Annotated in this window: 41 protein-coding genes; 11 read left to right on the forward strand and 30 right to left on the reverse strand. The window is 70.0% G+C overall.

Features of this window, described 5'->3' with window-relative positions; all coding sequences use genetic code 11:
* The 5 genes from D7W79_RS04960 to trpS form a co-directional block, all read right to left on the reverse strand.
* The coding region (locus D7W79_RS04960; protein WP_120524167.1) for a HEAT repeat domain-containing protein at positions 1-1686 on the reverse strand (1686 nt) is incomplete at its 3' end.
* Positions 1687-1783: 97 nt separating this feature from the next.
* Positions 1784-4459, reverse strand: coding sequence for a pseudouridine synthase (locus D7W79_RS04965; RefSeq protein ID WP_120524168.1), 2676 nt, complete (start codon positions 4457-4459; stop codon positions 1784-1786).
* Positions 4460-4489: 30 nt separating this feature from the next.
* Positions 4490-5491: an SMC-Scp complex subunit ScpB gene (gene scpB / locus D7W79_RS04970; protein WP_120524169.1), complete on the reverse strand. Its 1002-nt coding sequence runs from the start codon at positions 5489-5491 to the stop codon at positions 4490-4492.
* Positions 5478-6290, reverse strand: coding sequence for a segregation and condensation protein A (locus tag D7W79_RS04975; RefSeq protein WP_216627719.1), 813 nt, complete (start codon positions 6288-6290; stop codon positions 5478-5480). Before D7W79_RS04975 ends, scpB begins: the two co-directional genes overlap by 14 nt.
* Before the next feature lie 202 nt (positions 6291-6492).
* Entirely contained in the window at positions 6493-7506 is a 1014-nt protein-coding gene (gene trpS / locus D7W79_RS04980; protein WP_120524171.1) for a tryptophan--tRNA ligase, read from the reverse strand.
* A 243-nt stretch (positions 7507-7749) separates the two neighbouring features.
* Between trpS and D7W79_RS04985 the strand changes: the two genes are divergently transcribed.
* On the forward strand, positions 7750-8937 hold the full coding sequence (locus D7W79_RS04985; RefSeq protein WP_120524172.1) for a DUF4388 domain-containing protein: 1188 nt from the start codon (positions 7750-7752) through the stop codon (positions 8935-8937).
* 16 nt (positions 8938-8953) lie between these two features.
* Here the strand turns inward: D7W79_RS04985 and D7W79_RS04990 are convergent, their stop codons facing one another.
* Together D7W79_RS04990 and sitA5 are read right to left on the reverse strand one after the other, a co-directional pair.
* On the reverse strand, positions 8954-9316 hold the full coding sequence (locus tag D7W79_RS04990; RefSeq protein ID WP_120524173.1) for a DUF2019 domain-containing protein: 363 nt from the start codon (positions 9314-9316) through the stop codon (positions 8954-8956).
* The gene (gene sitA5, locus D7W79_RS04995; RefSeq protein WP_120524174.1) at positions 9313-10587 is read right to left on the reverse strand and encodes a SitA5 family polymorphic toxin; all 1275 of its coding nucleotides are present in this window, start codon (positions 10585-10587) and stop codon (positions 9313-9315) included. Before sitA5 ends, D7W79_RS04990 begins: the two co-directional genes overlap by 4 nt.
* A gap of 156 nt (positions 10588-10743) precedes the next feature.
* Here sitA5 and D7W79_RS05000 point away from each other — a divergent pair, with 156 nt between their 5' ends.
* A complete protein-coding gene (locus D7W79_RS05000; protein WP_244221602.1) occupies positions 10744-11664 on the forward strand; it encodes an RNA ligase family protein in 921 nt (306 codons plus the stop codon).
* Positions 11665-11728: 64 nt separating this feature from the next.
* Here the strand turns inward: D7W79_RS05000 and D7W79_RS05005 are convergent, their stop codons facing one another.
* From D7W79_RS05005 to D7W79_RS05015, 3 genes are read right to left on the reverse strand one after another with little or no spacing between them, the layout of a single operon-like run.
* Positions 11729-12763, reverse strand: a complete 1035-nt coding sequence (locus D7W79_RS05005) for an alcohol dehydrogenase (RefSeq protein WP_120524176.1) — start codon at positions 12761-12763, stop codon at positions 11729-11731.
* Between the two features lies 1 nt (position 12764).
* Positions 12765-13547 carry an SDR family NAD(P)-dependent oxidoreductase gene (locus D7W79_RS05010; protein WP_120524177.1) on the reverse strand — a complete coding sequence of 261 codons (783 nt, stop codon included), beginning with the start codon at positions 13545-13547 and terminating at the stop codon, positions 12765-12767.
* 39 nt (positions 13548-13586) lie between these two features.
* Positions 13587-13868: a hypothetical protein gene (locus D7W79_RS05015; RefSeq protein WP_120524178.1), complete on the reverse strand. Its 282-nt coding sequence runs from the start codon at positions 13866-13868 to the stop codon at positions 13587-13589.
* Between the two features lie 129 nt (positions 13869-13997).
* Between D7W79_RS05015 and gcvA the strand changes: the two genes are divergently transcribed.
* Positions 13998-14909: a transcriptional regulator GcvA gene (gene gcvA / locus D7W79_RS05020; protein WP_120524179.1), complete on the forward strand. Its 912-nt coding sequence runs from the start codon at positions 13998-14000 to the stop codon at positions 14907-14909.
* Between the two features lie 52 nt (positions 14910-14961).
* Positions 14962-15345, forward strand: a complete 384-nt coding sequence (locus D7W79_RS05025; protein ID WP_120524180.1) for a hypothetical protein — start codon at positions 14962-14964, stop codon at positions 15343-15345.
* Between the two features lie 6 nt (positions 15346-15351).
* Here D7W79_RS05025 and D7W79_RS05030 read toward each other — a convergent pair whose 3' ends face one another.
* From D7W79_RS05030 to xerD, 4 genes are all read right to left on the reverse strand, one after another.
* Positions 15352-15735: a PAS domain-containing protein gene (locus D7W79_RS05030; RefSeq protein ID WP_244221603.1), complete on the reverse strand. Its 384-nt coding sequence runs from the start codon at positions 15733-15735 to the stop codon at positions 15352-15354.
* 201 nt (positions 15736-15936) lie between these two features.
* Entirely contained in the window at positions 15937-16680 is a 744-nt protein-coding gene (locus D7W79_RS05035) for a glutathione S-transferase family protein (RefSeq protein ID WP_147441802.1), read from the reverse strand.
* A gap of 97 nt (positions 16681-16777) precedes the next feature.
* Positions 16778-18307: a hypothetical protein gene (locus D7W79_RS05040; RefSeq protein WP_147441803.1), complete on the reverse strand. Its 1530-nt coding sequence runs from the start codon at positions 18305-18307 to the stop codon at positions 16778-16780.
* 294 nt (positions 18308-18601) lie between these two features.
* Positions 18602-19537, reverse strand: a complete 936-nt coding sequence (gene xerD / locus D7W79_RS05045) for a site-specific tyrosine recombinase XerD (RefSeq protein WP_120524184.1) — start codon at positions 19535-19537, stop codon at positions 18602-18604.
* 130 nt (positions 19538-19667) lie between these two features.
* Here xerD and D7W79_RS05050 point away from each other — a divergent pair, with 130 nt between their 5' ends.
* Entirely contained in the window at positions 19668-19982 is a 315-nt protein-coding gene (locus D7W79_RS05050; RefSeq protein WP_147441804.1) for a hypothetical protein, read from the forward strand.
* A gap of 7 nt (positions 19983-19989) precedes the next feature.
* On the opposite strand, the gene D7W79_RS05055 is transcribed toward D7W79_RS05050, so the two are convergent.
* The 6 genes from D7W79_RS05055 to D7W79_RS05080 are packed head-to-tail and all read right to left on the reverse strand — an operon-like array spanning position 19990 to position 25053.
* Positions 19990-20973, reverse strand: coding sequence for a hypothetical protein (locus D7W79_RS05055; protein ID WP_120524186.1), 984 nt, complete (start codon positions 20971-20973; stop codon positions 19990-19992).
* Between the two features lie 23 nt (positions 20974-20996).
* Complete coding sequence (locus D7W79_RS05060) at positions 20997-21617, reverse strand: L-threonylcarbamoyladenylate synthase (RefSeq protein WP_120524187.1); 621 nt, start codon at positions 21615-21617, stop codon at positions 20997-20999.
* Positions 21618-21665: 48 nt separating this feature from the next.
* The gene (locus D7W79_RS05065; protein WP_439099176.1) at positions 21666-22931 is read right to left on the reverse strand and encodes a cation:proton antiporter; all 1266 of its coding nucleotides are present in this window, start codon (positions 22929-22931) and stop codon (positions 21666-21668) included.
* A 29-nt stretch (positions 22932-22960) separates the two neighbouring features.
* Positions 22961-24196: a cation:proton antiporter gene (locus tag D7W79_RS05070; RefSeq protein ID WP_120524189.1), complete on the reverse strand. Its 1236-nt coding sequence runs from the start codon at positions 24194-24196 to the stop codon at positions 22961-22963.
* A gap of 35 nt (positions 24197-24231) precedes the next feature.
* Positions 24232-24567 (reverse strand): hypothetical protein, encoded by a 336-nt coding sequence (locus tag D7W79_RS05075; protein WP_120524190.1) that lies wholly within the window; start codon positions 24565-24567, stop codon positions 24232-24234.
* 39 nt (positions 24568-24606) lie between these two features.
* On the reverse strand, positions 24607-25053 hold the full coding sequence (locus D7W79_RS05080) for a general stress protein (protein ID WP_120524191.1): 447 nt from the start codon (positions 25051-25053) through the stop codon (positions 24607-24609).
* 365 nt (positions 25054-25418) lie between these two features.
* Between D7W79_RS05080 and D7W79_RS05085 the strand changes: the two genes are divergently transcribed.
* Positions 25419-26111: a TVP38/TMEM64 family protein gene (locus tag D7W79_RS05085; protein ID WP_439099177.1), complete on the forward strand. Its 693-nt coding sequence runs from the start codon at positions 25419-25421 to the stop codon at positions 26109-26111.
* Here the strand turns inward: D7W79_RS05085 and D7W79_RS05090 are convergent.
* Positions 26098-27000: a LysR family transcriptional regulator gene (locus D7W79_RS05090; protein WP_120524193.1), complete on the reverse strand. Its 903-nt coding sequence runs from the start codon at positions 26998-27000 to the stop codon at positions 26098-26100. The two genes, D7W79_RS05085 and D7W79_RS05090, sit on opposite strands and share 14 nt — an antisense overlap.
* Before the next feature lie 103 nt (positions 27001-27103).
* Between D7W79_RS05090 and D7W79_RS05095 the strand changes: the two genes are divergently transcribed.
* From D7W79_RS05095 to thiD, 3 genes are all read left to right on the forward strand, one after another.
* Positions 27104-27754: an NADPH-dependent F420 reductase gene (locus D7W79_RS05095; protein ID WP_120524194.1), complete on the forward strand. Its 651-nt coding sequence runs from the start codon at positions 27104-27106 to the stop codon at positions 27752-27754.
* Between the two features lie 86 nt (positions 27755-27840).
* A complete protein-coding gene (locus D7W79_RS05100; protein WP_120524195.1) occupies positions 27841-28863 on the forward strand; it encodes an alpha/beta fold hydrolase in 1023 nt (340 codons plus the stop codon).
* Positions 28864-28907: 44 nt separating this feature from the next.
* Positions 28908-29717: a bifunctional hydroxymethylpyrimidine kinase/phosphomethylpyrimidine kinase gene (gene thiD, locus D7W79_RS05105; RefSeq protein WP_120524196.1), complete on the forward strand. Its 810-nt coding sequence runs from the start codon at positions 28908-28910 to the stop codon at positions 29715-29717.
* Positions 29718-30064: 347 nt separating this feature from the next.
* On the opposite strand, the gene D7W79_RS05110 is transcribed toward thiD, so the two are convergent.
* The 5 genes from D7W79_RS05110 to D7W79_RS45645 form a co-directional block, all read right to left on the reverse strand.
* A complete protein-coding gene (locus D7W79_RS05110; protein ID WP_120524197.1) occupies positions 30065-33637 on the reverse strand; it encodes a DEAD/DEAH box helicase in 3573 nt (1190 codons plus the stop codon).
* Between the two features lie 20 nt (positions 33638-33657).
* Complete coding sequence (locus D7W79_RS05115) at positions 33658-35442, reverse strand: N-acetylmuramoyl-L-alanine amidase (RefSeq protein ID WP_120524198.1); 1785 nt, start codon at positions 35440-35442, stop codon at positions 33658-33660.
* Positions 35443-35526: 84 nt separating this feature from the next.
* Entirely contained in the window at positions 35527-36294 is a 768-nt protein-coding gene (locus D7W79_RS05120; protein WP_120524199.1) for a DUF3592 domain-containing protein, read from the reverse strand.
* A gap of 14 nt (positions 36295-36308) precedes the next feature.
* Entirely contained in the window at positions 36309-37055 is a 747-nt protein-coding gene (locus D7W79_RS05125) for an immunity 52 family protein (protein ID WP_120524200.1), read from the reverse strand.
* Positions 37052-38389, reverse strand: a complete 1338-nt coding sequence (locus D7W79_RS45645) for a Tox-REase-5 domain-containing protein (RefSeq protein ID WP_276375044.1) — start codon at positions 38387-38389, stop codon at positions 37052-37054. The genes D7W79_RS05125 and D7W79_RS45645 overlap by 4 nt, the downstream gene beginning before the upstream one ends.
* Before the next feature lie 379 nt (positions 38390-38768).
* On the opposite strand from D7W79_RS45645, the gene D7W79_RS05135 reads away from it, so the two are divergent.
* Positions 38769-39536, forward strand: a complete 768-nt coding sequence (locus D7W79_RS05135) for a hypothetical protein (protein WP_120524201.1) — start codon at positions 38769-38771, stop codon at positions 39534-39536.
* A 13-nt stretch (positions 39537-39549) separates the two neighbouring features.
* Here the strand turns inward: D7W79_RS05135 and D7W79_RS05140 are convergent, their stop codons facing one another.
* Together D7W79_RS05140 and D7W79_RS05145 are read right to left on the reverse strand one after the other, a co-directional pair.
* Complete coding sequence (locus D7W79_RS05140; RefSeq protein ID WP_120524202.1) at positions 39550-40467, reverse strand: DUF2381 family protein; 918 nt, start codon at positions 40465-40467, stop codon at positions 39550-39552.
* A gap of 24 nt (positions 40468-40491) precedes the next feature.
* Complete coding sequence (locus D7W79_RS05145) at positions 40492-42312, reverse strand: serine/threonine-protein kinase (protein ID WP_120524203.1); 1821 nt, start codon at positions 42310-42312, stop codon at positions 40492-40494.
* A gap of 189 nt (positions 42313-42501) precedes the next feature.
* Here D7W79_RS05145 and D7W79_RS05150 point away from each other — a divergent pair, with 189 nt between their 5' ends.
* Positions 42502-42861, forward strand: coding sequence for a helix-turn-helix transcriptional regulator (locus D7W79_RS05150; RefSeq protein WP_120524204.1), 360 nt, complete (start codon positions 42502-42504; stop codon positions 42859-42861).
* A gap of 59 nt (positions 42862-42920) precedes the next feature.
* Here the strand turns inward: D7W79_RS05150 and D7W79_RS05155 are convergent, their stop codons facing one another.
* Positions 42921-43820 carry a universal stress protein gene (locus D7W79_RS05155; protein ID WP_120524205.1) on the reverse strand — a complete coding sequence of 300 codons (900 nt, stop codon included), beginning with the start codon at positions 43818-43820 and terminating at the stop codon, positions 42921-42923.
* A 127-nt stretch (positions 43821-43947) separates the two neighbouring features.
* On the reverse strand, positions 43948-44549 hold a 602-nt coding region (locus D7W79_RS43530; RefSeq protein ID WP_158616891.1), incomplete at its 5' end, for a hypothetical protein.

A 44549-nucleotide genomic window follows, 5' to 3' on the forward strand; every position in this document is an offset into this window, starting at 1 on the left:
GAGACAGCTGCCCATCTTCGGCAGCGACGCCACCAGCGCGAGCTGCCCGGCCTCCCCCTGCTCCGCCAGCGCCAGCGCCAGCGTCTTCTGCAATTCGCGGTCGGGCTCCAGCAGCGCCGCGCGGGCCACGTCGATGCCTTCGGGCCCCACGGACGTGAGCCCCACCAGCGCCGCCGCGCGCAGCACCGGGCTGGCGTCCTCGGCGTAGCCCTTGAGCACCTCCAGCGCCCCGGGCGCCTTGAGCGTGCCCAGCGCGGTCAGCAGCGTGGCCAGCGGCTGCAGCTTCGCGGGCTCCACGTCGTCGCTCAGCTCCGAGGGGACTCGCGGCTGGACCACCACGCGCCCGGCCTCCTTCGCGCGGGCCGCGTTGAGCGCCTGGAGCCGCTCGAAGAGCTGCGCGTGCTTGGCGGAGCGGTTGTCGTCCTTCCCCTTCCCCGCCTCCGGACGCGGTGCCGACGGATCCAGGTCCGCGCTGTACTTCCGCGGCAGCGCCTGCGTGACCCAGTCCGCTCGCAGCGCCGTGAGCCCGGCGACCTCCTGCTCGTAGAGCTTCTGGATGACGGGCACCACGGAGGCGTCGCGCACGTGGGTCACCGCCTCCACCGCGAGCGTGCGCAGCCCCACGTCCGGCTGGTTGAGCCACGGCGTCACCTTGGGCAGCAGCGCCTGCGCCGCCGGGCCCAGGCCCGCCACCGCCTGGAGCCCCGACGCCGCGGAGGCCGGGCGCGAGAGCCGCTCCGCGATGGGCTCCGCCGGGCAGCCGCCTCGCGAACGCATGGCGCGGCCGGCGTCCAGGGCCTCGTCCCGGGCGCCGTCGAGCGCGATGGCGCACAGCGCGGCGTCCGTCGTGGGCGTGCGCGGGAAGGTCAGGATGGCTTCGGTGGCCAGCGGGCTCACCGCGCTCTTCTCCACCGCCACGGCCTGGAGCTTCGTCGCGGCCGTCGGGTCCTGCAGCTTCATCAGCGCGCTGATGGCGGACTCGCGCAGCTCCGGGAAGCTCTCGTCGAGGAGCAGCGCGATGGGGGCCACCGCGCGGGTGTCGCCCGCGTCTCCCAGCCCGCGCACGGCGGCGGCGGCGAGGATGACCTGGCTATCTCGCACCATGGGCAGCAGCCGGTTCACGGCCTCCGCGCGGCCGCTCTTGCCCAGCTCCTCGGCGGCGCCCACGCGTTCGGGGAGCGCGCCTTCGGTGAGGGCCAGGAGGTTGCGGTCCCAGAGTCCCTTGGATTCGGCGGCGACGACGGAGGCCATGGCGCCGGGGACGTTCGTGCTCTTGAGGGCCTGGACGATGACCTGGCGCGTGGCGCGGCCCCGCCGTCCATACTGGAGCGTGAGGTACGCCTTGGCCTTGTCGTTCTTCACCTTGGCGAGCGCCAGGGCGGCCTGGCCCTGCACGGCCTCGTCCGGATCCTCCAGGAGCTCCCCGAGCAGATCCACGACGCGCGGATCCTGGCTCTCCCCGAGCGCGCCAGCGGCCTCTCCCCGGACGATGGCGGAGAGGTCCTTGGCGGCGCGGGTGAAGAGGACCAGGTCGTCCGGGTTGTTCTGCGCGGCCAGCTTCTTCACGGCGGCGGCGCGGATTTCAGGACGGGGGTCCTGGATCTCCGCGAGGAGCTGATCCCGGTTGCCGTTGCACCCGACGAGCAGGGTCAGGGCGAGGAAGAGGGGTCGCACGCGGATTCGCATCGTTCTCCCGGAGCGGCGGACGGTGGAGGTAGGCGGCGGTTATATCAACGCCCCCCCGGGCCGCCCACCGACGGAGCGACCCAGGAGGACGGATGTTTCAGCGGGAGCGGCCACCGCGAGGAGGCGGACGGCCTGCCCCTCCCCGAGGCGCCTTGCTGCTCCAGCGCGGCTCCGAGTCGCGCGTCTTGCGCGCCTTGAAGTCCTGGAAGCCGGCGCCGCCCTCACCCGGGGGCGCCTTCTTCACGCCCGCGCGGACGATGCGCTCGCCGGAGGCGCTGGACGCGGACTCACCACCGCGAGACCGGCTGCCGGAGCTCTCGCCACGGGGCTTGAAGTCCCGGCGCTCGGGACGGCCCGCGGACTCGCCGCGCGGCTTCCATTCACGACGCTCCGGGCGGTCGCCGCCCGCACCGGCGGGCTTGCCGAAGCGGCTGCCACCGCGAGGCGCACCGCCCTCGGCACCGAAGCGGCCGGCGGGCTTGCCGAAGCGGGCGCCGCCACGGGGGGCACCGCCCTCGGAACGACCCGCACCGGCGGGCTTGCCGAAGCTGCGGCCGCGAGGCGCGCCGCCTTCGTCGCCGAAAGAGCGACCCCGAGGAGCGCGTTCGTCACCGCCACGGCCCGCACCGGCCGGCTTGCCGAAGCTACGTCCGCGAGGAGCGCCACCTTCGTCACCGAAGCGACCCGCCGGCTTGCCGAAGCCGCGGCCGCGAGGAGCACCGCCCTCTTCGCCGCCGAAGCGGCTGCTACCGCGCGAAGCACCACCCTCGGAGCGACCGGCACCGGCGGGCTTGCCGAAGCTGCGTCCGCGCGGAGCACCGCCCTCGTCACCGAAGCGACCGGCGGGCTTGCCGAAGCTGCGTCCGCGCGGAGCACCGCCCTCGTCACCGAAGCGGCCGGCAGGCTTACCGAAGCTGCGACCGCGCGGAGCTTCGTCACCGCCACGACCCGCACCGGCGGGCTTGCCGAAGCTGCGGCCACGAGGCGCGCCGCCTTCGTCACCGAAGCGTCCGGCCGGCTTGCCGAAGCTACGGCCACGAGGAGCGCCGCCTTCGTCACCGAAGCGACCGGCGGGCTTACCGAAGCTGCGGCCACGAGGAGCGCCACCCTCGTCACCGAAGCGTCCCGCCGGCTTGCCGAAGCTGCGGCCGCGAGGAGCGCCACCCTCATCACCGAAGCGTCCGGCGGGCTTGCCGAAGCTGCGGCCGCGAGGAGCTTCGTCACCGCCACGACCCGCACCGGCCGGCTTGCCGAACCGAGCGCCACCGCGCGGCGCGCCGCCTTCGTCACCGAAGCGGCCAGCGCCACGAGGGGCACCACCCTCTCCGCTACCGAAGCGGCCAGCGCCACGAGGGGCACCGCCCTCGGAACGACCCGCACCGGCGGGCTTGCCGAAGCTGCGGCCGCGAGGAGCACCGCCCTCGTCACCGAAGCGGCCCGCGGGCTTGCCGAAACGGCCACCCGCGCGCGGCGCACCACCCTCGTCGCCACCACGGCCTGCGGGCTTGCCGAAACGACCACCGCCCTCGGCGCCGAACCGGCCGCCACCGCGCGACGCGCCGCCCTCGGAGCGACCGGCGCCGGCCGGCTTGCCGAACTTCGCGGCGCCTCGAGGCGCACGCTCACCGTCGGGCTTGCCAGTACGGCCCGCGCCACGCGCGGCCTTGCCGTAGGTGGCGCCCTCGGCGGCGTCGGACTCCGTCATTTCCTCACCGTCGTCATCGAACGACGGCACGCCTTCCAGGTCCACGTCCGCGTCGGCAGCGACGTCATCGTCCGTGTCCAGCGTCGCCCCGCGCTTCGCGAACTTCGGCGGACGCGTGCCACCGTCCTGCACGCCCTTCCACTCCTTGCGCTCCGGACGCGCCTCGCGGGTCTTCGGTCCCGTCGGGGCCTTCTTGGCCGCGCGCTCCGTCTTGCGCGGCGCCACCGGCGCGTCGTCGTCCATGGACAGCTCGACGTCGTCGTCATCCGGCCCGGCGAAGCCCGGCGCGGAACGGCCGTGACGGCGCGGCGGCAGCTTCAGCTCCGAGGCGGCAGGCTGCGCGCGGCCCTCGGCCACCTCCGTGAGCTGGATCACCTCGGAGACCTTCAGCGGCCGCAGCTCGCCGGGGCGCAAGCCTTCCACGCCCACGCCCGCGTAGTTCGGACGGAACAGGCGCACCACCGGGTGGCCCACCGCCGCGCACAGGCGCTTGATGAGGTGCGGACGGCCTTCCGCGACGACGATCTTCAGCCAGGTGTTGCGCTCGGCCTTCTCGAAGATGTCCACCGACACCGGCGTGGCCATGCCGTCTTCCAGCCGCACGCCTCCGCGCAGCTTCTCCAGCGTGGGCATGTCCGGCACGCCCTTCACCTTCGCCAGGTACGAGCGCGGCACCTGGAAGCTGGGGTGCGTGAGCTTGTGCGCCAGCGCCCCGTCATCCGTGAAGAGCAGCGCCCCTTCGGCGTCGTAGTCCAGACGGCCCACGGGGAACAGGCGGCGGCCCGTCTCCTCCACGTAGCTGGCCACCGTGGGCCGGCCCTGCGGATCCGACAGCGTCGTCACGACGCCCACGGGCTTGTAGAGCAGGTAGTACGACGATTCTTCCGGCGGCGTGACGAGCTTCCCATCCACGGTCACCAGGTCCGTCCCGGGCTCCACCCGGCTGCCCAGCTCCGTCACCGTCTCGTTGTTCACTCCGACGCGACCGGAGGTGATGAGTTCTTCCGCGTGCCGGCGCGAAGCCACTCCCGCGCGAGCCAGGTACTTCTGCAAACGTTCCGCCGCCATGCCTTGCCTTCTTCCAGTTGTTGCCGCCCGTCACTCGGGCTTGGGCCCCTCGCTATCACCCTTCTCGGGCGAAGGGGGGCTTTCCAGGATGCTGGCACTGACCTTCTGGCTCCGCTCCGCGGCGGCCATGGCCTCCTCCAGTTCCTCCAAAGCAGCCTCACTGGCCGCCTCGTTCTTCTCCATCCGCTTCGTGAAGTTCGGGTCCGACAGCGCCGCCACCGTCCCCTCCGCCTTCGGTGCCGGGGGCGCCGCCTCCTTCTCCACGATTTCCCGGTGTTCCTGGGTCAATTCATGGAACTCACGGAGCGTGGGCAGCGCGGACAGGTCCTTCAGCGCGAAGAACTCCAGGAACTCGCGCGTGGTTCCATAAAGAATGGGGCGGCCGACTTCTTCCCGCTTGCCCAGGATTTTCACCAGCTTGCGGTCCATCAGCGCCTTGAGCACCGCGCCGCAGTCCACGCCGCGGATGTCCTCCAGCTCCGGCCGGGTGACGGGCTGGCGGTACGCGATGATGGCCAGCGTCTCCACCGCCGCCCGGGTGAGCCGCTGCGGCTTCACGCGCAGGTAGCGCCGGACGTACTCCGCCGAGTGGGGGTCCGTGCGGAACTGCCACCCGCCCGCCACCTCGTAGAGCACCACGCCGCTGATGCCTTCCCTGTGGATGCCGGAGAGCTGATCCAGCGCCTGGAGGATGGGCTCTCGCGGGATGCCGGTGGCCTGGTACAGCTCGTCCACGGACAGGGGGCGCTCGGCGACGAAGAGCACGCTCTCCAGCACCGTGCGGATGCGGTCCGGGGAGAGGTTGCGGCTCTTGGCGATCAGCTTCTCGAAGGAGGACTGGAGGTCCGGGACGTTCTCGTCGTCGTCCGAGCCCTCCTCGATGGCGGCCGCCTCCACCCCGTCCAGCTCCGCGTCGTCGGGGCCCGGGCCGGTGACGGAGGCGATCTCCTCCTCGGAGAACTGTCCAGGGCCGCCGGGCGTACCGGGGGCGGGCGTCTCGTCACCGTCGTCGGGACCGTTACCGGTAGTCACTCTCGTCGACCTCCGTGGGGACGAGCTTCTCCAGCGCGTCCCCGTTGGGCGTCACCTGGATGGGGCCCAGGGGCTCCTCCTGGAAGACCTTGATGAGGCGGCGCTTCACCATCTCCAGCATGGCGATGAAGGTGATGACCACCTCCTGGCGCGTGGCCGCCTCCGTGAACAGCGCCTCGAACACCACCTGCCCGTCCTTCTTCACCCGCTCGGCCAGCCGGAGGATGGCCTCTGACAGGCTGACGCGCTCCAGCACCACCTCGTGCTGCACCTTGGGCGTCAGCCGCTCGAGCACCCGGTCGAGCGCCTCCACCAGCTTGAGGACGCTGATCTCCTGGAGCCCGACCTCGTCCTCGGGGATGGGGACGGCCTCCACGGGCACCTTCCGGGCGAACACGTCCCGGTCCAGGATGTCCTGCTTGGCCAGGTGCTCCGCAGCGTCCTTGTACTTCTGGTACTCCAACAGCCGGCGCACCAGCTCCGCGCGAGGGTCCTGCGCCTCCTCCACCGCCGCGAGCGCGTCCGCCCCTTCGGGCACCTGGGCCGCGTCCTGCCGGGGCAGGAGCATGCGGCTCTTCAAGTGGGCGAGCGTGGAGGCCATCACCAGGAACTCGCCGGCGATGTCCAGGTTCAGCTCCCGCATCCGCTCCAGGTACTCGAGGTACTTGGCGGTGATGAGTGCCAGCGGGATGTCGAAGATGTCGACCCGGTGCTCCTTGATGAGATGGAGCAGCAGGTCCAGGGGACCCTCGAAGTTGGGCAGCGCCACCCGGAAGGCGTCTCCGGGCGTGCGCGGCAATCCCTCCCCGTCGGGGTCTGGCGGGAGGTCGTCGGGCGGTGGGGGCTTGCGACCTTCGCTCACCGGCCGGCGTCCTTCTGGGGGGATGGGAACTTCGTCATGCGAAAGGGTCCGAATTTCCGGCCTTTAGCGCGCGCCGGGGGGACAGACCTCCTTAGCAATGCCTCCCAGGTGGGTCAAACATTTGAACAGGAACGGGTGTTCAGGGGATTCCCACGGCCCGTCTCACCTGGTCCATCAGGCGGGTGGCTTCGGCCCGGGCGCGCTGGGCTCCGTCCTGGAGGATGCGCTCCAGCTCACCCGGGTCGTTGAGCAGCTCCTGCCGGCGCTGGCGGGCAGGGCCGAAGGTGACGTGGAAGGCCTCCAGCAGCTTCTTCTTGTAGTCGCCGTAGCCCTTGCCGCCGGCCTTCCAGGACGCGTCCACGTCGGAGAACTCGCCGGGCGGGAGCATCAGCTTGAGCAGATCGTAGAGCGGCGCGTCCGTGGTGGGCTTGGGCGCGTCCACCGGCGTGGAGTCCGTCTTGATGGACATGATGCGCTTCTTGATGTCCTTCTCCTCGCCGAACAGCTCCAGCGTGTTGCCGTAGGACTTGGACATCTTCTGGCCGTCGATGCCGGGCACCGTGGCGGCGTTCTCCTGCACGAAGGCGGAAGGCAGCTTGAGGATGCCGGGCGCGTGGCCCCGCTCCTTCCCTTCTGGATCCGCCGGGTCGTAGCCGGGGACGTACTGGGTGTTGAACTTCACGGCCCAGTCGCGCGCGAACTCGATGTGCTGGATCTGGTCCTTGCCCACCGGCACCTGATCCGCGCTGTAGAGCAGGATGTCCGCGGACATCAGCACCGGGTACGCATAGAGGCCGAAGTCCGGGCTGATGCCCCGGGCAATCTTGTCCTTGTAGCTGTGCGCTCGCTCCAGGTGCGCCTGGGGCACCACGGTGCCGAGGATCCAGTTGAGCTCCAGCACCTCCTTCACGTCGCTCTGGCGGAAGAGGACGGCCCGCTTCGGATCCAATCCCAGCGACAGGTACGTGAGGGCTGCGTCGCGCGTCAGCTCCAGGGCGAGCTTCGGGTCCCGGACGGTGGTGAGCGCGTGGTAGTTGGCGATGAAGTAGTAGGCCTCGCCCTGATCCTGGAGCTGCACGAACTGCCGCAACGCCCCGTAATAGTTGCCGATGTGCAGCCTTCCGGACGACTGGACGCCTGAGAGAATCCGCATCGCGATTCGCGCTCCGAATGACGGGTGGAGGACACGGCTCGTTCGCACACCCGCCGTCATGCTGCAACCTTCCGTTGGGACAGGTGGGGCCTTTCAACGCCTGACATTCGCGCGCCCTGCCCTCCTGGAACATTTCGCCCTGGCAGGAAAAGCCCAGCAGTTTCGAGGGGTTGAGGGGGCTCGGGTCTCCCGCTACCCTGGCGGCCTACGCAGCACGCGGCCCACCTTGGAGGGCGCCCACCGATGGAAGCGTTCACGGGAAACCTGGCCAGCTATCGGCTCCAGCTGGTGTTGCCTCCGCTGTTCACGACGTCCGGGGTGGAGGGGACGCTGCGGGTGGAGCGGGGCGCGGTGCGCCGGGAGTTCTACCTGCGGGACGGGCACCTGGTGGGGGTGGCCTCCACGGACCCGAGGGAGCACCTGGCGCAGGTGCTGGTGAACCTGCGCATCCTGGACGCGCCCCGGGCGGCGGCGGCGTTCGAGTCGGCGGAAGGGGCGAACCTGCCCTACGGCACGTTCCTGGTGCAGCGCTGCTTCGTGGAGCTGTCGCAGCTCACGGAGGCCATGGAGCACAAGGCGCGCGAGGCGCTGTTCGACTGCTACGCCTGGGAGTCGGGCGAGGTGGAGTTCACGCCGGGGCTGCCGTTGTCGGGGCGCGCGGTGGGGTTGCGGCTGCCGTTGAGCACGTTGCACCGGGACGCGGTGGCGCGGGTGCGGGAGTGGGCGCAGTTCCGGGACATCTTCCCGCGCCTGGACACGACGTTCCGCGTGTTCCGCGAGTTCGCGGTGGAGACCTTCTCCGAGGAGGAGGACGTGCTCCTGGACCTGGCGGCGGGAGGCGCGACGCTGGGCGAGTTGCTGGCGAGCGCGAGGGAGGCCCCGCTGTTCGCGGCGCGCTGGGTGCTGCACCTGTACCGGCGTGGGGCGCTGGCGCCGCACCGGTCCACGGGGCTCCAGGTGGGCGAGTCCACGGAGTTCACGGAGCTGTTGGCGCTGGTGAGAGCGTTCCTGTCGTCGCGCAAGTACGACCTGGCGGTGGCGCTGGCGGCGCAGGTGCTGGAGCGTGGGCCGGTGCCGGAGGCGCACGCGCTGTACCGCGAGGCGGAGGTGGGGCTGACGCTGGCGCTGAGTGATGAGCTGTTCGCGCTGGATGGAAGGCTGGTGTTCGAGCCCATCCCCCGCCCTGCCCCGCCGGACCTGACGGCGGACGACCTGTATCTCTATTCCAAGCTGCGAGGCAGCCGGAGCATCCGACAGGCGCTGCGCACGGCGGCCATGGGAGAGCTGGCCGCGTCCCGGTCCGTGGAGCGGCTGAGGGCCGCGGGGTTGATCCGCGTGGCCCCGCTGGCGCCAGGAGCCGTGGAGCCCGCGCCGAGGCGGACGACCACGGATCCGTACGGGTTGAACCTGGCGGACCTGGGCGGGAGCTGAGGGATGGAGGGCGCGCTCAGGGGAACTTGAGCGTGCCCTCGCGCCATGCCTTGAGTGCGTATTCCGCCGCGATCCCATTGCGTCCCGGACGCTTCGCGATCCAGAGCAATACCGGTTCACCTAACTCGGGAGCGAACTCCAGGGCATGGACCGCGACATTGGTTCGGACGGTTTCGTTCTCGCTCTTAAGCAGCGGAAGGAGATGCAATGTCGCGCTGCGGTTCCGAAGCTCCCCGTATGCTCCCGTGATCTTGTCATGGGCGCGATTGGCGGACCGCGAGTCTGCGGCCTCCAGCGCTTGTCCGTACGCGATGGATCCCTCCGCGTACCACTGGACGAGTTCCTCGATGCTGGCCTTCTGAAACTTGCGGACACTCAAGGAACAGCTCCAAAGCGAATGAGGGTTTTCATGCCGAAGTCTCGTTGGGCCTGGAACGACTGACTGCTCAACCATTGCCGAACAGTCTGCGATCCCGAGAGCGCGAACTCCTTCGATGAGTAGTACGCGCTGATTCGCTGGTGAACGGCTTCGTCGATGGCGATCACGTTCTCGGTGTTGTGCACGGCGTGGGGACCGAACCGCTGAACGTTGCCGTCCGTCTGCTCGACGATGTGGTGCCACTGCTTCCCAGTCCCTGCGGGGCCTCGTGCCCGCTTGAGGGCACTGAAGGAGCCCCAGGACTGCACACCGCCGGCCGGAGGTGCTCCACTCCCCTTCGCCACCATGGCGACGGCCGTGGACGAAAGCGCGAGTGTGATGACTCCGCCCGAGACGGACACGGCCCGCACCTGATCAAGGCTCGCAACGTGGACGCCAATGCGTGAGGCCCCCGCCGCGCTTCCCGGGAAGTTCGGCAGTGTCGACAGCCGCGCCGCCAGCAACGACGCGCCACCGGTCATGCCGTAGCTCACCGCGACCGTGACCGCGAGGACCAGGACGCGCGCGATGGACGGGCCTACCCGTGCGGCGAAGCGTTGACCGGACTGATCCAGCTCCTTCCAGGTGGTGGCCTGGTCCGTCGCGAGCTTCAGGTCCTGGCTCGCCTCAATCAGCTCCAGGAACGTCTCCGCGCCCAGGTAGATCAGGAGCAGGGCCGAGATGATCGCAGCGGCCTTGGTGAAGGCAGGCTCGGGATTGGCGGCGAGCGCCGCCCAGGTCACGAGGCCCGTGGCAATCACCGAGTAGAAAAGCTGGGGCGCGAGGGTGTCCTCCACGGCCCTGGAGATGCTCGCCTTGAGGGGTTCCAGGGACAGGGCCAGCGCCACGCCCAGCTTGTCCCAGTCACTCAAGCCCATCACATCTTCGAGCAGCGAGATGCAGTCGCCACGGAGCGGCCCTGGTTCGCAGAAGCCGCCAAAGCCACGGTCCGTCACCCGCTGCCATCGGGAGTCGGCATCGCTTGTTGGATAGGAAGCGCGCACCCAACTGCCTGGCCGCGAAGCCCGGAGACGCAGGGGCGCGGCCAGGATCAGATCGGTCAGCGCCTTCTCGAAGACCCCCGCTCCTACCGCCACGGCTCGGACGGGAGAAGGCGGGCGGTACTCGATGGGCGGTCCTTCCCCCGTATCCAGCCGCACCCTGCCCCTTGGCGTGGCGCACGCACTGAGCAAGGCAAGGAGCAGGACTGCGAGGTGAACTCGAAAGGGCATGAGCTCCTGGGTGCGACGCTGGACGGACGACGATGGATTCCTGCGGTTTGAATCGGGGGGACTTGGGTGGAAACTGGGGCCATGCGCTTCCGACCCTTTCTGAAGATATCCTCCGCGGGTGATGCGCGGGGGCAGGCCAGTCCTTCAGGGAGCTGGGTGGCACTGGAGAAGCTCCATGGCGCGCAGCTCGTCCTGGGCGTACAGGACGAGGCGGTCCACTTCGGTAAGCGCAAGGCCTGGCTCGAGGAGGGGGATTCGTTCTTTGGATGGCAGCTGTTGCGCGTGTCCTTGAGCAACGCGGCCCTGGGAGCCGTTCGGGCCCTGGGGCTCACCGACGCGCGCGTCTACCTCTACGGAGAGCTGCTGGGGGGCCGCTATCCCCATCCTGAGGTTCCCGCTGTGCCGGGAATGATGCCGGTCCAGACGGGCATCTGGTACGCGCCGGGCCTTCACTGGGTGCTGTTCGATATCCTCGTGGCCCGGTCGGATGAGGACGAAGGCGTGATGCTCTCGCATCGCGACGTGGAGACAGCCGCGAAGGCCGCTGGGGTGCACGTCCCTCCACTCGTGGCGCGAGGAACCCGTGCGCAGATGGAAGAGGTCCCCACGCGAGGGCCGACGCGACTCCCCACGATGCTGGGCTTGCCCCCGCTGGCCGACAACTGGGCGGAAGGGCTCGTCATCAAGAGCGAGCAACCCATGACGCCCGGGCAGCGCGTGGCCTTCAAGCGGAAGATCGAGGAGTTCAACGAGGCCCGCTTCGACGAAAGCACGGCCTGGGATGCCCACCAGCGGCTGTCCTTCGCCGAGCTCCGGGACTGGTCCTCACGGCTGGTGAATCCCGCGCGGATCTCCAGCGCCCTCTCGAAGTGCGGGCGCGACGACGCGGAGGCCGTGGTGAGCGAGGTGGACCTGGATGTCCGGGTGGATCTGGAGTTGGCGTTCCCAACCGCGTGTCAGTCCCTGGACCCGGTGAGCGAGGAGCGACTGTCTTCGCACGTTCGCGACCTTGCCCGGACGCTCGTCCAACAGGCATTGGACGCCGCCAGCGGTCGGGCTCCGATCAAGAGAACGTGAGCGAGCAGCCGCGGTGCCTCATGCAGGGCACGAAGGAAGGATGCGCATCTCGCCAGGACTGTCATCAGGACTCCTCCCTCATCGTCAGCACCATCCGGAACCTCGCCTCGCCGGACTTCATTCGCGCGTAGGCTTCGCCCGCCCTCTCGAGTGGCAGGGTCTCGATGCGTGGCAGGACGTTGGCAAGGACGCTGAAGTCCAGCGTCTTTTCGGCCTCGAACGGCGTTCCTGTGATGGTCCCTTGCACCCGCCGCTCGCCCACCACCAACGGGCCGGGTGAGACGGTGAGTGGCGCCTTCCCAACCCCTACGACAAGGAGCGTTCCCTGCGGCGCCAGAGCCGGAATGAGCGCCGACGCCGCGCTGCTGTCCGTAATGGTCGTCATCACGACCTGGGCGCCCCCCATCTCCTGGAGCCGGGCGATCGCATCCTCCTTCCTGGTGTCGACATAGACGTGCGCCCCCAGGCTGAGAACTTCCTTCGCGATGTCCTCGCCGCGCCCGATGGCCACGACCATGAAGCCCATCTTGCGCGCGTACTGAACGGCGAGGTGCCCCAGGCCTCCAATGCCCTGGATGGCCACGAGGTCGCCTGCCTGCGCGCCCGACTTCTTGAGCGCGTTGAAGGTCGCGATCCCAGCGCACAGCAAGGGCGCCGCTTCCTCGGAGCCGAGCGCGTCCGGGATTGCCACCAGGCCGGTGCTTCGCGCGACCATCATCTCGGCATAGCCGCCGTCCTGCGAGGTGCCGACGAAGGGCTGGTTCCCGCAGAGCTGGAACTGTCCCCGACGGCACTGCTCGCATGCATTGCAGCGGCCCCCGAGCCGGCCCACGCCGACGCGCTGGCCCACCCTCCAGTGTGAGGGCGTGCCGGCGCCCACGGCGGCAATCCGGCCGACGACCTCGTGTCCGGGGACACGCGGGAACTGTTGCCCGTCGATGGTGCCGGCGTCCGCTCCGCAAATGCCGCACGCCTCGACCCGGAGCAGCACCTCTCCTGTCCCGGGCTCTGGCCTCGGCCGCTCAACCAGCTCCAGCACACCCGGCCGGGTCGCCTGCATGGCGCGGTACGTCTCGTCCTTCGAACGATGCTGGGGCATCTCAGTTGTACCTGTTGCGTCCTGCCATGACGCCGCCGTCGACATCCCAGATCGCGCCGGTGACCCACGCCGTCTCGTTCGACAGCAGATGGGCGATGGTTTGCGCGACATCCTCCGCGCGACCCACGCGGCCGATCGGATGGAATTGGTTGAACCCCTGGAGCACACCGTGAACCTGCTCCTTCGGGATGAAGCCTTCGTAGATGGGGGTCTCGACGACCGCGGGCGACACCGCGTTGACGCGGATGCCATGGCCGGACAGCTCCATCGCCAGGTGCTGGGTCAGCGAGTGGAGTCCTGCCTTGGCCATCGAATACGCCGAGGAAGGAGTGGCCTCGATGGCCTGCCTGGCCCACATCGACCCGATGTTGACGATCGCGCCCCCCTTGCCCAGCGCGACCATGGACCTGGCGACGGCCTGCGTGATGAAGAAGACGGCCTTGTTGATGTCGAGATACAGGTCGTAATCGGCTTCGTCGTGCTCCAGGAAGGCCTTCGGCAGGAAGACGCCCGCTGCGTTGACCAGCAGCGTCGCGTCCGCGTGGTCCTTGTGAAGCCGGGCCACCAGGGCCTGCCTCTCAGGGCCAGAAGTGATGTCCGCTCGCAGGCCGTCCACGGGACCGAACGCAGCCAACTCAGCGACCGCCGCTTGGAGCTTGTCGTCTCGATGCCCGATGACGACCGCCCTCCCCCCTTCTTCGAGGACGATTCGGGCAACGGCCTTCCCCATGCCGCTCGTACCGCCTACGACGATGACCTTCTGATCAGTGAATCGCGCTCGCATTGAAAGCTCCCGGTGGGTTGGCGTTGGGTGCGGAAGGCCTCAGGCGGCCTGATAGATGCGGATGTCCGGAGGGGCGTCGAGGAGCGGCTTCAGCGCGCTCACGACGTCGGCAGTGAACAGGTTGGTCTGGAGGTAGGCGCTGGCCTGCTGCACCGTTTCGAACCCGTGAAGCACCTGCACGTCCTCGTCGCGGACGAGGAGTTCCTTGGACTTCGCGCCGGCGATCTTCTCGAGGAAGGGCGCCTTGTAGCGCTGGTACACGCCCGCAGCTTCGGGGCGGTGGGAGGGGGAAATCTTCAGGGTGATCTGCAGGTAGACCATGGGTGTCCTCCGTTGTTGGGACTGTGGTACGTGAAAGCTCAGCTATCCCACGCGAGATTCATCGTTCCGAACACCCGTCGCCGCAATCGGGAGTTTCTTGGCCTGCGGCAAAGGAAATCTTGGCCGCCCATGAGCGCACCCGAACACCTCAACGCCCTGCGTGCCTTCGAGGCGGCGGCCAGGCACGAGAGCTTTTCCGCCGCGGCCGCCGAACTCCACGTGACCCCAGCGGCGGTCGGACAGCTCGTGCGAAGCCTCGAGGAGTCGCTTGGCACGCCCCTGTTCCACCGGGGTGCGAGCGGTCACAAACGGCTCGTCCTCACCGAGGCGGCCCAGCGGGCGCTGCCGGACATCCGCGCCGGGTTCGAGCGACTGAGCGCCGGCGTCGCACGGCTGAAGGATGTCTCGTCGACCGGCGTGCTGACCGTGACTGTCAGCTCCGCCTTCGCGGCCAAGTGGCTCCTGCCGCGGCTTGAACGGTTCCAGGCCGCGTGGCCGGAGCTGGACGTGCGGCTTGACGCATCCACCGAGCTGCTCGACTTCGCCGCGCGCGGCATTGATATCGGCGTGCGCTACGGCGCCGGGGGCTGGCCCGGGCTGACTGCCGAGAAGCTCCTGGACGAGGAGGTCTTTCCCGTCTGCTCCCCTGCACTCCTGCGGCAGGGGCGCCGGATGCGCCGGCCCTCGGACCTGGACGGGCTACGGCTCATCCACGACCGGTCCGTGGATGCCCGCTCGGGATTCGCCACGTGGGATGCCTGGCTCGAGAAGGCGGGCGCAAGGGAAGTCGAGACGAAGCGAGGCCTGCGCATCAACAACTCCGCGGCGGTGCTGCAGGCGGCAATCGACGGGCAGGGCGTGGCGCTGGCCCGCAGCATCATGGCGCGTGACGACCTCTCGGCCGGACGGCTGGTGCGTCTGTTCCCGGAGGTCGAGTTCGCTTCGGTGCTCGCCTACTACGTCGTCTACCGGCCCGAGTGCGCCACGCTCCCGAAGGTGATGGCGTTTCGAGAATGGCTCGTTCGCGAGGCCGTTTCCTGAACCGCGCACGATGGGTACCCAGAAAGGAGAGCCCAGCGAAGGAGCGCGGAAGATGGAGCAGGCAGCCCGTGAGCGGATCACCCTGGTGGAGGTGCTCGAACGGACGGCGCCCTTCGACGTCTTCACCGCGACCATTCAAGCCGCGGTACAGCGGCTGGAGACAGAGGGCGTGAGCACCCTGCTCAGCATCCAGTTCCACGCCCGGCCGGAGGACACGGAGGTCGGCGCGGTCATCACGTTCGCGGACTCGCGCCGCGTGATGGAGCACATCCGGATGATCTCCGGCTGGCCGGAGTTCAAGGCCCTCCTTGGCGTCGCGAGGCCCGTGGACGTGCGCGTCTACGGGCGGCTTGGCGAGGAGGCGCAGGCCTGGCTCCGGACGATGAACGTCGTGAGCAAGGTCTTCGAAAGCCCCGTGGCGGGCTTCGTGCGCTGAAGCGGCTCAGCGCTCGCCGGGCATCTTCTTGTCGGACACCAGCACCCAGACCGATTCCGTCTTGTCGCTGTAGAACAGCGTGATGGCCACGTGGCGCGCGCCGTGCGCGAAGCGGAAGACGAAGCCGAACGTCTGGTAGAGCTTCTTCGCCCGGACACCTTCCTGGAACAGGCCGAAGAACTGCCGCACGCGGGTGCACGGCGCCACGTCATAGAAGAAGTTCTTGCCGATCTGCTCGCGAGCCTGGATGCGCGCCAGCGACGCCTCGGTCTTGTTGAATTTGAGGATCCGGCCCTGCGCGTCGAGCTGGATCATCCCCAGGGGGAGGTGATCCAGTTCAACCTCCGACATGTTGTCGACGCGCTGGATGAGCTCATCCAGCGTATCCATCGAGGCCGATTGCAGGGGAACAGGTTCACCAGTGGGGGGCGAGTGAGGGATCGGGTTCATTCCCGAACCCTAAAGGAGGCCCGGGCTGGCATGCCCGTACGACGTTGATGTCCAACGTTTGATCGTTGGGTGGTGTGCGCCGAAGCGGGCGCAACCCTCCGCTATCGGACGGAACCATTGGACGGGAGCCCCCTGCCCGCTTCAGCTCGCGGCGCGCAGGGGTACGCTCACAGTGCGGGTCGCCGCATCCACCCGCGCGAGCCATGCGCTCAGCCGCTTGCGCTTCTCCACCTCCGCGCCCTGCCAGGGCGTGAGCGGCGTCCGCAGGCTGTGCAGCTGCGCGAACAGGGCCAGGTCCGCCACGCTGAGCGAACCGTTCAACCAGAAGCCGTGCTCCGGGGCCCGCGCGTCCAGCTGGTCCAACAGCGCCCCGAACCGGCGCCAGCACGCCTCCGGGCCCGCGCGCCAGACGTCACGCGCCACCAGCTTCCCCACCTGCTTGCGCCGCACCAGCGCCGGCACGACGGCGCGCACCGGCGCGGGCATGGCCTGGAAGAACGTCGCGCGGGTCCGGGGCCAGTTGCGGTCATCCGCCCAGCGCGCCGCGACGAGGAAGCCGTTGACGGAGGTGTCCGCGAACTCCTCCCAGAGCAGCGCCTCCGGGGACCGGGCGATGCGGCCGGGGGCCAGCTGCTCGATGCGCGCCAGGATGTCCGTGGAGTCCGGCACCGCCTCGTCCCCCACCAGCAACACCGGCACCTGGCCCGTGGGGTTGTGGGGCCGATGCGCGGCCGGGGTGTCCGCGCGGACACAGGCGTAGGACAGCCCCGCGTATTTCAGGGCGCGGTGGGCCTTGAGGCAGAAGGGAGAGTAGCTCTCGAAGCCGGGCACGCCCGGGTCGGCGAGCTCCAGCAGGGTCAGGGGAGGCAGGGCGTTCGTGGTCATGAACGCCACGATGCCCCTGGCTTGTGACAGCCTTCTGTCAGGATAGTGCGGAGCGCGAGGGGAACCGTCCTCCCCCACGCTCCCGGGTGTCAGCGGCCTACAAGCCGTTGTACTTGAGGTCGCGCGGGTTGACGGACGGCTTGCCGCGGATGAGGTCGGCGGCCTCGAAGTCCTTCAGGCCGCTGTTGCCCTGCGTCGCCGCCTGCCATGCGGGGAGCGACTTGAAGGCGAACACCATGTCGAAGTCCATGGGCACCGTCCCGGGATCCAGCGGCACGTTGCCCGGGTTGTCCTGGAACCACTTCATCCAGGCCTGCGAGCCCGGCTGCTCGAGGACCAGGGCGTTCTTGTCCGGCCCTCCCACCGTCGGCGGCATCGTGGTGGTGGGCAGGAGGAACGTCTTCATGGGCCACTCGGCCACGCTGTGGCAGCTCATGCACGACGACGCCTGCACGTTGCGCACGAGCTTGCCGTTGACGATCGCGGGATCCACCACCGCGCCGTCGTTCGGGCCGGACAGGCGGCCGCCCCACCCCAGCGTCGCCGTGGAGTACTCGGGCGCCGCGGGGTTGATGACCGTCTCCTGCAGCGGCGCGCCCGGGTTCAGCGTGGAGTTGACGTTCGGGTCATCCCCCCACATCGCGCCCAGGGGGATCATCTTGTCCCACGCGCTGCCGGGCACGCGCATGTCGTAGACGAGCGTGGAGAACACCCAGCCCGTCTTGGGCGCCGTCTTGGTGTCCTTGACGATGATGTCGAACTGCATCACCGACGCGTTCATCACCTGCGGCGGCGCGTTCGAGGGGCCATTGGGCGGCGGAACGTAGACGGGCCACAGGGTCGCGCCCTCCATCACCGGCCAGTCCTTCGCCAGCGCGCTGGTCAACGCCACCTTGATGACGATGGACCCTTCCGGGAACTGCGCGGACGTGTTGGTGAGCGTGGGGTTCATGGCCGTCTTGCCCCACACCTGCCCCAGCGCGTACGCCGCCACCTTGTCGTAGTAGGTCAGCACGTACGTCGTCATGTCGACCTTGAGGCCGGACGCGGCGAAGGTGGCCGCGGGGAACTCGGAGCCCACGTAGGTGCCGTGGATGCTCTCCCGGATGGAGGCGAGCCACGGCTCGTTGTACCAGCCCGCCTTCGCCGCATCCCACTGGGGATAACTGTACAGCAGCGTCTGCATGGACGGCGCGATGTACGCCTTCAGCGCGTTGACGTACGCCAGCGCGTTCGTCTTGGAGATGGGCTGCCCCTTGAGCGCGGCGATCCACGGCGGGTTGGCCGGCGGCGCCACGGGCGACTGCGGATAGTCGTGGCTCAGGCTGAACAGCGGGCCTTGGTACTGCGAGGACGGCGGGATGTTGCCGTTGTTGTCCGCGAAGGGGTTCGCGTTCACGGAGTTGCGCTCGAACACCTCGCGGGCCGCGGCGAACGGCGTCCGGACCTTGGCGTCCGTGGGGGCGGTGGCGGAGGCCGGCACCACGTTGGAGGTGGGGGCCTTCTTGGGCGGCGGCTTCGCTTCCGCCGCGTCGGCCTCCGGCACCTTGCATGCGGAGAGGGACAGCGCCAGGCAGCCGGTAAGGCCCAGGACGCCAGACATCAGGGATTGGCGGGAACGCTTCATGGACGAGCAGACCTTCGTGGGCCACACCACGCCCGGATGGGGTGGAACGGGACGACCGTGTGCGACAGGGAGCGGACACCGCGTCCACTCGCGGGCGTCCTCCACTGCACACGGCGATCCACTTCCCCGAAGGTCGGCGTTCCCTCTGCGCACCGGCCCCGGCGGCGCGAGCACGTGCCCGCGGCGCGTCTTCAGCGCAAGCGATTGCGTTCGCGCGCGACGCACGCCCCACACCGCGTCCCCGAGGCCAGGGTCCCCCTCACCCCGCCGCGGACGGCGGCTCGACTCCCGGCGTCACGGCGCGGGCGGGCGCTTTCGCGCGGCGGGCTTCGGCTTGAAGGCGTCGCTGCGCGGGTGGAACTCGTCGTACACCTTGCGCAGCCGCGCGCTGTTGACGTGCGTGTAGATCTGCGTCGTCGCCAGGTCCGCGTGGCCCAGCATCTGCTGCACCGCTCTCAGGTCCGCGCCGCGCTCCACCAGGTGCGTGGCGAACGAGTGGCGCAGCTTGTGCGGCGACAGCGGCTTCAGGATGCCGGCCTTCAGCGCGTAGCGCTTGAGCAGCTTCCAGAAGCCCTGCCGCGTGAAGCCCTCGCCGCGCGGCGTGACGAACAGCGCCTTCGCCTCGCGCTTGCCCAACAGCTCCGGCCGCGACAGGGACAGGTACGCCTGGACCTTCTCGATGGCCACGCGCCCCAGCGGGACGATGCGCTCCTTGGAGCCCTTGCCCCTGGTGACGAGGTAGCCGGACGTCAGCTGCACGTTGTTGAGCTCCAGCGTGCACAGCTCCGTCACGCGCAGGCCGGTGGCGTAGAGCACCTCCAGCATGGCCTTGTCGCGCAGGCCCGTGACGGTGCGCTCGTCGGGCGCGGCGAGCAGCTGCTCCACCTCCTCCAGCGTGAGGAACACGGGCAGCTTGCGGGGCGACTTCGGTGTGTCCACGTCCTCCGTGGGGTCCCTGTCCGCCAGCCGCTCCGCGACGAGGAAGCGGTGGAAGACGCGGACGGCGGCCAGGTGCCGCGCCTGGCTGCGGCGCCCCAGGCCCTGCTTGCCCAGCGTCACCAGGTGCGCGAGCACGTCCTCCTGGGTGACGCGCGCCACGTCCTCGCGGCCGCGCGAGCGCAGGTCCGCGAAGTACACGGTGAGGTCCGCCGCGTAGGCGTCCACCGTCTTGCCGGACAGGCCCCGCTCCGCGCGGATGAAGGCGATGAACGCGTCGAGCAGTCCTTCCATGGTCCTTTGCAGGGTACCGGACGCGCCCCCCAGGGCAACTCCCTGACGCGCCCACCCCTCACGCCGTTGCCTTCCACCGCGGAGAAGCGCCACCCTCTGTCCAGGTCCCCTACGACAAGGAGCAGCGAAGATGCGTGCACAGGCATGGATGTGGATGGCGGTCCTCACGCTGGGCAGCGTGGGCACGACGTCGCTGGCGCAGCAGCCCGCGCCCACGGGGACGGCGCGGAAGACCCGGGAGGGCAAGGTGAAGAGCGTCAGCCCTTCCAGCATCCAGCTGGAGGGCGCCACCGCCTCCGCCCCGCCGCTCACCTACGTGGTGGACACGTCGAAGCCCCAGCTCAAGGAATCCCTCCAGGGCCTCAAGGCCGGGGACTCCGTGAAGCTGACCTACGCCCCCAACGAGGTGGGCGCGAAGGTCGTCACGAACGTGGAGAAGCTCTAGCCGTGCGTCACGCGTGGGGTTCGGCGGCTTCCTGCGCGTGCGCGCGCTCCAGCGCCTCCACCACCCAGGGCCAGCCCACCAGGATGTTGCCCGGCGAGCGCAGGCACGCGTCCGCCACCGCCAGCACCTCCGCCGGCCGCGAGCGCACCGCCAGCGCCAGGTGCCGGCCGAGGAACGGGTGCGGCAGGTAGCTCAGGTTGTGGTGCCGCACCGGCACCCAGCGCAGCGTGGGCTTCCCGGTGAAGCGCTCCACCGCGTACGCCACCGCCTGCGCCAGCACCTCCAGCGCGTAGAACGGCAGCCGGAACGCGCACATCAGGAAGGCCACCAGCGCGCTCGCGGCCACCGCGCCCGCGAAGGACACCGACGAGGCGCTGCTCCACACCAGCATGGGGACGAGGCTCGTCGCGATGGCCGCCACCTGCACGTTGCGCACGGACGGACCGCGCCCGCTCGCGAGGCCACCGATGCTCCCCGCGGACAGGCCGGACACGATGCCCAGGCACAGCCCCACCGTCACCGCCGCCGCGCCCCCGTGCTCCGGACCGAAGGCGCCGCCCGCCGTGGCGTGCAGCCCCGCCAGCATCGAGACGCTCGCCAGCGAGCCCAGCAACACCCCCGACGCGAGCCCCGACACCAGCGCCACCACCAGCCCCACCGCGCTGCACAGCGCCGCGGAGACCAGGTACACGCCGCGCATCGGCACGCCCGCGAGCCGCAGCCCCAGCCCCGCGAGCACCGTGAGGCCGGGCGACAGCACGACGAGCAGGAGCAGCATCCGCGCCACGAAGGCCCCCGCGGCGCGGCCCCCTTCGGCCTGCTCCCGCCACAGCTGCCCGATGCGGCCCGCCGGCGAACGGATGCCCGCCTCGCGCAGCCGGTAATGCAGATCAATGGGCCGGAACACCAGCAGGCCAAGCAGCGCGAGCGCGCCCGGCACCCGCTCCGGTGAATCGACGACAGGCTTCGCGGATGGGTCGCCCTCGGCCAAGACTTCCCCCTCTGGAAAGGATTTCAGGACTCCAGACTACCCTTGCCTTGCCTCAGGATTTCAAGCGTATCGCCTATGAGTGAAACCACCGTGGACGGCTCGTTCAATGTCACGCCACCGTCAAGAATCAGGTCCAGGCCATGCCCCAGCGCCGTCTTGATATCCCGTGCGTCTGAGAGGACCGTACCGTCCGTGTGGGTCGCGGAGGTGGTGATGAGCGGGCGGCCGAGCGCCTTCGCCAGCTCCCTGGGCAGGGCGGCGTCCGGCACGCGCAGGCCCACCTGCTTCTGCTTCGTCATCATCACCTCCGGCACCAGGCGTGTGGCCTCCAGGATGAAGGTGAAGGCGCCGGGGGTGAGCCCCTTCATGGCGCGGTAGGCGAAGTTGCTCACGTGCGCGTAGCGGGCCACGTCCGACAGGTCCGGGCACAGCAGTGACAGGGGCTTCTTCTTGTCGCGGCCCTTGAGCTGGTACAGCCGCTCAATTGCTTTCTTGGAATTCAAGTCACAGCCCAGCCCGTAATACGTGTCCGTGGGATAGGCGATGACGCCGCCCTTCTCCAGCACCTCCACCGCCCGTGCGACCTGGCGGGGAGAGGGATGATCCACGTCCACCTCGAGGATGGGGGCGGCGGCGGCGGGCATGACGGGAAGCTCCTGGCAGAGGCCACCCCGTGAGGGGTGCTGTCCCCACTATGCGCCGCCGCTTGCCTCTTCCGCACGGATTTCGCCACTGCCCAGCAGGGCGCGTCGCGTGAGCACCGGCCCCACCAGTTCGTGCGCGGTGATCATCGCGACGATGAGCACCTCCACCTGGGGCCCGAAGGACGGGAAGGTGCGCGACACCAGCGCCGCCAGGCCGAACGTCACGCCCGCCTGGGAGATGAGCCCCATCCACAGGTAGCGCTTGAGGCGCGGATCCTCCGCGGGCGCGAACTTGCGGCACGCGCCCCAGATGGCCAGGCCGCGCAGTGCCACGAGCAGCAGCGCCGCCGGCCCCACCGTCACCAGCGCGTCCAGCTTCAGCCCCGCCCCCGCCGCGGCGAAGAAGAGCGCGAACACCGGCAGGCCCGCCTGGTTGATGGCCTGGTGGATGCGCCGGCCCTCGCGCTCGTCCAGGTTGGCGATGAGCGCCCCGGCCGCCAGCGACACCAAAAGCGGCGACAGGTGCAGCCGCGCCCCGCCCTCCGCCGCCGCGAACGACAGGCCCACGAGGAACAGCGGCAGCTCGCGGTTGACGCCCCGCATGTACAGGAGCATCGCCACCGCCAGCAGGCACCCCACCGCCACGGAGCCGAACAGCTCCCACCCCACCCCGCCCACCAGCGCGGGCAGGTCCAGGCCGTTGCCGAACGTCGCGCGGGTGATGCCCGCCGCCAGGCCGAAGGCCACCATCACGAAGAGGTCCCCGATGATGACCAGCGCCATCAGGAACTCCGTGAACGGGCCGCGCGCGGACGTCTCCTGCACGATGGCGATGGTCACCGTGGGAGAGAACGACACCACCACCGTGGACAGGAGCGCGCTCACCGCCAGCGCCTGGGGCACCGTCATGGGGGACAGGAACGGCAGCACGGGCTTGAGCGCGAACGTGGCCCCGAAGCACACCGCGAACGTCACCCCGCACACCGCCGCGCAGAGCAGCGCCACGCGCGCGCCCACCCGGCGGATGAGCCCCAGGTGCAGCTCCGTGCCCGCGACGAGCGCGATGAGGCTCACCGCCAGCCCCTTCACCAGCTCCAGCCCCTTCACGCCCGCGTTCGGGATGAAGCCCAGCGCGTACGGCCCCACCGCCACGCCCACCAGCAGGTAGCCGGTGAGGCGCGGCAGGCCCATGCCCTTGGCCACCTTGCCCGCGAACAGGCCGCACAACAGCAGCGCGCCCGCGGCCAGCAGCACCGGCGTGCCCGAGTCCGCGCGCACCGCCTGGGCCTGGGTGATGGCCGCGAGCAGCGCCATGAGCAGCAGCAACCGGAAGATGGACCCCTTCACGCGGCCACCCCCGCGTCACCGGTGGGAGGCGTGTCCCTCATGGGCGAGGGCCGGGGCTCCGCGGCCAGCACCTGCCGGAAGGCCCCGTGCGCGAGCATCTCGTTGACGACCGCGCCCACCGCCACCACGTCCAGCACCCGCTGCGACAGCGAGCCCGGCACCAGCAGCACGTACTCCGCCACCAGGCACAGCGCCAGGCCGCCCTGGGAGATGAGCGCGTAGCCAAAGCGCGGCGGCAGGTCCAACACGCCCTGCGTGAGCCGCTGCGCGAACGTGCCGCCCAGCACCTTGCCCAGAAAGCGCAGCCCCACGAACGCTGGCAACAGCGCCCACGCGGACAGGTCGCGCGCGTGGATGTGGCTGCCCACCAGGAAGACCAGCACCAGGTACGTGGGCCGCTCGACTCGCGAAAGCGCCCGCGACACCCGCTCCGCCGTGCGCCCTCCCATGAGCGCCAGCGTCGCGCCGCACGCCACGCCGGCCAGCAGCGACGACAGCCGCAGGTACGCCGCCGCGCCGCCCACCAGCGCCACCATGCCCAGCGTCACCGTGGTCTGCTCCGCCAGGTCCTTCAGCGAATACGTGAGGAACGCCAGCAGCGCGCCGCACGCCACGCCCAGCAGCAGCGCCAGCCCCAGCAGGCCCAGCCCCTCGGCCGCGTTGCCGGTGACGCCCAGCACCAGCCCCAGCGCGAGCACGCCCAGGCCCACCGCGTCGTCCATCATCGTGAGCAGCGCCACGCCCAGGCCGCGCGCGCGCTCCAGCCGCCCGTTTCGGTAGCCCAGCACCGCGAAGTGTCCGGAGGACAGGCTCGCCGCCGCGCCCAGCAGCGCCGCCGCGCCCACCGCCACCAGGGGCCTCAGGCCCATGGACAGGAGCAGCGGGACGGACAGCGGCAGCGCGACGAAGAGGAACGCCGTGCCCGCGTGCGCGAGCGCCGCCGCGTAGACGGGCCGGGGCAGGAGCCGCAACAGGCGCGGCTCCAGGTTGAGCCCCAGGAGCACGCCCCCCGTCCCCAGCCCCAGCGCCACCAGCGGGTGGAGCGATTCCAGGTTGCGCGGGGTGAGCACGCCCAGCACGGACGGGCCCAGCAGGGCCCCGAAGATGAGGAACAGGAGGCCGCTGGCCGCCAGCTGCGCCAGTGCCGGGAAGCGGCCCGGATCCAGGAGCGACCGGCTGGACGCGAGCAGCGACAACGCCGCGACGATGAGGAAGACGAGCAGCGCTTGCACGGACCGTGCTTACACCCGTGCGCCCCCGCGCGTCATCAACGCCGGTGCGTGGGCGCCGCCATCACGGGCAGGGCCACCAGGCGGCCCATGGGCGGGTCGTCCGCATCCATCTCCAGCTGTACGCGCTGGAGCATGCGATCCATCTCCTCCTGCGGGAGGGCAGGCAGCACGCTCACGAGCACGACGCGGTCTTCGTCCGCGCCCAGCGCGAGGCTGCGCAGGCCGGCGAACACCGGCACCTCCGCCGACAGGGCCGCGGCGGCGCTGCGCGCCCGGATGACCAGCGGTTCCGGGATGCCGAACTCCCGGAGCCGGCGGATCGCCCGCTCGGTCGTCTCCACCTGCTCGAGGAACGTGATGACCAGGTACACGCGGCCGTCATACCGGAAGACCGCGCATCCTGTCCCCCGTTACTCGTTGCCCCCTGGCTGAGCGGGCTCCTCCGGCGTGGCGGCCGGAGCGGCGGTGCCCTCGGACGCGGGGGCAGCCCCGGCCTGGGCATCCATGGCGGCGCGGGCAGCGCGCTTGCCCTCTTCAATCAGCTTCTTGACCTTCTGCCCGCCCTTGCGGCCAATCTCTTCATAGAAGTTCGGGCCGCGGGTGGCCTTGACGCGGTCGCCACCCTTCTTGCCGATCTCCTCGTAGAACTTGGCGCCGCGCTCGGCCTTCACGGTCTCGCCGCCCTTGCGGCCGATCTCCTCGTAGAAGGAGCGACCGCGCTCGGCCTTCACCGTGGCGCCGCCCTTGCGGCCGATGGTCTCGTAGAACTCGCGACCGCGTTCGTTGCGGACCGTCTCGCCGCCCTTACGCCCCGCCTCTGCCACCGTCATGCTGCCCTTGTTGTCTTTGTCCGACATGTCCGTGTCTCCTCTCGTGACTGCCCAACCCCGTCCGCGCCTTGGTGTCCCTTGCCTGAAACCTTGGGACGGAAGCGCCCCGATGCAAGCAAGCTCCGTACACCGCCAGCCGTTCTCTCCTGACATTGCATGCATAATCCCCAAGGATTTCGCGCGCTTGTCAGGGACGCTAGGCATCCGGACGGGACGGGTGATTGCCCGGCAGGACGCTCTCGATGTTCACAACAATTCAGCTCACGTTGCCGATTCCCTGCTCGGTTCCCACCTTGTGCGCAACGCCTGACACATGGGTTTCGTGGGCGATGGGGGAGGTTTCCTTGGCGAGCAGCAGCGGTCTGAAGACCTGGTTGCGCATCCTCGCGCCCATGGTCGTCTCCATTGGCGGTCTGGTGATGCTCCGGCTGTTGGGGCCGGACTTCATCGATCAGCGCACCATCCGGGAGCTGTTGCTCCCCCTGGGCGACTACGCCCCCCTGGCCTACGTGGCCTTCCTGGCCGTGAGGCCCCTGACGCTCCTTCCGGGGCAGGTCCTCACCGCGGTCGGCGGGATGATGTTCGGGACCCTCGCCGCGACCCTCTATTCACTAACGGGCAGCTTCCTGTCCGCCACCCTGCTCTACTTCGTTGCTCGCAAGCTGGGCACGCGGCCCATGCAGCGGCTGTGCGGCAGCAAGTACCCGGCCATCGCCAAGGCGGCGCGGCGGCACGACTTCCAGTTCACGTTCCTGGCGTGCCTCAACCCGCTGTGCCCCACGGACATCATGCTGATCGCCGGCGCGGCGAGCGGCGCGCGCTTCTGGCCGTCCGTGCTGGGCGTCGTGCTGGGCACCATTCCGGGCACCTTCCTCACCGCGCAGTTCGGCAGTGGCCTCGCGCAGGGCCGCACGGTGATGACCGCCGTGTCCGCGGTAGGCATGGTGGTGTCGCTGGTGCTGGGCGTCATCTTCGGCCGCCGGTTCTACAAGGAGGTCAACGAGGCGCCAGTGGAGGCCCCCGCGCCCGAAGCGGAGCCCGCGCGCGACCTGCCCGGCGCGAAGGAAGCGCTCACGACGCCGTGACGGCGCGCAGCTCCTCCACCAGGTGCTGGAGGAGCGCGCGGACGCGGGGCACGGACTGGCGCCCTGGCAGGCACAGGGCATGGACCGGCGGCCCCTCCGCCGCGTATTCCGCCAGCACCTCCACCAGCGCGCCCTCGCGCAGCCGGGCGTCGCTCATGAAGTCCAGCACCTGGCAGAGCCCGGCTCCCGCGGCGGCCAGGTCCAGCAGCGCCGGGCCGTGATCCACGTCGATGGCCGCGCGTGTGCGCACCACCGCGGGCGTGCCGCCGGGTGACTCGCGGAAGTGCCACTCGCGGGTGAGGCCGCGCGGATCCACGAACTTCAGGCACGCGTGGCGCTCCAGCCGCGACGGGTGATCCGGTGTCCCGTGCCGGGCCAGGTAGGCCGGCGACGCGAGCGTCATCCAGCGCGTGGAGAACAGCCGTCGCGCCACGAGGCTGGAGTCCTCCAGGCCGCCCAGCCGGATGGCCACGTCCACCTGATCCTCCACCAGCTTGCTCAGCCGGTCGCTCATGCGCACGTGCAGTGTGAGCTGCGGGTGCCGGGCCTGGAGCCGCGCCAGCCGGGGCAGCAGCACGGGGCCCAGGATGAACGGCAGGGACACCGTGAGCGGTCCTTTGGGAGCGCGGTGCGCCTGGGCCACCGTCTCGCGCGCGGCGCGCATCTGCGCCACGGCCTCGCGCGCCCGCTCCAGGAAGGCGGTGCCCTCGGACGTGAGGGCCACCTGCCGGCTGGTGCGCTCCAGGAGCCGTGCGCCCAGCTCCTCCTCCAGCTTGCGCACCGCCTTGCTCACCGCCGCCACGGTGACGCCCAGCCGCTCCGCCGCCTTGCGGAAGCTCCGCTCCTCCGCCACGTGGAGGAACGGCAACACGCCCGTGAACAGGTCCATGGGGTGGGATTGTCAACCCAAGGTTGACGATGGTTCAACCCGGACGTGCTCCCGGGCGCTCCGGTTGACGATTAGGGTTCACCCCACACGAAAGGGAGTCCTCATGAAGATCGCGATCCTGGGCACGGGCATGGTGGGTGAGACGCTGGGCAGCAAGCTGGTGGCGCTGGGCCACGAGGTGCGCATGGGCTCGCGCACGCCGGACAACGCGAAGGCCGCCGCGTGGGTGAAGAAGGCCGGGGGCAAGGCGTCGCAGGGCACGTTCCGGGACGCCGCCTGGTTCGCGGAGCTGCTCTTCAACTGCACCCTGGGCAATGCGTCGCTGGAGGTCCTGAAGTCCGCGGGCGAGGACGCCCTGCGCGGCAAGGTGCTGGTGGACGTGTCCAACCCGCTCGACTTCACCAAGGGCATGCCGCCGGTGCTGTCCACGCCCCCGGATGACTCGCTGGGCGAGCAGCTCCAGCGCGCCTTCCCGTCGCTGAAGGTGGTGAAGGCGCTCAACACGATGAACTGCGAGGTGATGGTGGATCCCTCGCGCGTGCCTGGAGACCACGACGTCTTCGTGTCCGGCAACGACGTGGACGCGAAGGCCCGCGTGAAGCAGCTCCTCACGGAGGGCTTCGGCTGGAAGCACGTCATCGACCTGGGGGACATCACCACCGCGCGCGGCACCGAGGCCTTCCTCCCCCTGTGGCTGCGCCTGTGGGGCACCCTTCGCACCGGCGACTTCAACATCCACGTCGTGAAGCGCTGAGAGCCATGACGCGCGGGGACGCAACTTCCCGGGCCGGTTGCGGATAACCTACCCAAACCCACGTCCCCCGGTGGTTGGAGGTTCTCATGAGCACGATCGACCGCACCCGTTCCCTTGCCGTGCCGTCCTCCACCCCGAAGACGGCCGCGGAGCCGCTCGCGAAGAAGCCCGCGCCGCACCAGCCCGCGTTCCAGAAGTCCTCCTTCGAGCAGTCGCCGTCGTCCAAGGCGCAGAAGAACGGGCTGTTGGGCGGCCTCATCGACGCGGCGGTGGGGGGCATCAAGGACATCCCCCGCTTCGTGGAGATGGGCGCGAACGTCTTCAACGCCACCACGGTGAAGGAGATCACCAGCCTCTTCGGCGGCGCGAAGCCGGACCGCGCGCAGGACGGCATGTTCGTGGGCGCGGGCGGCAAGGTGCTGCCCGCGACGACGAAGCTGGGCGACGTGCCGGGCGTCACGCCGAAGAACAACCCGAACCCGGACAAGACGATCCTCTACGTCAACGGCATCATGACGCCGACGGCGGGCCAGCTGGGCGAGATGCAGGCGCTGGCGGACAGCTCCGGCGCGAAGGTGGTGGGCATCCACAACGCGACCGAAGGCCTGGTGAAGGACCTGGCCCAGTGCGTGACGGACAAGCTGGACAAGGGCAAGAACCCCGCGGTGGACACGCTGGCGGACACGCTCTACTCGGAGCTGAAGGCCGGCCGCGACGTGCACCTCGTGGGCTACAGCCAGGGCGGGCTCATCACCGCGCGGGCGCTCAATGACGTGGCCAAGCGGCTGCGTGTGGAGGACGGGCTGTCCCCCGCGCAGGTGGAGGCGAAGATGGGCCACCTGGAGGTGGAGACCTTCGGCGCCGCGTCCACGAAGTACCCGAACGGCCCGCAGTACGTGCACTACGTCAACAACGCGGACCCGGTGCCCACGCTCACGGGCCTGGGCGGCGACGTGGATCCGCTGGCCTTCCTGAAGGACGCGGGCAAGGGCGCGGTGGTGCACCGCTTCACCGACGGCAACCTGAACCCCATCAGCAACCACATGCTGGACACGCTCTACCTGAAGCACCGCGTGGACTTCGACCAGGCCCGGCGGAACCAGTTCTAGTTCCAGGGCCCGTGGCGCCGGGCCGCGGCTAGGATGCCGCGCCCATGAAGCCCTTCCCTGTCGCAACCGCCCTCACCATCGCCGGCTCGGACAGCGGCGGTGGCGCCGGCATCCAGGCCGACCTCCGCACCTTCTCCTTCCACCGCGTCCACGGCACCAGCGCCGTGACGGCCATCACCGCGCAGAACACGCGCGGCGTGACGCGCGTGGACCTGCTGCCCCCTGAGTCCGTCACCGCGCAGGTGGACGCCGTCGTCTCGGACATGCGCGTGGACGCGGTCAAGGTGGGCATGCTCGCCCAGCGCCCGCTCATCGAGGCCGTGGCGGATCAGCTCTCCCGTGTGTCGCTGGGCCCCATCGTGGTGGACCCCGTGATGGTGTCCCGCGCGGGCTCGCGGCTCATCGACGACGCGGCGGTGGATGCGCTGCGCACGCGCATGCTGCCCCTGGCCGCGATCCTCACGCCCAACCGCCACGAGGCGAAGCTGCTCGCGGGCATGGACATCGAGACGCTGGAGGACATGCGCGAGGCGGCCCGGCGCATCCATGCCCTGGGCTCGCGCGTGGTGCTCGTGAAGGGCGGCGGCATGCCGGGCGCGCTGCGCGGCACGGACGTGTGGTTCGACGGCACGCGGATGGAGACGCTGTCCGTCGCGCCCGTGGACACGCCGAACACGCACGGCACCGGCTGCACGCTGTCCGCCGCGATCGCCGCGCGGCTCGCGCTGGGGGCTCCACCGCTGGAGGCCGTGCGGCTGGCGAAGGAGTACGTCACCTCCGCCCTGCGCTACCCGCTCGCCGTGGGCCACGGGAACGGCCCGATCGGGCACTTCTTCCCGCTGATGCATGACTGAGACATGGACATGAATGCAATTGATTGCATCAAATTGCAGACATATCCGCCAATGAAACATGTATTTAAATTGATACATGTTTCATTCGGGTGGGTGTTGACCCACTGAACTCATGAGCATGTGGGCATGGCGACTCTGATCGGTGGGTGATCGTAGGCGTTGGCGCTGGATGTCCGACGACAAACGGCGCCTCTTCCCCACCTGATCAGAATTTCATGTAGGCGCGGCCGATCAGAACCCCAGGACTGCTCGACTGTTCAGTCTGGGTCATGAATGAAATGGCTAAAAGTCTGTTCAGTGCCTGTTCAGGCGCACGAAAGCCCGGCCAAAAACCACGGAAAGACCGTTCAGTGCTTCGGAGCGTCGGAATCCAGTCCGTCGACGTCCGGCAGCCGCTGCGCGAGCAGCCCCAGCAGCTCCTGGGTGGACAGGCGGGCGGCGGCGTCCTTGCCTTCCAGCACGCCGGCCACCAGGGCCCGCTTCTGCTCATGGAGCGAGAGCATCTGCTCCTCGATCGTCCCCCGCGCCACCAGCCGGTAGACCGTGACCGGGCGCTGCTGGCCGATGCGGTGCGCGCGATCGGAGGCCTGATCCTCCACGGCCGGGTTCCACCAGGGATCCAGGTGGATGACGCTGGTGGCGGCCGTCAGGTTGAGCCCGAAGCCGCCCGCCTTGAGGGAGATGAGGAACAGGGGCGCGTCGCCCTCCTGGAAGGCGCGCACGCGGTCGGCGCGTGAAGCGGCGGGCGTCTGCCCATCCAGGTACTCGTACGCGATGCCCTGCGCGTCCAGCACCTCGCGCACCAGCGCCAGGTGGGACGTGAACTGGCTGAACACCAGTGCACGGTGGCCCTCCTCGCGCAGCTCCTGGATGAGCTCCAGGAAGCGCTCCAGCTTGGAGGACTCCAGCTTGGACGCCTCGTCGTACAGCCGGGGGTGCGACGCGAGCAGCCGCAGCCGCGTCAGCGCCGCCAGCACCTCGATGCGGCGCTCCTGGTCCTTCATCTTCGACTTGCGCGTCTCCAGGTCGGACAGGGCCGCCAGGCGCGCATCCTCGTAGAGCGTCCACTCCGGCGGCGACAGCACGACGGGCACGTGCACGTCCGTGCGCGGCGGCAGCTGCGCCTCCACCTGGGACTTGGTGCGGCGCAAGAGGAAGGGCTGGAGCACCCGGGCCAGCGCGGGCGCGGCCGTGGGGTCCACCTGCTTCTCGATCGGCGCGGCGAAGCGGTTGCGGAACGCCTCCAGGCTGCCCAGGAGCCCCGGGAAGACGACGGCGAACAGGGCCCACAGCTCGCCCAGGTGGTTCTCCAGCGGCGTGCCGGACAGCGCGAACTTGAAGTCGCCCTGGAGCGCCCTCGCCGCGCGGAAGCGCTGCGTGGCCGCGTTCTTCAGCTGCTGGGCCTCGTCGAAGACGATGGTGGAGAAGCGCAGCGCGGCCAGCCGCTCGATGTCGCGCACGAGCAGGCCGTAGCTGAGCACCAGCACGTCGCGCGGCCCCAGCCGCTCCAGCGTGCCACCCCGGTCCTCCGCGTCGGAGAAGATGGTCACCTTGAGCGACGGCGCGAAGCGCTTCGCCTCATCCCGCCAGTTGAAGGCCACCGACGTGGGCGCCAGCACCAGCGCGGGCCCCTGCTTCGCGCGCTCCAGCAGCACGGCCAGGGCCTGCACCGTCTTGCCCAGGCCCATGTCGTCCGCCAGCACCCCACCCGCGTTCCACGACGCCAGCCGCGTAAGCCAGCGGAAGCCCTCCAGCTGGTAGTCGCGCAGCTCGGTCTTGAGCGTCGCGGGCACCCGGGGCTTCAGCTCCTTCGCCGCGAAGATGCGCTCGACCAGCGTCTTCCAGGACGCGTCCGCGTCGATGATGGCGCCCGCGGTGCCCAGCCCCGCCAGGGCCTCCGCCGCGGACGGGCCCACCTCCAGCCCGTGGCGCGACAGGTACGCATGATCCGCCAGCTTCTCCAGCTGCTCGCGCAGCGCTGCTTCGATCTCCACCCAGGTGCGCGCGTCCACCTGGACGAAGCGCTCCTTGCGGCGGGCCGCGTCCAGCAGGCGCGCCAGCTCCACCCGCTCGCCCTCCACGGACAGGCTGCCCAGCACGCCGAACCACTCGCGCTTGCGCTCCAGGACGACCTTCAGGTCCCCCGCGCCCCGCTTCGGCACGAGCCGCATGGAGGTGCCCACCCACTCCAGCTCCGGCCGGGGCTCCATCTCCGCGCACGCGGCCAGCACCGCCAGCCCGCCCTGCGCGCTGTGGAAGAGGAAGCAGAATGGCAGCTCCTGCGGCTCCGCCGTCTGCAAGGGCAGCCGGGCCTGGAGCGCCGTGGCCGCCGTCAGCTCACGCCCGAAGTCGCGCACCGCGTGGAAGGAGCGCGTCTCACGCCGCACGTACACGTCGCGAGGACCCTCGCCCGGCAGGAACGAGGCGCTGTCCGGCATCGCGCGCAGCCGCAGCTCCAGGCGCACCGCGCCCCCGGGCTGTCCCTCCAGCCGGAGCACCGGGAGCTGCTGCGGCGCGATGGACTCGCCCATCACGCTGCGGGGCATGGCCACCGGCAGACGCACGGAGAACTTCGACAGCTGCTCCAGGAGCGCCCCGTGGCTCTCCGGTGGAAACGCGTTGCCGTGCTTCTGGAGCACCGTGGCCAGCGCGCGCACCTCCGGGCTCACGTCCAGCACCGTGAGCACGTGCGCGCCTTCGTCCCAGAGGAACACCGCGTCCTCGGGCTTCGACTTGCGCACGCGCTCCAGGAGCGGCGCGGGCAGCACGGTGCCGTCCACGCCCGCGTTCACCAGCACGGTGCCGCCCCGGTCCTCGGCGACCAGGCCCACCTTCTCGCGCTCGATGCGCACGGGGATGTCCTGCGTGCCCTCCAATGACAGACGCGGATGATCAATCAGCTCGAACAGCAGCGCGCGCGACGCAGGGGCGGCGCTGTCGGTGAGCAGCGCGGCGATGCGCGAGTCCGCGGGACTGAGCTGCGAGCCGTACTCCTGGAGCAGCTTGCGCCGGCCGACCTTCGCGCCCGTGGTGCGCTGGCCCTTCTTCGTGCGCCGGTGCACGTACGGCGCGACCTCCACGCCGTACCCTTCGATGACGTCCAGGCGCCAGGAGATCTCCACGCCCCCGCCGCCGCCCGGGCTCTCCTCCACCGCCCGCTCCAGCGCGCGCAGCGTCCGCGCCCACGCGGGCCGCACCAGCTCCTCCAGCGTCTCGCCGAAGCCTTCCGTCCAGCGCTGCCGCAGCCACAGCAGCGTGGTGTCCACCGCCGCCAGCTGGTGCACGCAGAACGTCGCGCCGCAGGAACAGTCCACCGTCACGCCCGACGGGCTGAACGTCAGCCGCGCGTCCGGCAGGATGAAGCCCGAGCCCGGCGGGGACACCGGCGCCTCGGAGATGCGCGTCTCCTTGAGGCGGAAGCCCGGCAGGTCCGGCTCCTCCACCAGCGCCTCCAGCGACAGCGCCCGCTCCGGCCTCGGCGCGATGCCCGGAGGCACGCGGGCACGCCACGCGAGCAGCATCCCGTGAACGACATGCGTGCGCTTGTCGGACGGGGGCGCGAGCCGCTCCGCGACGGAGGCCCGCGCCTCGATGGCGCCCTGCCGCTCGTCCTCCACGTAGCGCCAGGCGAGCTTCGGCAGCAGGTCCCGCATGCGCGGCGTGGGCAGCACCTCCGCCGTCCAGCGGTCGAGCGTGTCCTGGGCCAGCACCTCCACCAGCCGGCGGCGGGAAATCACGGCGCGCACCTGCGGCAGGTACGCGGCCTCCACGCGCGGGGTGAGCAGCGCCAGGCTCAGGCGGCCCAGGTGCTCCAGCCCTTCGGCCCTCAGCCACGCGCGCAGGTCCGCCTCCGTCTGGAACGGGGGCACGTGGGGGTCCTGCGCGGGCTTGGGACTGGACGGGGGGGACTTCTCGGCCATGGGGACTGACGACGAAAGCGTCAGTCTACCTTGGCCATGCGGCGGCGATCACCGAGGAACTCTTCCACTCCCAGCACGATGTTCTTCGCCACCTCGTCCTGGTAGCGCTCGGACGCCAGGCGCTTCTCGTCCTCCGCGTGCGACAGGAAGGACGTCTCCACCAGGATGGCGGGCATCTTCGCGCCCAGGAGCACGTAGAACAGCGCCTCCTTGTGGCCCAGGTCCTTGATGCCGTCGTACTGGGTGGACAGGCCCGTCACCAGGTTGTGCTGCACGGCGTTCGCCAGCCGCGACGACTCCTCCGTGTTCGCCTTGGTGGCCAGGTCCGCCAGGATGAACTGCAGGTCGCTGATGCCCTTCTCGGAGGACGCGTTCTCACGCGCGGCCAGGCGGATGGAGTAGCGGTCCGCGGAGGTGTTGAGCGTGTACGTCTCGATGCCGCGCAGCTTGTGCGTCGCCGCCGAGTTGCAGTGCACCGAGATGAACAGGTCGCCGTGCGCCTCGTTGGCCAGCTTCGCGCGGTCCTCCAGGCGGATGAACGTGTCGTCGTCGCGGGTGAGCACCACCTCCAGGCCCTTCTCCCGCAGGCCGTCCGCGACCTTCTTGGAGATGGCCAGCGCCACCTCCTTCTCCTTCGTCCCCGCCTTGCCCACCGCGCCGGAGTCGTGGCCGCCGTGGCCCGGGTCGATGACCACGCGCCGCACCTTCAGCCCCAGCTGCTCCGCCAGCGTCAGCTCCGCGTGGCGCGACTGCTTCGCCACCGCCTTGAGCCGAGCCTGCGCCACCTGCGCGTCCACCGGCGCCGTCACCGGGCGCGGAGCCTCCTGCACGGGCGACACCGGCGGCACCGGGCGCGACGACTTCGACGCCACGACCTCGGGCTGCGCCGGCTTCGCGGCCGGGGCCGTCTCCACCAGCGCGGGCGCCTTCGACGCCACGGCCGGGACCTCCACGCGGGCCTCCGGCTTCGCGGGCTGCGACGTCCCGTGCGAGGAGGCCACCGCCTCCGGAGCCTTCGCCGTGTCCTTCACGGCGTCCTTCGCATCCACGGCCCGGTCGGCCACGGTGGGCGCGTCCACGATGTTCGCCGCCGCGTCCTTCGCGCTGTCCGTGCCGGAGGCAGGAGCGCTCGGCTCCAGGCGGGGCAGCGCCGGGGACGGCTCGCGCGCGAGCTTGCTGATGGCATCCACCAGCGGCGAGTTGGGGGTCGCGGCGGCGACGGCGGTGTCCGGCGTGGACTTCACCACCGGGGGCAGCGGCTTCACGGTGGGCTTCGCGGGCGGCGTCCGGTTGGACGGGGGCAGCGAGGCCAGCAGCGCCTTGAGCTCCTTGCCCTGGTCGCCCTTGGGGTTGGTGGCCAGCGACTCGTTGAGGATCTTCCGGGCCGCCTCCGGCTTGTCCAGGCGGTTGACGTGGATGCGCGCCAGCGCCAGCGCCGCGTCGTCCGCGAGCCGGTGCTTCGGGTGCGCCTCCACCAGCTTCGAGTAGTCCGCGATGGCCGCCTGCAGGTCCTCCTCCACGAAGGAGATGCGGCTCAGCTCCTGGAGCAGGTCGCCCGCGGTGAAGAGGGCGTCGGGGGCGCGGTCGCTCTTGGGGAAGCGCGTGGCCACGGCCTCGAAGCGGTGCACCACGTTGAGCCAGTGGTGGCGCAGCTTGCGGCGGGACGCGTCGTCCTTCAGCGCGTAGTAGGAGCGGCGGGCCTGCTGGTACGCCTCCTCGGCTTCGTTGCGCTTGCTGGCCCCGACGGCGCTCGGGGCCGTGAGGAGCAGCATGGGCAGCACGAAGTGGGAGAAGCGTACGCGCATGGAAGCCTCCGGACGTTGCAGCTACAGGCGTGTGTCACACGGCCTCCGGGGGCCAGCAACTTTTCAACCCCACCTGTCCGTCCGTCAGCGCACCCAGCCCAGCGTCCGCGCCAGCTCCTCGTCGATAACGCGGCACCAGCCCGGCTCGCCGGGCACCACGGCCGCCAGCACCTTGCCGCCGTTGCGCACCGGGGCCCGCTGGGGGCGGCAGCGCGCCCGCACGGCATGTTTCACGTCCTGGCGGAAGAAGTGCGCGGGGAACACCGCCTCGCCCTTCCCTTCCGGGAGGTAGCCGTCGTCCGGGGTGAGCCACACCAGCGCGCCCAGGCGCAGGGGCACCACCTCCCGGCGCCACAGCCGCCGCACCTCCCACGCGAAGCCGGCCAGCGCCACCAGCGAGCCCAGGCCCAGGCCCCAGGGCAAGAGGCCCACCCGGGCCGCCCGCGCCCGAGCGTGGGTCGCCTCGCGAGGACGTCCCGGCTGGGAGGGATCCACCAGCAGCTGCACCCGGGCGCCGTGGCCCAGGCCCGCCGCGTGCTCCGCGTCCGTGCGCACCCCGGAGACGGAGTGCTCTTCGCCCGCGAACGTGTAGAGGACGTCCAGCGTGCCCTCCGCGTCCTCGCGCTGGTTCAGGGGCGGTGCGTGGCTTGCGCCCACCAGCGCGTCCACCAGCTCCGCGCGGGCCGTGAAGCGCTGCTCCTCCACGAAGTAGCGCCCCAGGTAGCCGGCGCCCAGGCCCAGCACGGCAATCACCGTCAGGCCCAGCACCACCCCGCGCACCAGTCGCGTCACCGCCCCAGGCACCTGGGCGAGTCGGACACGGCGGGGGGCATGGGGGATGGCGAGTTGCATGGCGGGCGCGAAGCCTACTTTTGGGGCTGGAGTGGCCTCAAGAGACCCGCCCGGTCCAGGAGTTCCCGCACCCGCTCCGCGAGTGCCACATGCTCCGGGTTGCTGACCGTGAAGCGCTCCGGGGTCAGGATGATGAGCGTGCCCTTGTCCTCCACATTCTCGACGCGCACGGGGGCAGGCAGTAGGGGCACCCTTCCCCGGTGCCTTGCGAGGTACGTCACCCATCCGACGTAAGGGGCCCCCTTGGCACGGTGTGGTTTCATCAGGTCGCGATGTTGTTCCGAGATCGCCACGCCCCAATCAGGCTCCCAGGCGGCGGCCGTTTCACGCACCAGCCTGGTCAGGACAGGCGCGGTCAACACCCGCTCGCTGCTCGGTCCTCGACTCGGCAGGGTGAATACGCAGTGGTTGTTCACCCACTCAGAGTAGCCGCCGCATGCGATGAGGAAACCACTGACCTCGTATTCGTCGGCCGCTCCATTCCATCCCCCGAGACTGAATCCGAGGTCTGCGAAAGTCCGGTCCCGCCCCTGGCGGACGAACGATTCCAGCTCCGCGGAGGCGGGACCAATGGATCGCTTCAGGGCATCCTTGCGCGACTTGCCTTGCTGGAACCAACGGGCGAAAGACGGATCCACCGTCGCAAGAGCCGTAATGAGGACGGCCAGTCGTCTCGCGCAATCCTCGGACGACTCTTGCCTCGGCCCCCAGTAGACGCCTGCGGAGTAGCTGTCTGTCACGGCCCGCTGTTCCTTGTTCATGAGAGAGGACGAGCGAAGACGACCTCAATGCCGTCCAGGTCGTTGGCATCGAACAGCTTCCGGATGGCTTCCGCCGTCTTCTCTTCCGCAATGTACCACCGGATCGGCGTTCCTCTTGCTGCACGGAGCTGCCTTCGCGCCTGGTCGACGAGGGCCTTTGCTCCCGACTTCTCGAACCAGACCTTGGGCGAAAGGTTATCGAGGAACTTGTTCGCATAACCGGGGCCCTTCGCCTCCAGGAGCACGCCGTCCTTGAAGCCATCGAACTTCACGCCTCCGCTGTTCTGGCCCACGCCGCCAATCCAGTAGGCGTCATCAGCCGGGTGCCCGGTGATCTGCTCCTGGTAACGTTGGGCACGCTCAGACATCGACTCATTGGCGGGGCCCCACTGCCCCGGCCCCTTGGAAGGCGTTGCTCCCATCGAGGACGTATTCGCCCGCTGAAGGATGATGGCTGCCCCAGACCCGCCACTCCACACCGCCACCGCGCGTCCCACCGGCACCGCGATGCGCTCCAGTGCCAGCGCCCCCTCCGCTGACAGGGCGAGTACCGGTACCGTGACCTCGGCCCCCGCGGACAGGCCGGTCACCGTGCGTGTCGTCGCCGAGGCCGCTCCCCAAGTGGCGATGACGTTCGTCGTCAGCCGCGCCACTTCGCGAATCTGCTCTCCCTTTGTCATGTACCGGAAGCGTTCCCAGTAGGCGGGCGACGACGCGATGAGGGCTGCCAGACCGGATGGCAGGTTGCTCAATCCCGCGAGGCTGTCCATGGGGCGGGAGAGCGCCTTCCCCAATCCGTGGTACAGATCCACGAAGGCGTCCTCGGCGCCATCCAGTGAGCGGTTGATGACGTCCGCGTCGTCGTACACCTCCGCCAGGGGCCGCCAGTCCAAAGTCTCAAGTCGCGCGTCCACGACGCGGAAGACACCGCCTTTGCCGCTGTAGAAGCGGCCCAGCTCGAAGCCGTTCGCGCGGAAGGCACCATCCCGCCACTCGACGGGCGCCACCTTCTGCTGGGTACGTCCAGTAAGGGCCCATGCGAGGTAGCCATCCGGTCGCAGCACCGCCAACTGCTCCCGGGCAATCCTCGTCATCCTCCGAGCCAACTCCTCGCGAGAAACCTCACCTTGCTCCAGCACCTCCCGCAGGAGGAAGCCTGCTGTCATGCGCGGCGGAAAGGTGCCAAGCGTCACGGGCTTCTCCATCAACCGGTCCAGCACCTCTACAGCGTCGTCAGGCGTGAAGGGATTGCGGCGCAGTGGAAGCTCGTCCACATCCTCCAGCCCGGCTCGGACCAGCAGTTTTTCGAAAGCCTCCAGGTCCAGCAGGTCCATCTCCCGGGCCTGCCGTGAAACCTTTCCGTGATCATCGGAGGCTTGCGCATCATGGGCCGTACGCTGCCGGAGGACTCGCGAGCCTCCTCTGGCGGAGGCTGATTCCACTCCGGCACAGCCGGCCAGCATCAAGACACAGCCGAGAACCACGATACTGACTGACCGCATCGTCCACTCCACGGCGCCCTTCGGAGGTCAGGCGCCACGACTGCTTCCACTCCAGCCTGCATTGAAGCGCTGGGAAGAGGGAACCTGGGCGCTCGATCCGGAATCGCTCGCATCGAATGGAGGCCACGGTGTGCTGGGGCTCGTCATGAGCGGCGCTCGTCAGCCGCGCGGCGTAGGATTCCTCCGTTGGGTCGAACCCACAGGGGGAATCATGAAGGCACGCGGCTTCGTGGTGATGACGGTCGTACTGGCGTGGGCGGGCGTGGCGGGCGCGGAGCCCCGGCCGGCCCAGCTCATCATCTGGGGTGGCGGCAAGGACACCGCCGAAGCCGAGGCGTCCCTGGGCCGGTGGCAGCAGCGCGCGAAGATGGACGAATGGGACGGGACGCTGAAGGTGGCCGAGGGCTACCCGCGCATCGTCCAGAGCCACACCGTGCCGGGGCTCAAGCCGGGTTTCGTGGTGGTGGTGCTCGGAGCCTGTGAGCCGGCCGCGGGGCCGAAGGTGCTGGAGACGCTCAAGGCCTTCGAGCCGGCCGCGTACGCGCGCGACGTGACGTGGGCGGAGCCCCTGGCGTGCCCCCAGCTCGGCCCCGAGTGGCGTGTCCTCCAGTCGAAGTCGTGGAAGAAGAAGGACGGCACCCTGACGGCCGTCCTCCTGCAGACCCCGGAGACGAAGGAGCCGCACGCGCCGACCCGCCAGGCCTTGCGCGTGATGCTGCGAGCCCCCGACGGGCAGGTGCTCGGCCTGGACGAGCGCAACGGCGAGCCCGCCGTGGATGAATTCGCGATGAAGCCGGGGTTCATCCCCACCCTGGACGGAGCGGGGCCGACGGTGACCTACCTCACCCACGAGGCCGGCTGCACGGGGGGCCCGAACGTCTTCGAGACGCGGGTGAAGTACGGCATCGACGGCGACACGCTGTCGACCCCGGAACGCACGCGGCTCCTCGTGGACAACACCCATAACTGCGACCGGTGAGGGCCGCGAGGGCTCAAGGGAACGTCACGTTGCCGAGCGTGATGCTCCGCAGCCCGTCTGCCTCCCAGAGCTTGAGCGTGAAGGGCCCTTGGACAGCAGCCGCCGGAGCCTCGGCCTCGACAATCACGCGCGCGCCTGGACCGCCTGGCGGTATTGGCGTTGATTGCCACACACGCAGGACCTTCAACTCCTCGCCCGGCCTGCCTTTGAGCGTCGCACCCTCCGCCGTCCACGGTCGTGTTCCCGTCTTCACATCAATCCAGACATCCACGGCCACCAGCTTGCTGGAGTGATAGCTGGTGATGATGGATGCTCCGAGCCCGTTGGCCGCCGTTTTCGCGACAGCCTTGGTCAGGATTTGCCCCGCCACACCGCTCGGATCCAATCCGCCATTGAAAAGGATGCCCGTCAATCCACCAGGTGCCTTGTGCTCGGATATCAGGCGCGCCAGTTCCTCCTGGCAACGGAAGGTCTCCGCGCGCGCATCCCGGGCTTCTTGCTGATACGTCTCGATCGTCCGCTGTGCCCGGTAGACTTCGATGGTGGCCTCCGCCTTCGCCGGATGCACCTTCAGCAAGAACACCGCGTTCGATGGCGCCGAGCCGTCCCGGAAGCGCACCATCAGCTTGAATCGTTCGCCCGGAGTGGCGCTCACTGAAGGCACAAGCCTGAGGGTGGCCTGCCCCACATCCACCAGGGAAAAGCGGTGGCGGTTCTCCAGTTCAACGCTCTCGCGCTGCAGCTCTGAGTCGAAGAGGAGCATCGTCGAAAGGCCCGGGCTGACCACCACTTCACTGGCGCTCCCAGCTTCCTCCGGGCTCAATTCGATGCGCCTTGCCCCTGGCACTGAAGACGACATCTCCGGCTGTGCAGTCGCCGAACTCCCAGCGAGAAGCAGTCCCAGCAGAACGACAAGCGATGAAGAAGGCACTCGACAGTCTTTCCGTAGGAGTCGCTACTCGAACTCAGTAACCGCCTTCACATAGGCAGTCGTCCAGATACGCGCTCGGTCGGGAGAGTCATCGCCTGCTTCTCGCGCCATCCCTCGCGGCCCCTCTTCGGCATGGACATCAAAACATACAGGGAAGCTGTCTCCCTCTGCCGTTGTCGCCCAGGTAAGGCGAGCAAAGACACGGTCACGCACGATGCTCCGCCCTGACAAAACGGAGCCGCCCGGCAGGCCTTTCCAGCTACCCAAGAGGTGGACTTCCACAGGGCCCTCTCCAATGGAAATGATCCGAGCGTCTCCCTTCGCGAAGAGCGCCGGCTGCTTGTCTCCGATGTCCACCCCCCGCTTCTCCATGGCCTTCACCGCCCCCACCGGACACGGCTCTGGCGGCGGAGCCGGGCGCACCTGCGGACCCGGGCACGCGAGCGCGGTGCAGGCCGCCGCCGTGCTCACCGCACGGGCCATGGTGCTCATGCCCGTCTTCGCGGGCTTCGAGGGGAGCTGAAGGGGCTGCGTGTCTTTCGGCGGCGTCGTCACGGTGGCTGAGTCCTCCTGGAGCGTCGCGGGGAGCGCGACGGCCGCGGCAGTGGCCTCCGGCCCGGTGGGAGCTGCGGCGCGGTCAGCTTGAGGGGACTCCCCAGAGGCCGCTACTTCCTGACGGGCGGGATCCACTCCAGCGACTCGCGACGTCCAAAGCAGCAGCGTGGCCCCCGCCGCGATCAGCATCAGGGCCAGCGCCACCATCGCCCAAGCTCGCGACCGTCGACGCGGCTTCGGCACCGACTTCACGGTGGTCCCGGGTGCCGTCACCTCCGCATCGGCAGCGGGTGGTGGCGCCCGCTTGCCCCGGCGAGGCCGGTACAGCGGCGCACGCATCCACCGGTCCAGGCTGTCCCGGCCCCCTACTGTCGTCGCGGTGTCCTCGCCGAAGGCATCGCAGAGCGGCACGTCCCACGCCGTGTCCGCGCCCGCGAGCACCTGCTCCAGCTCCGTCACGGCGGCCAGGGCGCTCAACGTGCGCGTCTCCGGCGTCTTCTCCAGGAGGCGCATGCACACGTCGCTCAGCGCCAGGGGCACCCGTGCATTCTCCGTGTGGGGCGGCGTTGGTTCGCGGGTCATGACGTCCTCGATGAAGCTGGCGTCGTCGGTCCCATCGAAGGGCTTCCGCGCCGTCAGCAGCGCGTAGAGGACCAGGCCCAGCGCCCACAAATCGTCCGAAGGACCCGCGCTGTACCGCGCTCCGGGCGAGCGCGCATGCTGCCGGAAGTACCGCCACGCCTCCGGAGCGCGGTACTCCGGCGTCCCCGGCGGCAGGATGTCCACCGTCAGCCCACGAGCGCCCTCGTAGTCGCCAATGCCGAAGTCCACCAGCTTCGCCATGCCGTCCGAGGCGCGCACCATGACGTTGGCCTCCTTCACGTCCCGGTGCAGCACCCCCGCCGCGTGCGAAGCCGCCAGCGCCCGCGCCACGTCCAGCGCCACGCGAGCCACCTGCCGCGCCGTGGGGTTCTCCTCGTCCGCCCAGACGTCCAGCCGGCGCCCGTCCACGTACTCCATGACGATGACGGCGAATCGCGGCGCTCCGGGTGGCCACAGGCCATAGCCCTGGAGGCCCACGACGTTGGGGTGGCGAAGCTTCAAGAGGATGGAGACTTCGCGCTCCACCCGCTCTCCCACGCGCGGCAGGTGCAGCAACTTCAAGGCGAAGCGCTGCCCCGCGTTGCGCGCGAGGTACACCGTGCCGAAGCCCCCCTGCCCCAGCTGGCGCTCGACCGTGTAGCCCAGCACCTCGGCCCCAGGCGACAGGATGGCGGGCGGCGGCCTCATGGCGTCCTCCCTCGGGGACTTCGGGCCACTCGCATGCGACGTCCTCCCAGCGGGCGCGCACGCTACCAGAAGCACGGGAAGCCCGGGAAACCATCCCCGTGAATCCACCGCGCGAGACGTGCTCGCTCCTCCCTCTGGGGCTTGCCTCAATGGATTCACTGTTCTGGCCCTCCAAAGTACATAGGGTCCATGAACGAAGAACTGGCCATCACCATTGGCAGCGCGGCCCGCGCCGCCCGCGAGGAGCAGGGCCTGACCCAGGCCGAGGTGGGCCCTCGCGTCGGCCTCCTCTCCACCGTCTACAGCCGCCTGGAGCGCGGGAAGATGCTGCCCAGCGTCCCGACGCTCTACCGTCTCTGCACGGAGCTGAGGGTGTCCCCGGAGGACATGCTGGGCCTCACCGCCCTGGTGCGAGGCCGCAAGGGCCAGCGCCCACGCGCACGTGAGGACGAGGCCCCCGCGTTGCGTCGCCTGCTCTACCTCGCGCGCAAGCTGGACGCGGAGAAGCTCGAAGCACTCCTCCACGTCGCCACGGCCCTGACCCGCTGACGGCCACGGCGCAACGGACCCTGGCCAGCCTCCGTTCAGGCGTGGCCGCGGACGCGCGCCTACGCGGGAGGCCGGACCACGAGGACGTCGCAGCCGACCTCGCGAACCACGTCCGTCGCCACGCTCCCGAGCAGGATGCGCGACACGCCGGAGCGCGCCTGGGTGCCGAGCGCGAGCAGGTCCGCCCGGTGCTGGCGCGCCTCCTTCAGGATGATGGAGTACGGGCTGCCGTGCTCGACGGCCTGACGATAGCGCAGCCCCAGGGCGTCCAGGTGCCGGTGGAGCGGGCGCAGCTCGCGCAGCGCGGAGTCCTTGAACCGTGCCCGGTACCGCGTGCGTTCCTCGCGCGTCAGTCCGGGGAAGACCATGTATTCCAACGGCGACTCGTACGCGTGGATGAGCCGCAGCGAGGTGCGCGGCTCCAGCAGGGCGGGCAGGAAACCCGCGGCGTGCCGCGCCGTCTCCTCGGCGTCCACGGCCACCAGGGGACGGCGGTACGCGTCCTCCACGAGCCCGTGGACCACGAGCACCGGGGACGGGCCGTACCGGATGACGTGCTCGGCGGTGGAGCCCAGGAACAGGTCCCGGACGGGCCGGCGGCCATGCCGGCCCAGGACGACCAGGTCCGTGCCCGCCGACTCTGCCTGGCGCACGAGGGTGGGGGCCGGCTTTCCGAACACGAGCCGCGCCTCGACGGACGCGCTGGAGCCCGCGGCGTGAAGCGAGGCGTGGAGCTCATGCGCGATGACCGCCAGCGTCCTGCCGGCCCGCTCCCGGGCCTGCTCCACGAACTCCCTGGGCGCCCGTCCCGGCAGCGCGTGCACCAGGGTGACTGCCGCCCCCGGGGCAAGTGGCAGGCGCGCCGTCCGCTCCACGGCGCGCGCTCCGGCGGGTGAAAAGTCGGTGGCGACGAGCACCTTCCGGAGGAGCGGCGGCAGCGGCTTTCGCGTGGCGGTCATCCCGTAGGATAGGCAACCGCTGCCCGAGCCGCGCCAGGCAGCGACCCCACGCGCATCCGGGGGCCCTACCCTCCGCTCGTCAGCCCCCTGTCGCGGACGGCCGCGGGGGCGGCGGCGAGCGCCCGCGTCAGCGCTTCATCCCCTCCAGGAAGCTGGCCGCGTTGCGGGGCCCGATGCCCTCGAAGTTGCCCAGGCGGTTGCCCATCTCGCGCAGGTAGCGGATCCACTGGTCCTGCTTCGACGTGCCCGGCGGCATGTAGACGGTCGGGGCCATGCTGGCGAAGTCCCGCACCGTGGACGCGAAGGTGTTCAGCGCCTGCGCGCTGCCCTTGCCGTGGTTCAGGGCGGTGTCGGAGAGCGAGTGGAGCATCCGGTAGCGCTGATCCGGGGTGAGCCCGAAGTCGTTGGCCACCTTGTCCAATTGGGGCAGCGCCGTCGCGGCGTTGGGGAAGAACTCCGGGAACGTCTTGCCCAGGCCCAGCACCTGGTCGCGCGTCCACCCGGTGGACTTCACCAGCGACTCCACCTGCTCCGGCGACGAGTACTTCTCCAGGTTGAGGACCTGCTCCGCGTCCGCCCCGGCCCGGCTCAGCAGCGTGCGCTGTTCCGCGCGCAGCTGCGACGCGGCCTCGTATTCCCTCCGGGCCATCAGGCCCATGCTGACCAGTTCGCCGACGACGTAGACCGCGGCCCCCGCCGCCGCCAGCGGGGCCCCCACGCCCGTGGAGC

The organism is Corallococcus exercitus, from assembly GCF_003611585.1.
Taxonomy (GTDB): Bacteria; Myxococcota; Myxococcia; order Myxococcales; family Myxococcaceae; genus Corallococcus; species Corallococcus exercitus.

Coding starts and splice junctions, on each gene's coding strand:
- D7W79_RS04985 (WP_120524172.1), top strand. CDS start 7,750: ATGGAAGCGTTCACGGGAAACCTGGCCAGCTATCGGCTCCAGCTGGTG.
- D7W79_RS05135 (WP_120524201.1), top strand. CDS start 38,769: ATGAAGGCACGCGGCTTCGTGGTGATGACGGTCGTACTGGCGTGGGCG.
- D7W79_RS05085 (WP_439099177.1), top strand. CDS start 25,419: ATGGTCGTCTCCATTGGCGGTCTGGTGATGCTCCGGCTGTTGGGGCCG.
- D7W79_RS05030 (WP_244221603.1), bottom strand. CDS start 15,735: ATGGATACGCTGGATGAGCTCATCCAGCGCGTCGACAACATGTCGGAG.
- D7W79_RS05125 (WP_120524200.1), bottom strand. CDS start 37,055: ATGAACAAGGAACAGCGGGCCGTGACAGACAGCTACTCCGCAGGCGTC.
- D7W79_RS05100 (WP_120524195.1), top strand. CDS start 27,841: ATGAGCACGATCGACCGCACCCGTTCCCTTGCCGTGCCGTCCTCCACC.
- D7W79_RS05035 (WP_147441802.1), bottom strand. CDS start 16,680: ATGACCACGAACGCCCTGCCTCCCCTGACCCTGCTGGAGCTCGCCGAC.
- D7W79_RS05040 (WP_147441803.1), bottom strand. CDS start 18,307: ATGAAGCGTTCCCGCCAATCCCTGATGTCTGGCGTCCTGGGCCTTACC.
- trpS (WP_120524171.1), bottom strand. CDS start 7,506: ATGCGGATTCTCTCAGGCGTCCAGTCGTCCGGAAGGCTGCACATCGGC.
- D7W79_RS05145 (WP_120524203.1), bottom strand. CDS start 42,312: ATGAGGCCGCCGCCCGCCATCCTGTCGCCTGGGGCCGAGGTGCTGGGC.
- D7W79_RS05110 (WP_120524197.1), bottom strand. CDS start 33,637: ATGGCCGAGAAGTCCCCCCCGTCCAGTCCCAAGCCCGCGCAGGACCCC.
- D7W79_RS05155 (WP_120524205.1), bottom strand. CDS start 43,820: ATGACCGCCACGCGAAAGCCGCTGCCGCCGCTCCTCCGGAAGGTGCTC.
- sitA5 (WP_120524174.1), bottom strand. CDS start 10,587: ATGCCCTTTCGAGTTCACCTCGCAGTCCTGCTCCTTGCCTTGCTCAGT.
- xerD (WP_120524184.1), bottom strand. CDS start 19,537: ATGGAAGGACTGCTCGACGCGTTCATCGCCTTCATCCGCGCGGAGCGG.
- D7W79_RS05025 (WP_120524180.1), top strand. CDS start 14,962: ATGGAGCAGGCAGCCCGTGAGCGGATCACCCTGGTGGAGGTGCTCGAA.
- D7W79_RS05060 (WP_120524187.1), bottom strand. CDS start 21,617: ATGCCCGCCGCCGCCGCCCCCATCCTCGAGGTGGACGTGGATCATCCC.
- D7W79_RS04965 (WP_120524168.1), bottom strand. CDS start 4,459: ATGGCGGCGGAACGTTTGCAGAAGTACCTGGCTCGCGCGGGAGTGGCT.
- D7W79_RS05090 (WP_120524193.1), bottom strand. CDS start 27,000: ATGGACCTGTTCACGGGCGTGTTGCCGTTCCTCCACGTGGCGGAGGAG.
- D7W79_RS05010 (WP_120524177.1), bottom strand. CDS start 13,547: ATGCGAGCGCGATTCACTGATCAGAAGGTCATCGTCGTAGGCGGTACG.
- D7W79_RS05080 (WP_120524191.1), bottom strand. CDS start 25,053: ATGTCGGACAAAGACAACAAGGGCAGCATGACGGTGGCAGAGGCGGGG.
- D7W79_RS05120 (WP_120524199.1), bottom strand. CDS start 36,294: ATGCAACTCGCCATCCCCCATGCCCCCCGCCGTGTCCGACTCGCCCAG.
- D7W79_RS05095 (WP_120524194.1), top strand. CDS start 27,104: ATGAAGATCGCGATCCTGGGCACGGGCATGGTGGGTGAGACGCTGGGC.
- D7W79_RS05005 (WP_120524176.1), bottom strand. CDS start 12,763: ATGCCCCAGCATCGTTCGAAGGACGAGACGTACCGCGCCATGCAGGCG.
- D7W79_RS05015 (WP_120524178.1), bottom strand. CDS start 13,868: ATGGTCTACCTGCAGATCACCCTGAAGATTTCCCCCTCCCACCGCCCC.
- D7W79_RS05050 (WP_147441804.1), top strand. CDS start 19,668: ATGCGTGCACAGGCATGGATGTGGATGGCGGTCCTCACGCTGGGCAGC.
- D7W79_RS45645 (WP_276375044.1), bottom strand. CDS start 38,389: ATGGACCTGCTGGACCTGGAGGCTTTCGAAAAACTGCTGGTCCGAGCC.
- D7W79_RS05150 (WP_120524204.1), top strand. CDS start 42,502: ATGAACGAAGAACTGGCCATCACCATTGGCAGCGCGGCCCGCGCCGCC.
- thiD (WP_120524196.1), top strand. CDS start 28,908: ATGAAGCCCTTCCCTGTCGCAACCGCCCTCACCATCGCCGGCTCGGAC.
- D7W79_RS05065 (WP_439099176.1), bottom strand. CDS start 22,931: ATGGCGCTGCTCGCGGCCATCACCCAGGCCCAGGCGGTGCGCGCGGAC.
- gcvA (WP_120524179.1), top strand. CDS start 13,998: ATGAGCGCACCCGAACACCTCAACGCCCTGCGTGCCTTCGAGGCGGCG.
- D7W79_RS05115 (WP_120524198.1), bottom strand. CDS start 35,442: ATGCGCGTACGCTTCTCCCACTTCGTGCTGCCCATGCTGCTCCTCACG.